Origin of the sequence: Fictibacillus sp. UD, assembly GCF_043558025.1 — a bacterium.
In the GTDB taxonomy this organism is placed as follows: Bacteria; Bacillota; Bacilli; order Bacillales; family Fictibacillaceae; genus Fictibacillus.
The window spans coordinates 517,366-575,036 of the sequence record NZ_JARUHH010000001.1; the positions used below are offsets into that span (position 1 = coordinate 517,366).

General features: G+C 40.0%; 62 protein-coding genes and 1 other annotated feature (2 of these 63 only partly in view). Of the genes, 46 read left to right on the forward strand and 16 right to left on the reverse strand.

The features are described 5' to 3' along the window. The 4 genes from P8610_RS02680 to spoIVB form a co-directional block, all read left to right on the forward strand. Positions 1–406 carry the 3' end of a TlyA family RNA methyltransferase gene (locus P8610_RS02680; RefSeq protein WP_394602982.1) on the forward strand. Its footprint begins 413 nt before the window's first position, so only the last 406 of its 819 coding nucleotides appear in the window; the start codon falls outside the window, past its left edge; it ends in the stop codon at positions 404–406. Between the two features lie 292 nt (positions 407–698). Next, positions 699–1,148, forward strand: a complete 450-nt coding sequence (gene ahrC, locus P8610_RS02685) for a transcriptional regulator AhrC/ArgR (protein WP_289495187.1) — start codon at positions 699–701, stop codon at positions 1,146–1,148. Between the two features lie 24 nt (positions 1,149–1,172). Beyond that, the gene (recN, locus tag P8610_RS02690) at positions 1,173–2,870 is read left to right on the forward strand and encodes a DNA repair protein RecN (protein ID WP_394602983.1); all 1,698 of its coding nucleotides are present in this window, start codon (positions 1,173–1,175) and stop codon (positions 2,868–2,870) included. A gap of 134 nt (positions 2,871–3,004) precedes the next feature. After that, the gene (spoIVB, locus tag P8610_RS02695; RefSeq protein ID WP_394602984.1) at positions 3,005–4,291 is read left to right on the forward strand and encodes a SpoIVB peptidase; all 1,287 of its coding nucleotides are present in this window, start codon (positions 3,005–3,007) and stop codon (positions 4,289–4,291) included. Here the strand turns inward: spoIVB and P8610_RS02700 are convergent. Next, complete coding sequence (locus P8610_RS02700; RefSeq protein WP_394602985.1) at positions 4,288–4,464, reverse strand: hypothetical protein; 177 nt, start codon at positions 4,462–4,464, stop codon at positions 4,288–4,290. The two genes, spoIVB and P8610_RS02700, sit on opposite strands and share 4 nt — an antisense overlap. A 556-nt stretch (positions 4,465–5,020) precedes the next feature. Here P8610_RS02700 and spo0A point away from each other — a divergent pair. Continuing rightward, the gene (gene spo0A, locus P8610_RS02705) at positions 5,021–5,821 is read left to right on the forward strand and encodes a sporulation transcription factor Spo0A (protein WP_289495190.1); all 801 of its coding nucleotides are present in this window, start codon (positions 5,021–5,023) and stop codon (positions 5,819–5,821) included. 334 nt (positions 5,822–6,155) lie between these two features. Here spo0A and P8610_RS02710 read toward each other — a convergent pair whose 3' ends face one another. Next, complete coding sequence (locus P8610_RS02710) at positions 6,156–6,392, reverse strand: DUF2627 domain-containing protein (RefSeq protein ID WP_289495191.1); 237 nt, start codon at positions 6,390–6,392, stop codon at positions 6,156–6,158. 154 nt (positions 6,393–6,546) lie between these two features. Between P8610_RS02710 and P8610_RS02715 the strand changes: the two genes are divergently transcribed. From P8610_RS02715 to P8610_RS02755, 9 genes are all read left to right on the forward strand, one after another. Continuing rightward, entirely contained in the window at positions 6,547–8,610 is a 2,064-nt protein-coding gene (locus P8610_RS02715) for a sigma 54-interacting transcriptional regulator (RefSeq protein WP_394602986.1), read from the forward strand. Between the two features lie 130 nt (positions 8,611–8,740). Continuing rightward, positions 8,741–9,652, forward strand: coding sequence for a phosphate butyryltransferase (yqiS, locus tag P8610_RS02720; RefSeq protein ID WP_394602987.1), 912 nt, complete (start codon positions 8,741–8,743; stop codon positions 9,650–9,652). Positions 9,653–9,664: 12 nt separating this feature from the next. Beyond that, positions 9,665–10,765: a branched-chain amino acid dehydrogenase gene (gene bcd / locus P8610_RS02725; RefSeq protein WP_394602988.1), complete on the forward strand. Its 1,101-nt coding sequence runs from the start codon at positions 9,665–9,667 to the stop codon at positions 10,763–10,765. A gap of 27 nt (positions 10,766–10,792) precedes the next feature. After that, positions 10,793–11,905, forward strand: a complete 1,113-nt coding sequence (gene buk / locus P8610_RS02730) for a butyrate kinase (protein WP_289495195.1) — start codon at positions 10,793–10,795, stop codon at positions 11,903–11,905. A 25-nt stretch (positions 11,906–11,930) separates the two neighbouring features. Beyond that, on the forward strand, positions 11,931–13,352 hold the full coding sequence (gene lpdA, locus P8610_RS02735; RefSeq protein WP_394602989.1) for a dihydrolipoyl dehydrogenase: 1,422 nt from the start codon (positions 11,931–11,933) through the stop codon (positions 13,350–13,352). 13 nt (positions 13,353–13,365) lie between these two features. Next, entirely contained in the window at positions 13,366–14,358 is a 993-nt protein-coding gene (locus P8610_RS02740; protein ID WP_289495197.1) for a thiamine pyrophosphate-dependent dehydrogenase E1 component subunit alpha, read from the forward strand. A gap of 14 nt (positions 14,359–14,372) precedes the next feature. Further along, positions 14,373–15,356: an alpha-ketoacid dehydrogenase subunit beta gene (locus tag P8610_RS02745; RefSeq protein WP_394602990.1), complete on the forward strand. Its 984-nt coding sequence runs from the start codon at positions 14,373–14,375 to the stop codon at positions 15,354–15,356. Positions 15,357–15,374: 18 nt separating this feature from the next. Beyond that, positions 15,375–16,706, forward strand: a complete 1,332-nt coding sequence (locus P8610_RS02750; RefSeq protein WP_394602991.1) for a dihydrolipoamide acetyltransferase family protein — start codon at positions 15,375–15,377, stop codon at positions 16,704–16,706. Between the two features lie 165 nt (positions 16,707–16,871). Next, complete coding sequence (locus tag P8610_RS02755; RefSeq protein WP_289495199.1) at positions 16,872–17,300, forward strand: BrxA/BrxB family bacilliredoxin; 429 nt, start codon at positions 16,872–16,874, stop codon at positions 17,298–17,300. A 108-nt stretch (positions 17,301–17,408) separates the two neighbouring features. Here the strand turns inward: P8610_RS02755 and P8610_RS02760 are convergent, their stop codons facing one another. Further along, entirely contained in the window at positions 17,409–17,846 is a 438-nt protein-coding gene (locus P8610_RS02760) for an NUDIX domain-containing protein (protein ID WP_394602992.1), read from the reverse strand. A gap of 127 nt (positions 17,847–17,973) precedes the next feature. On the opposite strand from P8610_RS02760, the gene P8610_RS02765 reads away from it, so the two are divergent. From P8610_RS02765 to P8610_RS02785, 5 genes are all read left to right on the forward strand, one after another. Continuing rightward, entirely contained in the window at positions 17,974–18,762 is a 789-nt protein-coding gene (locus P8610_RS02765) for a transporter substrate-binding domain-containing protein (RefSeq protein ID WP_394602993.1), read from the forward strand. Between the two features lie 18 nt (positions 18,763–18,780). Beyond that, a complete protein-coding gene (locus P8610_RS02770) occupies positions 18,781–19,440 on the forward strand; it encodes an amino acid ABC transporter permease (protein WP_394602994.1) in 660 nt (219 codons plus the stop codon). After that, a complete protein-coding gene (locus P8610_RS02775; protein WP_289497610.1) occupies positions 19,433–20,146 on the forward strand; it encodes an amino acid ABC transporter ATP-binding protein in 714 nt (237 codons plus the stop codon). The genes P8610_RS02770 and P8610_RS02775 overlap by 8 nt, the downstream gene beginning before the upstream one ends. 113 nt (positions 20,147–20,259) lie before the next feature. After that, positions 20,260–21,207: an aromatic acid exporter family protein gene (locus P8610_RS02780; RefSeq protein WP_289495203.1), complete on the forward strand. Its 948-nt coding sequence runs from the start codon at positions 20,260–20,262 to the stop codon at positions 21,205–21,207. 379 nt (positions 21,208–21,586) lie between these two features. Beyond that, positions 21,587–22,078, forward strand: coding sequence for a L,D-transpeptidase (locus P8610_RS02785; RefSeq protein ID WP_394602995.1), 492 nt, complete (start codon positions 21,587–21,589; stop codon positions 22,076–22,078). Between the two features lie 362 nt (positions 22,079–22,440). Here P8610_RS02785 and prli42 read toward each other — a convergent pair whose 3' ends face one another. Continuing rightward, positions 22,441–22,533 (reverse strand): stressosome-associated protein Prli42, encoded by a 93-nt coding sequence (gene prli42 / locus P8610_RS02790; protein WP_156488399.1) that lies wholly within the window; start codon positions 22,531–22,533, stop codon positions 22,441–22,443. Positions 22,534–22,717: 184 nt separating this feature from the next. Between prli42 and P8610_RS02795 the strand changes: the two genes are divergently transcribed. The 7 genes from P8610_RS02795 (at position 22,718) to P8610_RS02825 (ending at position 30,553) form a co-directional block, all read left to right on the forward strand. Further along, the gene (locus tag P8610_RS02795; RefSeq protein WP_394602996.1) at positions 22,718–24,358 is read left to right on the forward strand and encodes an acyl-CoA mutase large subunit family protein; all 1,641 of its coding nucleotides are present in this window, start codon (positions 22,718–22,720) and stop codon (positions 24,356–24,358) included. A 22-nt stretch (positions 24,359–24,380) separates the two neighbouring features. After that, the gene (mce, locus tag P8610_RS02800; protein ID WP_394602997.1) at positions 24,381–25,226 is read left to right on the forward strand and encodes a methylmalonyl-CoA epimerase; all 846 of its coding nucleotides are present in this window, start codon (positions 24,381–24,383) and stop codon (positions 25,224–25,226) included. A gap of 3 nt (positions 25,227–25,229) precedes the next feature. Next, positions 25,230–26,777, forward strand: a complete 1,548-nt coding sequence (locus tag P8610_RS02805) for an acyl-CoA carboxylase subunit beta (protein ID WP_289495207.1) — start codon at positions 25,230–25,232, stop codon at positions 26,775–26,777. 18 nt (positions 26,778–26,795) lie between these two features. Beyond that, the gene (locus P8610_RS02810) at positions 26,796–27,926 is read left to right on the forward strand and encodes a M20/M25/M40 family metallo-hydrolase (protein ID WP_394602998.1); all 1,131 of its coding nucleotides are present in this window, start codon (positions 26,796–26,798) and stop codon (positions 27,924–27,926) included. 198 nt (positions 27,927–28,124) lie between these two features. Beyond that, a complete protein-coding gene (locus P8610_RS02815) occupies positions 28,125–28,622 on the forward strand; it encodes a MarR family transcriptional regulator (RefSeq protein WP_394602999.1) in 498 nt (165 codons plus the stop codon). 84 nt (positions 28,623–28,706) lie between these two features. After that, positions 28,707–29,882, forward strand: coding sequence for a DNA polymerase IV (locus P8610_RS02820; protein ID WP_394603000.1), 1,176 nt, complete (start codon positions 28,707–28,709; stop codon positions 29,880–29,882). Between the two features lie 17 nt (positions 29,883–29,899). Further along, positions 29,900–30,553, forward strand: a complete 654-nt coding sequence (locus P8610_RS02825) for a phosphatase PAP2 family protein (protein ID WP_394603001.1) — start codon at positions 29,900–29,902, stop codon at positions 30,551–30,553. A 206-nt stretch (positions 30,554–30,759) separates the two neighbouring features. Here the strand turns inward: P8610_RS02825 and namA are convergent, their stop codons facing one another. The 3 genes from namA to P8610_RS02840 all read right to left on the reverse strand — a co-directional run bounded on the left by namA (position 30,760) and on the right by P8610_RS02840 (position 32,896). After that, positions 30,760–31,776 carry an NADPH dehydrogenase NamA gene (gene namA / locus P8610_RS02830; RefSeq protein WP_394603101.1) on the reverse strand — a complete coding sequence of 339 codons (1,017 nt, stop codon included), beginning with the start codon at positions 31,774–31,776 and terminating at the stop codon, positions 30,760–30,762. Between the two features lie 69 nt (positions 31,777–31,845). Further along, entirely contained in the window at positions 31,846–32,610 is a 765-nt protein-coding gene (locus P8610_RS02835) for a glycerophosphodiester phosphodiesterase (protein ID WP_394603002.1), read from the reverse strand. 106 nt (positions 32,611–32,716) lie between these two features. Beyond that, positions 32,717–32,896, reverse strand: coding sequence for a hypothetical protein (locus P8610_RS02840; protein WP_289495213.1), 180 nt, complete (start codon positions 32,894–32,896; stop codon positions 32,717–32,719). Between the two features lie 140 nt (positions 32,897–33,036). Between P8610_RS02840 and P8610_RS02845 the strand changes: the two genes are divergently transcribed. Further along, complete coding sequence (locus P8610_RS02845) at positions 33,037–33,375, forward strand: DUF3889 domain-containing protein (protein WP_394603003.1); 339 nt, start codon at positions 33,037–33,039, stop codon at positions 33,373–33,375. A gap of 2 nt (positions 33,376–33,377) precedes the next feature. On the opposite strand, the gene proC is transcribed toward P8610_RS02845, so the two are convergent. After that, a complete protein-coding gene (proC, locus tag P8610_RS02850; protein ID WP_394603102.1) occupies positions 33,378–34,202 on the reverse strand; it encodes a pyrroline-5-carboxylate reductase in 825 nt (274 codons plus the stop codon). 47 nt (positions 34,203–34,249) lie between these two features. After that, positions 34,250–34,461, reverse strand: a binding site (T-box leader). Positions 34,462–34,558: 97 nt separating this feature from the next. Between proC and P8610_RS02855 the strand changes: the two genes are divergently transcribed. Both P8610_RS02855 and P8610_RS02860 read left to right on the forward strand, forming a co-directional pair. Further along, the gene (locus P8610_RS02855) at positions 34,559–35,536 is read left to right on the forward strand and encodes an MBL fold metallo-hydrolase (RefSeq protein ID WP_394603004.1); all 978 of its coding nucleotides are present in this window, start codon (positions 34,559–34,561) and stop codon (positions 35,534–35,536) included. Beyond that, positions 35,533–36,324, forward strand: coding sequence for an SDR family NAD(P)-dependent oxidoreductase (locus tag P8610_RS02860; RefSeq protein ID WP_394603005.1), 792 nt, complete (start codon positions 35,533–35,535; stop codon positions 36,322–36,324). Before P8610_RS02855 ends, P8610_RS02860 begins: the two co-directional genes overlap by 4 nt. A gap of 241 nt (positions 36,325–36,565) precedes the next feature. Here P8610_RS02860 and P8610_RS02865 read toward each other — a convergent pair whose 3' ends face one another. Further along, positions 36,566–36,766 (reverse strand): YqzH family protein, encoded by a 201-nt coding sequence (locus P8610_RS02865; RefSeq protein WP_394603006.1) that lies wholly within the window; start codon positions 36,764–36,766, stop codon positions 36,566–36,568. 163 nt (positions 36,767–36,929) lie between these two features. On the opposite strand from P8610_RS02865, the gene P8610_RS02870 reads away from it, so the two are divergent. Together P8610_RS02870 and P8610_RS02875 are read left to right on the forward strand one after the other, a co-directional pair. Next, positions 36,930–38,186, forward strand: coding sequence for a DNA polymerase thumb domain-containing protein (locus P8610_RS02870; protein WP_394603007.1), 1,257 nt, complete (start codon positions 36,930–36,932; stop codon positions 38,184–38,186). 15 nt (positions 38,187–38,201) lie between these two features. After that, positions 38,202–38,531, forward strand: coding sequence for a YolD-like family protein (locus P8610_RS02875; RefSeq protein ID WP_394603008.1), 330 nt, complete (start codon positions 38,202–38,204; stop codon positions 38,529–38,531). 73 nt (positions 38,532–38,604) lie between these two features. Here the strand turns inward: P8610_RS02875 and P8610_RS02880 are convergent, their stop codons facing one another. Together P8610_RS02880 and P8610_RS02885 are read right to left on the reverse strand one after the other, a co-directional pair. Beyond that, positions 38,605–39,336, reverse strand: coding sequence for a ZIP family metal transporter (locus P8610_RS02880; protein WP_289495220.1), 732 nt, complete (start codon positions 39,334–39,336; stop codon positions 38,605–38,607). Positions 39,337–39,749: 413 nt separating this feature from the next. Further along, positions 39,750–39,998 carry an HPr family phosphocarrier protein gene (locus tag P8610_RS02885; RefSeq protein ID WP_394603009.1) on the reverse strand — a complete coding sequence of 83 codons (249 nt, stop codon included), beginning with the start codon at positions 39,996–39,998 and terminating at the stop codon, positions 39,750–39,752. 93 nt (positions 39,999–40,091) lie between these two features. Here P8610_RS02885 and P8610_RS02890 point away from each other — a divergent pair, with 93 nt between their 5' ends. Beyond that, positions 40,092–40,745, forward strand: coding sequence for a TVP38/TMEM64 family protein (locus P8610_RS02890; RefSeq protein WP_394603010.1), 654 nt, complete (start codon positions 40,092–40,094; stop codon positions 40,743–40,745). Here the strand turns inward: P8610_RS02890 and P8610_RS02895 are convergent. After that, positions 40,740–41,012 (reverse strand): HPr family phosphocarrier protein, encoded by a 273-nt coding sequence (locus P8610_RS02895; RefSeq protein ID WP_394603011.1) that lies wholly within the window; start codon positions 41,010–41,012, stop codon positions 40,740–40,742. The genes P8610_RS02890 and P8610_RS02895 overlap by 6 nt on opposite strands. A gap of 366 nt (positions 41,013–41,378) precedes the next feature. After that, a complete protein-coding gene (locus P8610_RS02900; protein ID WP_394603012.1) occupies positions 41,379–44,540 on the reverse strand; it encodes an efflux RND transporter permease subunit in 3,162 nt (1,053 codons plus the stop codon). Positions 44,541–44,697: 157 nt separating this feature from the next. On the opposite strand from P8610_RS02900, the gene P8610_RS02905 reads away from it, so the two are divergent. Both P8610_RS02905 and P8610_RS02910 read left to right on the forward strand, forming a co-directional pair. Continuing rightward, complete coding sequence (locus tag P8610_RS02905; RefSeq protein WP_394603013.1) at positions 44,698–45,243, forward strand: PadR family transcriptional regulator; 546 nt, start codon at positions 44,698–44,700, stop codon at positions 45,241–45,243. 6 nt (positions 45,244–45,249) lie between these two features. Continuing rightward, a complete protein-coding gene (locus P8610_RS02910; protein ID WP_394603014.1) occupies positions 45,250–45,588 on the forward strand; it encodes an iron-sulfur cluster biosynthesis family protein in 339 nt (112 codons plus the stop codon). Between the two features lie 11 nt (positions 45,589–45,599). On the opposite strand, the gene P8610_RS02915 is transcribed toward P8610_RS02910, so the two are convergent. Beyond that, positions 45,600–46,505 (reverse strand): hydroxymethylglutaryl-CoA lyase, encoded by a 906-nt coding sequence (locus P8610_RS02915; protein ID WP_289495227.1) that lies wholly within the window; start codon positions 46,503–46,505, stop codon positions 45,600–45,602. A 146-nt stretch (positions 46,506–46,651) separates the two neighbouring features. On the opposite strand from P8610_RS02915, the gene P8610_RS02920 reads away from it, so the two are divergent. The 5 genes from P8610_RS02920 to P8610_RS02940 are packed head-to-tail and all read left to right on the forward strand — an operon-like array spanning position 46,652 to position 51,789. After that, positions 46,652–47,854: an acetyl-CoA C-acetyltransferase gene (locus tag P8610_RS02920; protein WP_289495228.1), complete on the forward strand. Its 1,203-nt coding sequence runs from the start codon at positions 46,652–46,654 to the stop codon at positions 47,852–47,854. Between the two features lie 49 nt (positions 47,855–47,903). After that, positions 47,904–48,596, forward strand: coding sequence for a CoA transferase subunit A (locus tag P8610_RS02925; RefSeq protein ID WP_289495229.1), 693 nt, complete (start codon positions 47,904–47,906; stop codon positions 48,594–48,596). A gap of 16 nt (positions 48,597–48,612) precedes the next feature. Further along, complete coding sequence (locus P8610_RS02930) at positions 48,613–49,266, forward strand: CoA transferase subunit B (protein ID WP_394603015.1); 654 nt, start codon at positions 48,613–48,615, stop codon at positions 49,264–49,266. An 18-nt stretch (positions 49,267–49,284) separates the two neighbouring features. Beyond that, positions 49,285–50,601 (forward strand): short-chain fatty acid transporter, encoded by a 1,317-nt coding sequence (locus tag P8610_RS02935; RefSeq protein WP_394603016.1) that lies wholly within the window; start codon positions 49,285–49,287, stop codon positions 50,599–50,601. Positions 50,602–50,619: 18 nt separating this feature from the next. Then, positions 50,620–51,789, forward strand: a complete 1,170-nt coding sequence (locus tag P8610_RS02940; RefSeq protein ID WP_394603017.1) for a thiolase family protein — start codon at positions 50,620–50,622, stop codon at positions 51,787–51,789. Positions 51,790–52,195: 406 nt separating this feature from the next. On the opposite strand, the gene P8610_RS02945 is transcribed toward P8610_RS02940, so the two are convergent. Together P8610_RS02945 and mciZ are read right to left on the reverse strand one after the other, a co-directional pair. Continuing rightward, on the reverse strand, positions 52,196–53,107 hold the full coding sequence (locus P8610_RS02945) for an aldo/keto reductase (protein ID WP_394603018.1): 912 nt from the start codon (positions 53,105–53,107) through the stop codon (positions 52,196–52,198). A gap of 193 nt (positions 53,108–53,300) precedes the next feature. Next, a complete protein-coding gene (gene mciZ, locus P8610_RS02950) occupies positions 53,301–53,435 on the reverse strand; it encodes a Z-ring formation inhibitor MciZ (protein ID WP_289495236.1) in 135 nt (44 codons plus the stop codon). A 97-nt stretch (positions 53,436–53,532) separates the two neighbouring features. Between mciZ and P8610_RS02955 the strand changes: the two genes are divergently transcribed. From P8610_RS02955 to xerD, 7 genes are all read left to right on the forward strand, one after another. Next, positions 53,533–54,081, forward strand: coding sequence for an NUDIX hydrolase (locus tag P8610_RS02955; protein ID WP_289495237.1), 549 nt, complete (start codon positions 53,533–53,535; stop codon positions 54,079–54,081). Further along, positions 54,065–55,258, forward strand: a complete 1,194-nt coding sequence (locus tag P8610_RS02960; protein WP_394603019.1) for an endonuclease Q family protein — start codon at positions 54,065–54,067, stop codon at positions 55,256–55,258. Before P8610_RS02955 ends, P8610_RS02960 begins: the two co-directional genes overlap by 17 nt. A 78-nt stretch (positions 55,259–55,336) precedes the next feature. After that, a complete protein-coding gene (spoIIM, locus tag P8610_RS02965; protein WP_289495238.1) occupies positions 55,337–55,975 on the forward strand; it encodes a stage II sporulation protein M in 639 nt (212 codons plus the stop codon). 117 nt (positions 55,976–56,092) lie between these two features. Continuing rightward, entirely contained in the window at positions 56,093–56,560 is a 468-nt protein-coding gene (locus P8610_RS02970) for a Fur family transcriptional regulator (protein ID WP_394603020.1), read from the forward strand. Next, positions 56,544–56,942, forward strand: a complete 399-nt coding sequence (locus tag P8610_RS02975) for a hypothetical protein (RefSeq protein WP_394603021.1) — start codon at positions 56,544–56,546, stop codon at positions 56,940–56,942. Before P8610_RS02970 ends, P8610_RS02975 begins: the two co-directional genes overlap by 17 nt. A gap of 138 nt (positions 56,943–57,080) precedes the next feature. Beyond that, positions 57,081–57,311, forward strand: coding sequence for a YqzK family protein (locus tag P8610_RS02980; RefSeq protein ID WP_353958300.1), 231 nt, complete (start codon positions 57,081–57,083; stop codon positions 57,309–57,311). A gap of 11 nt (positions 57,312–57,322) precedes the next feature. Then, on the forward strand, positions 57,323–57,671 hold the start of the coding sequence (gene xerD / locus P8610_RS02985; protein ID WP_289495241.1) for a site-specific tyrosine recombinase XerD. Its footprint extends 542 nt past the window's final position; only the first 349 of its 891 coding nucleotides appear in the window; its start codon is at positions 57,323–57,325; its stop codon lies beyond the right edge, outside the window.

The following is a 57,671-nucleotide window of genomic DNA, read 5'->3' on the forward strand; positions in this document are numbered from 1 at the left end:
AACTGATCAGCTTGAACATGGCGTGCCGGATTTTGCGACGATAGACGTTTCGTTTATATCGCTGCGTATCATACTTCCTGTTCTCGTTCAGTTAATGCCCGAGGGTGAAGTGATCGCATTAATTAAGCCTCAATTTGAAGCTGGCAGAGAAGAAGTAGGCAAGAAGGGAATCGTAAGAGATTCGAAAGTTCATGCTAGAGTAATCGAAGAGATTATTGATTTTGCTCGTAAAACAGGCATAAATCCCGTGGGGTTATCATTTTCACCGATAACAGGCGGAGACGGCAACATTGAGTTTTTGATGCATGGAAAAGTGAATAACGAAGATTCTTTAACCATTACTTCTGAAAAAATTAGTGAGGTTGTTAAAGAAGCACATGATACTTTAAAGAAAGAGCGGGAATAATTTCTCCGCTCTTTTTTGGTTGTTATTTAACATAAGCCAATGCTTCTGAAGTTTGCTTCAATGCTTCAAAGTCTGCATACCTTGCAAGAAACTCTTCAAGTGGTGTGCATTTACTCGAGTACATAAACATTTATCAAAACAATAATCTTTAAGAAAGGGCTGCGGAAATCAACCACTTTCAAGAGCCAAAGAAAAGAGCCTATTATTTTCATTCATGAAAAATTTACATCTTATGCACAATAGTATAAGATAAAGTCAGAATGTGACAGTGTAAATTGAGGTGGAATTGCCAGTGAATAAAGGACAACGACATATTAAAATACGTGAAATGATCAGCAATCATGATATTGAAACACAAGATGACTTAGTTGAACTTCTTAAAAAAGCAAACTTTAATGTGACGCAAGCAACCGTTTCCCGTGATATTAAAGAATTGCATCTTGTTAAAGTGCCTATGAACGACGGACGTTACAAATACAGTCTTCCGGCTGATCAGAGGTTCAATCCTCTTCAAAAGTTAAAAAGAACACTTACAGACAGTTTTATAAGCATTGATTACGCAGACCATTTAATTATTATGAAGACCCTGCCGGGTAACGCAAATGCAATTGGAGCGTTAATCGATAAGTTGGATTGGGAAGATTTAATGGGAACGATATGCGGGGATGATACGATCCTGATCATTTGTCGTTCTAAAGATAGCAGTGCAGATGTATCGCAGCGCTTTTTAGATATGCTGTAATTTTTATAGTAAGGTGTGATGTAGTTGCTAGCAGAATTAAGTATCCGTAATTTTGCTATTATTGATTCCTTAACTGTCTCATTTAAGAAGGGACTAACGGTCTTGACTGGTGAAACTGGGGCTGGTAAGTCAATCATTATTGATGCGATCGGGCTATTAATCGGAGGAAGAGGCTCTACTGAGTTTGTTCGTTATGGTACTCAAAAAGCAGAGATTGAAGGATTGTTTCATATTCATCCTGGTCATCGCGTATACGGTAAATGCGAGGAATTTGGAATTTCGGTTTCAGAAGATGATGAAATGGTTGTTCTCAAAAGAGATATAACGGAAAGCGGTAAAAGCATTTGCAGAGTAAACGGGAAGCTTGTTACACTTTCGGTTCTTAAAGAGATCGGACAGGCACTAGTAGACATTCATGGACAGCATGAAACTCAGTATCTCATGCAGCCTGATAAACATCTTTTTCTGCTCGACAGTTTTGGAGACAAGGATTTCAAGAAAGAATTGAGTGCTTACGAAATTTGGTTTAAAGAGTATAAAGATATCAATAAACAGCTTTCTGAACTATCAAGAAACGAACAAGAGATTGCTCAAAGAATCGATTTATTGAAATATCAATTCGAAGAGATATCTGGTGCAAATTTAATCCCAGATGAAGATATCAAACTTGAAGAAGAAAAGAATATGTTATCGAACTTCGAGAAAATTCACGGTTCTCTCCAAGATGCCTATCATAATTTATATGGTGAAGGAAAAGCGCTTGAATTGATTTCCAGTGCATTAACCGATTTTTCTCAAGTAGCAGCATTAGATGAGTCGTTAAAAGCTGATGAAGAGCAATTCGGCAGCAGTTTCTATGTTCTTGAAGAACTCACCTATAAAATTCGGGATATGTTTGACTCGCTAGAGTATAACCCCGAGAGGCTTAACAGCATCGAAGCGCGTTTAGATGAAATAAGTAAACTTAAACGTAAATATGGATCTTCAGTAAAAGAAATTATAAGTTACGGTGAAAAAATCAAAAATGAGCTTGAACTCATTCAAAATAAAGATAATCACCTTGAAGCATTAAAAAAGAAACAAGATAAGATTATTTCTAAACTAGAGATTTCCGGTAAAAAGCTTACGAAGAAACGAACAGAGACTGCAAAAATTTTGAAAAATGCCATACAGCAGCAGCTAAAAGAGCTGTACATGGAAAAAACAAAGTTTGAAGTCGTTATGAAACGAACAGAAGAAAGTCAGTTCTTAAAAACGGGAATGGATTCTGTTGAGTTTTATATATCTCCAAACCCTGGTGAGCCGCTTAAACCATTATCTAAAGTTGCTTCAGGCGGGGAGTTATCTAGGATCATATTAGCTCTTAAGACTATTTTCTCTGAAAACCAGGGAATCACTGCCATTATTTTTGATGAAGTGGATACAGGAGTTTCAGGGCGAGTCGCACAAGCGATAGCAGAAAAGATCTACCGTGTTTCAATCGGATCACAAGTGCTTTGTATCAGCCACCTTCCTCAAGTTGCTGCGATGTCAGACACACATCTGCACATTTCAAAAGATACTTTGCAAGGAAGAACAGTTACAAAGGTACTAACATTAAAAACGGATGAAAAAGTAAATGAAATAGGCAGAATGATTTCTGGAGTAGAGATCACAGATCTGACCAAACAGCATGCTAAAGAATTATTGGAACTTGCAGAGTCCATTAAAAAGTCATCATAAACTTTATTCATGAAAAAGCTATCCATTTAAGGAATAGCTTTTTCTTTTTTATCGGTTATAAACTCACGGTCCATAGGCTAAATTAAAGGTACAGCCATGGTGAGGGTGTGAGCTAGGAGCGAGGAGAGTGTATGATGTATAAGGATTTACTGCGGCGAACGATCGGCGTTATTCTCCTTGGAAGTTTAGTGGGAATCGGTTTTTTGTCTCCTGTGCGTGAATATGTAACAATGCCTAAATCGATTACCTTTTTTGAAGGACAAAATGTATTACGATCTCTTCCTGCGGGGACAACCATCCAACAGGAAGAAACAAATATTTATACTACTGCAATGGAAAGCCAAAAAGTCGTTTCGATACAAGCCAAAACAAACGGTGATAGCGTGGCAACTCTTGAAGCAGCAAGTTTTCCAATAAAGAAGATGAATGTAAAAGTATTGTCTGATTTAAAGGTTGTACCAGGCGGACAATCCATAGGTGTTAAGCTGAATACACTAGGAGTCCTTATCGTTGGGCATCATCTAGTTAATACAACTGCAGGAAAACAATCTCCCGGTGAAATTGCCGATATTCAGGTAGGAGATATTATTACCAAAATCAACGGAAAAAATATTAAGAAAATGGGTGATGTCAGCCCATTCGTTAAACAGTCTGGGGAGTCTCGAAAACCGTTAGATGTAACGATAAAAAGAGACGGCAAAACACTTCATAAATCACTTAATCCTCTGCAGGACAAAAACGATCAGTCTTATCGAATCGGACTATATATTCGAGATTCAGCAGCAGGAGTTGGAACGTTAACTTTTTATGATCCAGCATCGTTTAAGTATGGTGCGTTAGGTCATGTTATTTCTGATATGGATACGAAGAAGCCAATAAAGGTAAATAACGGTGAAATACTTGGATCGACGGTTACTTCTATTGAAAAAGGTTCAAACGGACATCCTGGAGAAAAATTAGCACGTTTCTCAAATGACCAAAGAATTTTAGGGGATATATCCAAAAATAGTCCCTTTGGAATATTTGGTAAATTAAATGACAAACTTTCAAATGGCGACTGGAACAAGCCGTTGCCAATCGCTCTATCTGATCAAGTGAAAGAAGGTCCGGCTAAAATTCTGACTGTAGTGGATGGGTCTAAAGTGCGCGAATTTAACGTAGATGTCGTAAGTTCTGTTCCACAAAAGTTCCCTGCTACTAAAGGTATGGTTATTAAGATCACGGATCCTGAGCTGTTAAAAATAACAGGTGGAATCGTTCAAGGTATGAGCGGGAGCCCAATTATTCAAAATGGCAGAATCATCGGCGCGGTAACACATGTTTTTGTTAACGATCCAACATCAGGTTATGGCGTTCATATTGAATGGATGCTTGATGAAGCAGGAATCAATATTTATAAAGAAACAAAACAGGCGAGTTAATTTTCTTGCCTGTTTTTTTGGCGCTTTTTTCTAAAGGGATACGTTGTTGTCTTCGAATGTGGTCGATTTCCGCTCCAGGCTGCTCGCTTTCCGCGGAGCAGGCGGTGAGCCACATTCAAACGTTTCACTCTTAAGTGTCTCACCTGACCGCTTGTCCCGCAGGAGTCTCGCACCTTGCGCTTCAATCAACTTGCAAATGAAGAGAAAATTCTAAAAGCCAAATCTTTAAGATGATTTTTCATAAAAGTTCGTTGGGGTGATAAAGAACATTACTGAGGCGTTGTTAAGGATAAGTACGCTCCAACCCAACAAGGCTTGGGAAGAAGATGTTCGGCATTGATAGCATTTACTTTTATAAGTGGAGCGAGACTACTCCTTTAATTTTCCTTAAAAGTATCTCTATAAACACACACGTAGAAAGGAAACATCTGAATTGGAAATTAACATCTTACGAGAACAAAGATGTATCAAAAACAGATTTTTTTTAGATAATTTAGACAATCGCAAGAAAATTTTGTATAATGAAAGGGCATAAAGAAAATTCGACAAAAATATATGATTACATACAATAACTGTCGAAATTCTAAGTAAATTGAAGAAAATAGCTTTATTTGCTACTAAAACAAAATAATTTTAAAAAATTTAAAACAAAATAAAGGGATTTAACATTTATTGTTGAAATGTTACATTGGGAAAAACAAGAAATTGTTGGATGGGGAGGAAATAATGGTGCAAAAAATTAAAGTTTGTCTAGCTGATGATAATCGTGAGTTAATTAGTCTTTTGAGGGAATATCTTTCAAGTCAAGATGATATGGAGGTAATTGGGGTTGCCTACAACGGGCAAGAATGTTTATCCGTTTTAGAAAATAAAAATCCTGATGTATTAGTTCTTGATATTATTATGCCGCATTTAGATGGGTTAGCTGTTCTTGAAAAGATCCGATCAAGTGATGATCTGCCTCAACCGAACGTTATCATGTTAACGGCATTTGGCCAGGAAGATGTTACGAAAAAGGCAGTAGACTTAGGTGCTTCCTACTTTATCTTAAAACCATTTGATATGGACAATCTTGCTAGTCAAATCCGACAAATTTGCGGATCTGAAAAATCAACTGTCCAACGCGCATCCAGCAATATTCGAAACAATTTCCAAACAACAATCAACAAGCCGCGCAACCTTGATGCAAGCATTACGAGCATTATTCATGAAATTGGTGTTCCGGCTCATATTAAAGGCTATATGTACTTAAGAGAAGCGATTTCAATGGTTTATAATGATATTGAACTTTTAGGATCAATTACAAAAGTTCTTTATCCGGATATTGCAAAAAAATTCAATACCACTTCAAGCCGTGTTGAACGTGCGATCCGTCATGCGATTGAAGTAGCATGGAGCCGTGGAAACATCGACAGCATTTCTTCGTTATTTGGCTACACCGTTTCAATGTCAAAAGCGAAGCCTACGAATTCAGAATTCATCGCGATGGTCGCTGATAAGCTTCGTATCGAACATAAGGCGATGGCATAAATGCTTACCAAATTAATTAAATAGCAATGAGTTAAACACCTTCACCTTTATTTAATTAAAGTGAAGGTGTTTTTTGTTTGAGCAACAAATTTTTTGGTGTCTTCAACTATCAGCAATAGGTGAAAGGGTTAAGAAGGTGTATTTTGCTCATCACAGACCATTTCACCTTTAACCTGAGTGCTAGCAGCTGCAAAAAATACTTAAGAGTGAAACGTACGAATGTGTTTGTCTCACGGCCGTCCCGCGGAAAGTGAGCATCTGGAACGGAAATCAACCACTTCCAATAACAGCAAAGTTTAAAAACAAAATAACCAGCTTCCTGGGAGGAATCTGGTCATTTTTTTCTATATTTTAATTGTACTTTATTTCTTTTGCGATCTCTATAAAAGATGAATCCTCCTACAAAAGCTAATCCCAAAATAAAACTTAAAAGCCCTGTGATAAATTGTAGCCATAAAACAGGGAAAGGAGTTTGTAATACTCCAAACAAAGTGTCTCTCATCCATTTTATGCCCATAACGGCCATGATTCCAGGGATTAATACAATTACTAATGCTGCGTATCTGCTCATGAAGATCCCCACTCCTTTACCTTTATTATTGTACATAAACTTCAAATCTTTGTCGACGACATTTAAGTTTGCAAACCCTTTCATACTAAGGTATGATTAATGTGTGAAAAAAATTGCATACAGTGCAATTGGACGAAAAATGGAGTGATAATTGTTGCAAAGGGTAGTTTTAGTGACCGAGCGTGAAGAAGGACTTCAGCTGATGAGCCGAATCGATCAATCTGAAGTGTTTGAACTTGTGGGTACCCTGCAGGATCAGCTTCATCCGATGTCATCCCCATTTGAAAATGTCCCGGTATTTACATATTCTTCTGCACCTGATGTAAGTGTAGATCTTATTATTTATTCTCCTTCTTGTAAAGAAAGTGCAAATCGTTTATATGAGTTCAAGTATCCAGACGCAGGGAAATTACCTGTTAGTCAATTTGAAGTTATGTTATTACTTCTAAACGATAAGGAAATAGCCGTAAAAGATTTAAGTCACCTGCAGCAGCTCAGAAGTATTTTAGATAATACGCATGATGGCATGATCGTAATCGATCAACATTTAATGATTACAATTTTTAATAAAAGTGCTGAAAAAATGACGGGAATATCTAAGGAAGATGCAGTTGGAAAGTCGATCCTTGAAGTGATGCCAAACAGCCAGCTGCCAAGAGTAATGGATTCGGGAATAGAAGAAGTGAATCAGGAACAGATGTTGGCAAACGGAACAAAAATATTTACAACAAGAACGCCTCTCCTAAGTCATGAAGGACGTAAACTTGGAGCCTTTGCCGTTTTTAAAGATATCACTGAAATTGTAGATTTGGCAGAGGAAGTAACGAACCTTAAAAGTATACAAAGCATGTTGAGATCCATTATTCAGTCTTCAGAAGAAGCCATATCGGTTGTTGATGAACAAGGGAAAGGAATTATGATCAATCCCGCATATACAAAACTTACAGGTTATACTGCTGAACAAGTAATCGGTAAGCCTGCTACAACTGATATTTCCGAAGGTGAAAGTATCCATATGCAAGTCCTTAAAACAAGGAAGCCGGTAAGAGGAGCTCGTTTACGAGTAGGACCAAACAGGAAAGATGTCATTGTGAATGTAGCTCCAGTTATTGTTGATGGTCTTCTAAAAGGAAGCGTTGGGGTCATTCATGATGTTTCAGAAATAAAGGGGCTTACAGAAGAACTGAACCGTGCTAGACAAATTATTCGGACGCTAGAAGCAAAATATTCATTTGAAGATATTATTGGTAAATCAGAGGAAATGAACTTCGCAATGGATCAAGCAAAATTGGCAGCTTCAACTCCCGCAACTGTATTGCTTCGAGGAGAATCTGGTACGGGAAAAGAACTTTTTGCTCATGCGATCCATAATGCGAGCAGCAGAAAATTTAACAAGTTTGTTCGTGTGAATTGTGCCGCCCTTTCAGAATCACTGTTGGAAAGTGAGCTTTTTGGTTATGAGGAGGGGGCGTTCTCTGGTGCGTTAAGAGGCGGGAAAAGAGGGCTGTTTGAGGAAGCGAACGGGGGAAGTATCTTTTTAGATGAAGTTGGTGAGCTATCTCAAAACACTCAAGCCAAACTTTTGCGTGTTCTGCAAGAAAATGAAATAAGACGTGTGGGAGGCACTAAAGCAATTCCTATCAATGTCCGGGTAATTGCTGCTACGAACGTTAATCTCGAAAAAATGATTGCCGATGGTACATTCAGACAGGATTTGTACTATAGGTTGAATAGAATGCCAATCTATATTCCGCCGCTAAGAGCGAGAAACCAGGATATTATACTGCTTGCTAATCACCTTTTGCAGAAGCTAAATCAAGATTACGGAAGAAGCATTGATGTTATAAGCAAAGATGCAGAGAAGTTCTTATTAGCCTATCATTGGCCGGGAAATGTTAGGGAGCTTGAGAATGTGTTAGGCAGGGCTATTATCCATATGAGCCATACGGATTCTCAGATCAACAGGAGCCATATCTCCCTTTTGTCTCTTGAGCAGACGAAGGCGAAATCAGAATCTACTGTTGATAATTTCATTACGGGAGAAGAAACGAAAACCCTCGCTCAACAAATTGATGAGTTTGAAAAAAGCATTTTAACAGAAGCTATAGAGAGATTTAATGGCAACAAGACAAAAACGGCCAAGGCACTAGGCATTTCATTGCGTAACTTTTATTACAAATTAGAAAAATATGGTCTTGATGAAAAACCACGCAAATAATTTCATGCAATTAATTGCATGCTGCGTGCAAAAAAATGCATGTATTGTGTTGATAATCCATTAATTGACGAGGAAAATAGTTGGCATGAAAATTGCATTAACTATACCGTGGTAAACAAGGGGGGATAGCATGCGTTTGCAAAACTTGGTGAGCCAAGCCAAAAAACAGCAAGTTAAACCAGTCATCGCAGTGGCAGAAGCTGGCGATCAAGAGGTTTTGGAAAGCGTACTAAAAGCATATAAAGAGGGCTTAGCCCATTTTATTTTGTTTGGAAACGGTGAAAAAATATCTGACTGGCTTAAAAGAAATGCAGATGAATCTCTAAATGGAATAAAAGTTGTTTCGACAGACACAGCCACCGCTGCTTATAGTGCGGTAAAAGCTGTTCATGATGGTGAAGCAGATATTCTCATGAAGGGACTTGTTTCAACCTCTGCACTCTTAAAAGCTGTTCTTCATAAAGAAATTGGTCTTAGAACGGGTAAGGTTTTATCTCATGTAGCAGCATTTGAAGTTGAAGGATTTAAAAAATTGATTTTCATTACGGACGCTGCTATGAACATAGAACCAGACCTTAATCAAAAAGCACAAATCCTGCAAAATGCCATTGACTTTGCTGCACAAACGGGTATTGAAGTACCGAAAGCAGCTGTATTGGCCGCAGTAGAAAATGTTAATCCTGCGATGCAAGCGACACTGGATGCAGCAAGCCTCACCGTTATGAGCCTTAGGGAGCAAATAAAAGGTGGGATTGTTGAAGGACCATTAGCGCTTGATAACGCAATTTCTAAGGAAGCTGCAGCACACAAAGGAATTACAGGTAAAGTAGCAGGAGATGCAGACATCCTTTTAGTTCCAACCATCGAAACTGGAAATGTACTCTATAAATCCCTGATCTATTTTGCTCGAGCAAAAGTTGGGGCTGTTATTTGCGGTGCTAAAGCGCCGATTGTTCTTACTTCCAGAGCAGATTCAGCTGAAAGTAAATATTATTCCATTGCCTTAGCTGTAAAATCTGTCATCACTGATAACAAACTTTAGGAGGAATACAAAATGGAAATTTTTAAATATATGGAAACTTACGATTACGAACAAATGGTAATTTGCCAAGACAAACAATCAGGATTAAAAGCGATCATCTGTATTCACGATACGACACTCGGACCTGCACTAGGCGGAACAAGAATGTGGACATATGAAACAGAAGATGCAGCAATTGAAGATGCTCTAAGACTTGCAAGAGGAATGACATATAAAAATGCTGCTGCTGGATTAAATCTTGGCGGCGGAAAAACAGTTATTATCGGGGATCCGAAAAAAGACAAGAACGAAGAAATGTTTAGAGCGTTCGGACGTTATATCCAAGGACTGAACGGACGTTACATTACAGCTGAAGACGTGGGTACTACAGTTGAAGACATGGATCTTATCTATCAAGAAACACCATTCGTAACGGGTGTATCTCCAGCGTTTGGATCAAGCGGCAACCCATCTCCTGTAACAGCATACGGAGTATACCGCGGTATGAAAGCAGCAGCTATGGAAGCGTTTGGAACAGATTCCTTAGAAGGAAAGGTGATTGCTGTCCAAGGTGTTGGTCATGTAGCTTACACACTTTGTAAACACCTTCACGAAGAAGGAGCGTCACTGATTGTTACAGATATTAATAAAGAAGCTGTTCAGCGTGCTGTTGAAGATTTTGGTGCAAGAGCAGTAGAGATTGACGAGATTTATAGTGTGGATTGTGACATCTTTGCTCCATGTGCTCTAGGTGCGATTATTAACGACGACACGATCTCTAAAATTAAAGCGAAAGTTGTAGCAGGGGCTGCAAATAACCAGCTTAAAGAAACACGTCATGGAGATGCTCTTCACGAAATGGGAATCGTTTACGCTCCCGATTACGTAATTAACGCTGGTGGGGTAATCAACGTGGCTGATGAGCTTAACGGATATAACCGTGACCGTGCGATGAAGAAAGTTGAAACAATCTATGACAACATCGCTAGTGTTATTGAAATCTCAAAACGAGATAACATTCCAACATACCTTGCTGCAGACCGCCTTGCTGAAGAGCGTATCGAACGCATGAGAATGTCAAGAAGTCAGTTCTTATTAAACGAAAGACACATTCTGTCTAACCGTACTCGCTAAGAGTTCATATCAATGGAGGTTTGAAACGTGCATCAAAAAGAATTTCGCATACTAGTGATTAATCCGGGCTCAACCTCTACCAAGATTGGTATATTCGACAACGAAAGGCCTGTATTTGAAAAAACGATACGTCATGAAACAGAAACAATTCATCAGTTTGAGTCTGTCATTGATCAATATTCATTTAGAAAAGAAACCATTTTAGAAGCATTGGACTATGAAGGAATAAATATTTCAAAGCTCAGCTGTGTTGTTGGCCGCGGAGGTTTATTAAGACCGATCGAAGGTGGCACATACAGCGTTAACGAACCAATGCTTCAGGATTTAAAGACAGGTTACTCAGGTGAACATGCCTCTAACTTAGGTGGTATTCTTGCTTATGAGATAGCTGAAGGACTGAATATTCCTTCTTTCATCGTAGACCCAGTTGTTGTGGATGAAATGGATGAGATTGCGCGAATCTCAGGTGTCCCTGAAATAGAAAGAAAAAGTATATTTCATGCACTGAACCAAAAGGCTGTAGCAAGACGTGTTGCCAAGATGCTAAATAAATCTTATGAATCTCTCCGTCTAATAGTTGTGCACATGGGTGGAGGTATCACAGTAGGTATCCACAAGGAAGGACGCGTGATCGACGTAAACAATGGACTTCATGGTGAAGGGCCATTTTCACCAGAGCGCGCCGGTACCGTTCCGATTGGAGACTTAGTATCTCTTTGCTTCTCTGGTGAATATTACGCAGATGAGGTAATGAAGAAACTTGTTGGTCAGGGCGGACTTGTTGCCTATTTAGGAACTAATGATGCAAGAACAGTAGAAGAAAAGATCGAGAACGGTGATAAAAAAGCAGAGCTTATCTATGATGCAATGGCGTACCAAGTCGCAAAAGAAATTGGTTCCGCCAGCACTGTATTGCATGGACAAGTAGACGCGATCATTCTTACAGGCGGTCTTGCTTTTGGCAAGGAATTTGTAAAGAAGATAACAGATCGTGTTGAATGGATCTCTGACTGTATTATTCAGCCAGGGGAGAATGAGCTTCAAGCGTTAGCAGAAGGTGGCCTTCGTGTATTAAGAGATGAAGAATCAGCAAAGGTTTATCCGGGAGAAAAGACTATTGCTAGGGTGCCACTTGATTAACTAGCAGCAAAAGGAGATATGAGCGATGTCAAAAGACTTTGATTTGGTCATATTGGGCGGAGGAACGGGCGGCTATGTTGCCGCCATCCGAGCTGCTCAATTAGGAAAAACAGTAGCAGTTGTTGAAAAAGGAAAACTTGGAGGCACTTGCTTACATAGAGGTTGTATACCTAGCAAGGCCTTGCTGAGAAGTGCTGAAGTTTATAAAACGGCTAAAAATGCTGCCGACTTTGGTGTAGAGATTGAAGGATTAGGCTTAAACTTTTCTAAAATGCAAGAGCGCAAACAATCTATTGTGAATCAGCTACACATGGGTGTACAGAGTTTAATGAAAAAAGGCAAGATTGAAGTATACGAAGGTACCGGCAGAATTCTTGGACCATCGATTTTTTCTCCAATGCCTGGTACGATTTCCGTGGAGTTTAATGACGGAACGGAAAACGAAATTTTAATTCCGCAAAATGTAATCGTTGCCACAGGTTCAAGACCTCGTTCACTGCCTGGTCTAGAGATTGACGGTAATTATGTTATGTCAAGTGATGAAGCACTTGAAATGGAAACATTGCCAGCATCCATCATTATTGTTGGCGGCGGTGTTATCGGAATTGAGTGGGCATCGATGCTAAATGATCTTGGTGTTGAAGTTACTGTTTTAGAGTATGCTGACCGCATTGTTCCTACGGAAGACGAAGAGATCTCGAAAGAAGCGGCACGTGTTTTAAAGAAAAAAGGAATCAAACTGGTAACGAGCGCAAAAGTACTTCCCGATACTTTAGAAAAAGGTGAAGGGGTTATGATCTCCGCGGAACATAAAGGAGAAACAAAACAGTTCAGTGCTGAGAAGATGCTTGTTTCTGTAGGACGTATGGCGAACACAGAAGGTATCGGAATTGAAAACACAATCATAAAAGTTGAAAACGGATACATTCAAACGAACGAATATTTCCAGACGGCAGAGAGTCATATTTATGCAATTGGCGATGTCATTGGCGGACTTCAGTTGGCACATGTTGCTTCACACGAAGGTATTACAGCTGTAGAGCATCTTTGCAACCTTAAACCTGAACCAATCAACTACGACAACATTTCAAAGTGTATCTATTCTAGTCCAGAAATGGCAAGTGTAGGTCTTACTGAAAAACAAGCAAAAGACCAAGGATATAACGTTAAAGTAGGAAAGTTCCCATTTAAAGCGATCGGAAAAGCTCTTGTGTATGGTGAAAGTGATGGATTCGTGAAGATCGTTGCAAATAAAGACACTGATGACCTTTTAGGTGTTCATATGATCGGTCCTCACGTAACAGATATGATCTCAGAAGCAGGATTAGCAAAAGTTCTGGATGCAACACCATGGGAGATCGCGCACACGATTCATCCGCATCCATCTCTCTCTGAAGTATATGGTGAAGCAGCATTAGCTGTTGAAGGAAAAGCGATTCATTTCTAAGGAGGTAAAACAAATGGCAGAAACACGTCATGAACAATTAGGTTTAACAAATGAAGATGTTATCCACATGTTTAAAACAATGCTTTTAGCTAGAAAAATAGATGAGCGTATGTGGCTTTTAAACCGTGCAGGTAAAATTCCTTTCGTTATCTCATGTCAAGGCCAGGAAGCTGCACAAGTTGGTGCTGCAATGGCGTTAGATAATGAAAAAGATTTTGTCTTGCCATACTACCGTGATATGGGTGTTGTACTTCAATTCGGTATGACAGCAAAAGATTTAATGCTATCAGGATTTGCAAAAGCTGAGGATCCAAACAGCGGAGGCCGTCAGATGCCTGGACACTTTGGTTCTAAGAAGCTTCGTATTGTAACAGGTTCTTCTCCAGTTACAACTCAAGTTCCGCATGCTGTAGGTATCGCGCTTGGCGGCAGAATGGAAGGAAAAGATCTTGTTACGTTTACTACGTTTGGTGAAGGTTCTTCTAACCAGGGAGATTTCCATGAGGGTGCTAACTTTGCTTCTGTTCATAAACTGCCTGTTATCTTTATGTGTGAGAACAATAAATATGCGATCTCAGTTCCAATTTCTAAACAACTAGCGTGTGTGAATGTTTCTGACCGTGCAATCGGTTATGGCATGCCAGGTGTAACGGTTGATGGAAATGATCCTTTAGCTGTTTATGAAGCAGTAAAAGAAGCGGCTGATCGCGGAAGACGCGGTGAAGGTCCGACATTGGTTGAAACTGTAGCTTATCGTTTAACGCCTCACTCTTCTGATGATGATGATCGTGCATACAGAACGCGTGAAGAGGTAGAAGAAGCTAAGGCAAAAGATCCAATCCATACATTTGCTGCTTACTTGAAAGAACATGCTATTTTAACTGAGGAACTAGAAAAACAGATTTTTGACGAAATTCAAAAAGAAGTGGATGAAGCTACAGAGTATGCAGAGAACGCAAAATACGCTGATCCTGAGAGCGCACTTCTTCATGTATACGCAGAGTAAAGGGGGAAAACGAGATGCCGGTAATTTCTTATATTGATGCTGTTACTCAAGCAATTCGCGAAGAGATGCAGCGTGATAAACGGGTTTTTGTTGTAGGAGAAGATGTTGGTGTTCGCGGAGGTGTTTTCCGTGCCACGACTGGATTGATTGAAGAATTCGGAGAACAGCGAGTAATCGATGCGCCGCTTGCAGAATCTGCAATTGCTGGAGTTGGGATCGGAGCAGCCATGTACGGTATGCGTCCAATTGCAGAAATGCAGTTTGCTGATTTTATCATGCCAGCGGTAAACCAGATTGTTTCAGAAGCAGCAAAGATCCGTTATCGTTCAAACAACGATTGGTCATGTCCGATTACGATTCGTGCTCCTTATGGCGGCGGTGTACATGGTGCTTTATATCACTCACAATCCGTTGAGGCATTGTTTGCTAATGTACCAGGTTTAAAGATTGTTATGCCATCAACGCCTTATGATGTTAAGGGACTATTAAAGGCAGCTATCCGTGATGAAGATCCTGTACTTTTCTTTGAACATAAGCGTGCTTACCGTTTAATTAAAGGTGAAGTACCAGAAGAAGAGTATGTATTACCAATCGGGAAAGCCGATGTAAAACGCGAAGGTGACGACATTACCGTTATTACATACGGACTTTGTGTACACTTTGCACTTCAAGCTGCTGAGAAGTTAGAAAAAGACGGAATCTCAGCTCATATTCTTGATCTTCGTACGGTATACCCGTTGGATAAAGAAGCAATTATTGAAGCAGCTTCCAAAACAGGTAAAGTGCTTCTTGTTACGGAAGACAACAAAGAAGGAAGCATCATGAGTGAAGTTTCAGCAATCATTGCTGAAAATTGTCTGTTTGAATTAGATGCACCTGTTCAACGCCTAACAGGTCCAGACGTACCGGCGATGCCTTATGCACCTACAATGGAAAAGCACTTTATGGTGAATCCTGACAAAGTAGAAAAAGCCATGAGAGATCTTGCGGCATTTTAACAATAGGAGGGGACTTTAATGGCTACAGAAAAAATTACAATGCCTCAGTTAGGAGAAAGTGTAACTGAGGGCACAATCAGTAAATGGCTGGTACAGCCTGGAGATACGGTTAAAAAATACGATCCATTAGCTGAAGTTATGACAGATAAAGTAAACGCAGAAGTTCCATCATCTTTTAGCGGGACAATCAAAGAATTAGTTGCTGGAGAAGGCGATACACTTTCAGTTGGTGAGCTGATCTGTTATATCGATACAGAAGGAGAAGGGAGCGGAGAGGCACCAGCAGCTTCATCTTCAAAAGAAGAGAAGCCTGCAGAAAAAAGTTCTGCTCCTACCACCCCAAGTCCGAGTGATGCACCTGCTGCAAAAGCTGATCGTACTGCAAAAGGACGTTTTTCACCTGCAGTAGTACGAATGGCATCTGAACATGGCATTGATCTGGACCAAGTAGAGGGATCAGGACAAAGCGGAAGAATCACTCGCAAAGATCTTCAAAAGATTATTGATTCTGGCCAGATTCCTACAAAAGGTAACAAGCCAGCTACAGAGGATGTTTCAGCATCACCTGTTTCATCTGATTCTCAAGTTACGGCTCAACCTCAACAATCAACGCCAGCATTAAAGCCAGTAGCGATTGACACAATGCCTGGTGATATAGAAATTCCGGTATCGGGTATTCGCAAAGCGATTGCACAAAACATGGTCCGTTCAAAGCACGAAGCACCTCATGCTTGGACAATGGTAGAAGTGGACGTAACAAACTTAGTAGAATATCGTAATTCTGTAAAAGGTGATTTTAAAACAAAAGAAGGGTACAACCTTACGTTCTTGCCTTTCTTTATAAAGGCTGTTGTAGAATCACTAAAAGAATTCCCGCAGATCAACTCCATGTGGGCAGGAGATAAGATCATTCAGAAAAAGGACATCAACATCTCAATTGCTGTTGCAACTGATGATGCATTATATGTTCCAGTCATTAAACATGCGGACGAAAAGTCTATCAAGGGTATCGCACGCGATGTGAAAGAACTAGCTGATAAAGTAAGAACGAATAAATTAGCTGGCGATGACATGAAAGGCGGAACGTTCACCGTAAATAACACAGGCTCTTTCGGATCTGTGATGTCTACGCCGATCATCAACTATCCGCAAGCTGCTATCCTTTCTGTAGAATCGATCGTTAAGCGCCCTGTTGTTATGAACAATGGCATGATTGCGGTACGAGATATGGTTAACCTTTGTCTTTCTCTTGATCATCGAGTTCTTGATGGTCTTGTATGCGGTCGCTTCTTAGCGGCAGTAAAAGCACGTTTAGAGAACATGACAAAAGAAAATACATCAATTTATTAAAAAATGTGATTTTCAGGTTTATATGGGTTTTATTGCGGGTAGAGATAACTATCAACACCTCCAAACCCCATAACCCCCTAAGAAAAATGCCGTATATGTTACGGCATTTTTCTTTTTTATATGTCCATAATTGAGTACAATAAGAAAGAAAGGAGCTGAATACAAATGAACTTTCAATTTAATCTTTTTAATGATGTAGTAGAGACGGCTCGTAAAGAAATGGTAGAGGCTGGCTATACGCAGCTTTTCAAACCAGAAGATGTTGAAGAAGCTTTTCGTAAAGAAGGTACAACACTTGTCATGATCAATTCCGTATGTGGCTGTGCTGGAGGAATCGCACGCCCTTCGGCTTCATATTCGGTGAAACAAGATGTTCGCCCGGACCATCTTGTTACGGTATTTGCCGGACAAGATAAAGAGGCAACAGAGAAAGCCCGTTCTTATTTCACAGGCTATCCGCCTTCATCCCCATCATTTGCCCTATTAAAAGATGGAGAGATTCAAATGATGGTCGAACGTCATGAGATTGAAGGCCACGAACCGATGGAAGTTGTTAATAAGTTAAGAAGTGCTTTTGAAACTTATTGTAAGTAGGAAGAAAGTTGTTAAGCTGGCTCAAATTTTGAGCCAGCTTTTTTTCTAGATCATAAAAATGAGGGATTTATGAGCGTTTGCGAAGGAATATAACCCTTCAGCGAAGATTTACACCCGCTTACCGTCTTGCCTTATCGCTCTTTTCACAGCCCATCCGTGCGACGAATGTAATAAGATCTTTTCTGCTTCATCAACTTTTATCCACACAAGCTCATGATCTTCTTCATTGGGCTTTTTTACATAATTCCCAAAGCTTCCTGTATAAAAATACCCATTATTCATTATGTATTCTCCCTGACGGCTTTTAAAAAATTGCTGAGCTGCACCTATGAATCGTTGGGAATCCAATGAATAACCAGTTTCTTCTATACACTCTCTTTTTAAACAAGTTATATGTTCTTCTCCAAGTTTTAAGCCTCCACCAGGTAAAAAGCCCTTTCCATTCTGAAAAATAATAGCTACCTTCTCTTCTGCATCTAGGACCACTGCATAGACAGCATCTCGCTCTCTATAAGCCACTCCATTTATTTTCTCGCCGAATTTCATTTGATAATCTCCTTATCGTTGAATAAAAATACATTCAGAATTATTAAAATACTTAAATTAGCTCTTTTGTGTGTTAATATTCATTTTAACGAATAAATATAAATATTTTGTACAGGGGGATCTACAAATGAAACGTAATCTTTTTAGCATTTATTTTATCATAGTACTGGCATTGTTAGCTGGATGTGGTGCGGTTGAGGAAAAGAGTTCTTCAGATACAGGCAGCGAGTCATCAGAAAAAACTTTAGTGATGGCTACTTCTGCTGATTATCCGCCATATGAGTTTGTAGAAACAGCTAAAGGCGGAGACATCGTCGGTTTTGATATTGATATAGCTAATCACATTGCAAAAAAATTAGGATATAAGGTTGAAATTAAAGACATGGACTTTAACGGATTGATTCCAGCATTAGACAGCGGAAAAGCTGACTTTGTAATTGCTGGTATGACGCCAAACGAAGAGCGAAAGAAAACGGTAGATTTTTCAGATGAATATTATGCAGCTCAGCAACTAATCGTTACAAAAGATAAATCCATTCAAACCGTAGATGATCTAGAAGGTAAGAAACTAGGTGTTCAGTTAGCATCTATTCAAGAAAAAGAAGCAGATAAGCTTTTAAAGGATCACAAATTTGAAGTGGTGCAGCGAAACAAAGTAACTGAGTTGGTGCAAGAGATGAAATCAAATCGTGTAGATGCTGCGATCATTGAAGATGCTGTTGCGTATGAGTTTTTAAAGAAGAACAAAGAATTATCTTCATTTGCGCTACCAGAGACGGATGCAGCAGGATCAGCCATTGCGTTTCCAAAAGAAAGTGAACTAACAGAGAAGTTCAACAAAGAGTTAAAGAAGATGAAAGAAGATGGCACATTGGACAAGCTTGTTGAAAAGTGGTTCGGTGTGAAAAAACAGTAAAGAAAGAGAGTGGTAGGCATGAACTTGGATTTTGCCCAGCTCGTGCCTTCTATTCCGTACATTCTATACGGAATATGGGTTACGTTGCAGTTCGTTGCAGTATCGTTAGTATTTGGATTTTTGTGGGGAACAGTGCTTTCCCTCTTTAAAATAGGAAAAATTACGATTTTAAGATGGTTTGCAGATGCATACACCTCAGTGTTCAGAGGTACGCCTTTAATTCTACAAATGCTGATCATTTATTATGCGATTCCGCAGCTGACAGGTGTGGATATTGGTGCATTTACCGCAGGGGTACTTACATTCGGACTAAATTCAGCCGCTTATGTTTCAGAAATTATTCGTGCAGGGATTAACGCTGTTGATAAAGGTCAAAAAGAAGCGGCGATGGCGTTAGGAGTACCGTATCGCACGATGATGTTAAAAATTATACTCCCTCAAGCATTTAAGAATATTTTGCCGGCGCTTATGAACGAGTTCATCACATTGACGAAAGAATCAGCTATTGTTTCCGTTATCGGCGCGCTTGATATTATGAGACGAGCTCAGATCGTCGGTGCTAGCAATTATCGCTTTTTTGAACCGCTTTTATTAGCAGGTGTAATCTATTATCTACTAGTTATGCTGTTGACGCTCGCAGGACGTGTGTTGGAGAGGAGGCTTGCAAAAAGTGATTGATGTTCAAGGTTTAAGAAAAAGTTTTGGAAGCAATGAAGTGTTAAAAGGAATTTCAACAACGATAAAAAAAGGTGAAGTTATAGCCGTAATCGGGCCGTCCGGTTCAGGAAAATCCACGTTCCTTCGTTGTATCAATCTGCTGGAAACTCATAGTGAAGGCTCTATTAAGTTACAAGGGAAAGACATAAAATCAATGGAGCTCCATCTTCGTAAAAAGGTAGGGATGGTGTTTCAGCACTTCAACCTTTTTCCGCATCTAACCGTGCTAGAGAATGTCACATTTGCTCCTCAACAAGTTTTGAAGGTTTCAAAAAGTGAAGCTGAAAAAGAGGCATTAGATCTGCTTAGCACAGTAGGTCTTAGTGACAAAGCAAACAGCTATCCATCTAACCTATCTGGCGGCCAAAAGCAGCGTGTTGCTATCGCAAGAGCACTCGCTATGAAGCCCGAAGTAATGCTATTTGACGAACCGACTTCAGCATTAGACCCAGAGATGGTAAAAGAGGTACTTCAAGTTATGAAGAATTTAGTGAAGCTGGGAATGACGATGGTCATCGTTACGCATGAGATGGGGTTTGCAAAAGAAGTAGCAGATCGAGTGCTGTTCATGGACGATGGGAAGCTGGTGGAGGACGAAGAACCAGTTGTATTTTTTGATAGTCCTAAAACGGAAAGAGCTAAAGCTTTTTTAGAAAAAGTACTATAATGGTTTACGAGGACTTCTTAGATGGAGTCCCTTTTTATTTGAGAAATCCTAAGTAAAGTATGGCATAATGGGATAAAATGTTGAAAGACAATCGAAAGAAGGCTTACTATTCTATGAAATTTACGATTGGTTACCGAACGTTAAAAACCGCTATAGGCGCTGGACTGGCGATTGCGATCGCGGAGTGGCTAAAGCTTGACTTTTTTACGTCTGCCGGTATCTTAACGATCCTCTGTATCAAGATTACGAAGAAACGATCGATCATTAGTTCTTGGGAACGATTTGCGGCATGTTTGCTTGGTATAGTATTTGCTGCTCTCATCTTCTCACTAGTTGGCTATCATTTTTACGCTCTAACTATTTTGTTAATACTGTTCATTCCCACACTCGTATCACTTAATCTAAAAGAAGGAATTATCACGTCTTCTGTTATTATTCTTCACTTATATACCCTTCAAAAGATTTCATGGGATATCGTACTCAACGAATTCAGTATTATTGTGATTGGTATAGGCATGGGACTTGTTATGAATCTGTATATGCCATCAATGGAAAAGACGCTGTTACATATGCAAAAAGAACTTGAGAAGAGATATAAAATCATTTTTCATGAGTTTCATCTTTATCTTGCTCATGATAAACACGAGTGGGATGGGAAAGAGATCACGGAATGTGCTGATATTATCTCAAACGCTAAAAGTCTCGCTTTTCGTGACGTTGAAAACCATTTTCTTCGTTATGAAAATCAATATTACCATTATTTTAAAATGAGAGAAAAACAGTTTGAAATCATACAGCGGATGCTTCCGATCATTTCTTCTATCGATAAAACTTATGTACAATGCGAAAGATTAGGTGAGTTTTTTGAACGTTTGGGTGCAGCAGTCCATCCTGGAAATACAGCAGTACTATTTCTGGATGACCTAGAAAAAATGAGACAAGATTTCAGAGAGATGCATCTTCCAAAAGACCGAGAAGAATTTGAGACTCGCTCTAAGCTGTACCAGCTGCTTCAGGATATAGAAGATTATTTAGTGATTAAAAGTAAGTTTAAAAAATAAGCTGTTTTCGTATTCATTTGTTGCTTTTGAAGGTAGTTGATTTCCGGTTCAGGTGCTTCGCTTTCCGCGGGGCAGGCGGTGAGCCACATTCGTAAGTTTCACGTATAAGTGTCTCACTTGCCCGCTTTAAGGAAGCATCCTTGCTCCTGCGTCTACAAGCAGTTGCTATCGAGGTGAGCTTCCTCGTCGCATGCTTTGCTTAGAAGCTTTTCAAGTGGTAGGCACGCACCTTCCACTGCAATCAACTGTCATAGAAGAAAATAAAAATAAACATTGAGAGCAACAATCTTTTAGAAAAGAGCCAAAAAATTAAACAATGCAGCTCATGAGTCACCCTTCATTAACAAATACTAACTAAAAAATGACAGGGTGATGAAGAATGGTAAAACTGAGTATTGCTTTTATCTTGTTATTTTCACCAATTTGGCCATTAGGGAATGCCGAAGCACTTGGTGACCCATATGTGATTGTTAATAAAACGTCAAACCGACTAGCATTAATTGAAGAAGGCAGAGTAAAAGAAGTTTATAAAGTGGCAACAGGAAAGTCGAAAGAGCTAACACCAGAAGGAGAATTCACGATTACCGTAAAAGCAATAGATCCTTATTATCGCAAAAAAGATATACCTGGAGGCGATAAGACCAATCCCCTCGGTTCAAGATGGATCGGCTTTGATGCTCAGAATACAGATGGACGCACTTTCGGGATTCATGGGAATAACAATCCATCAGCCATTGGAAGGTTTGTTACAGCTGGCTGCATCAGAATGTATGAAAAAGACGTGCAGGAACTTTATAGCATATTAAAGATAGGCACAAAGATTAAAGTGGTCCACTCTCATAAAAGCTTTGAAGACTTAATTAAATCATAAAAGCAACGTAAAACCCCCAGCCATCCTTCTGACTGGGGGTTTTCATGCTTTAGTATGATGTTTTTATAATGTTTTTATAAAAAGCTCTTTTCTAAAAGATTGTCACTTTTAGTTTTTTCTATTCTCATCATTTGCTAGTTGATTTGGAGCGCAAGGATGCGAGACTCCTCGAAAATTGCACTTCAAATTTTCTTCGTGCGATGTCTCGCTGCCGAAGCCTTCCTTGTCCTACGGGACGAGCGGTCAAGTGGAGACTCCTAATGGCCTAAGCGGCAGGAGACTCACCGTACGCCCCGTGGAAAGCGAGCAGCCTGGAGCAGAAATCAACCACGAACAAAAACAACAAAGTTTATAAAAACAGTTTATAAAAAGAAGGCAACCCCTGTTAGAAGACTGCTTACCACTAGCGAGATAATCATAATATAAACTACAGTTTTCATCATTTTTTGAGACACATTCATTACCTCCTATAACTTTTCCACCATAATTGTATCGTGTTTAAGTCACAGAAACAAGAATGGCAAGAAAATTCATTCTGCATTTTTCGTCGAAAATTTGCGCATTCAAGCAGGAAAAAGCGCTTACAAAACGAAAGATGTTATGTTGAGAATATTTTTCTTTGTTAACAGGAGGCCTCTAATGGATAAACAACAGCGATTAAAGAACTGGCAAGAAAAAACAGAGCAATCAATGAATAGATTTCCAGAGCGAAAAGAAAGATTTCATACGTCATCGGATATAGAAATTGAAAGACTATATGGTGCAGAAGAAGAGCATTATCAAATGGATTCATTAGGACTGCCTGGAGAGTATCCATTTACACGAGGATCTCAATCAACTATGTATCGTTCCAAATTTTGGACGATGAGACAATACGCAGGATTTGGATCTGCTGAAGAGACGAATAAGCGTTTTCGCTATTTGCTGGATCAAGGCCAAACGGGGCTATCTGTTGCATTCGATCTTCCTACTCAGATCGGATATGACTCTGATCATCCAATGGCTCGAGGTGAAGTAGGGAAAGTAGGAGTAGCTATCGATTCGATTGAAGACATGGAGGCGCTTTTAAAAGATATTCCACTAGATAAAGTAAGTACATCTATGACCATTAATGCACCTGCTTCTGTCCTGCTTGCTATGTATATCGCTGTCGCTGAAAAACAAGGCGTGGATTCTGATAAACTTTCAGGCACGATACAAAATGATATTCTAAAAGAGTACATTGCACGCGGTACATACATTTTTCCTCCAAAGCCATCCATGCGATTAATAACGGATATTTTTGGCTATTGTCAGGAACATGTGCCGAAATGGAACACGATCAGCATCTCTGGCTACCATATTCGAGAAGCAGGGTCTAACGCAGCACAGGAGCTCGCTTTCACGATCGCAAACGGACTGGCATATGTAGATGCAGCGATAGATGCGGGATTAAACATTGATGATTTTGCACCGCGTTTAGCGTTTTTCTTTAATGCACATAATCAATTCTTTGAGGAAGTCGCAAAATTTAGAGCGGCAAGAAGAATGTGGGCAAAGCTTATGAAAGAACAATACGGCGCGAAAAATCCAAAATCATGGCAGCTCCGTTTTCATACGCAAACTGGCGGATCAACCCTGACTGCACAGCAGCCAGATAATAATATAGTACGTGTTACGACTCAAGCTCTTTCTGCAGTTCTAGGAGGTACGCAAAGTCTTCACACTAACTCCAGAGATGAAGCACTAGCGCTCCCAACTGAAGATTCTGCAAGAATTGCACTTCGTACGCAGCAGATTCTAGCTCATGAAACGGGTGTAGCTGATACAGTAGATCCTCTTGCTGGGTCATATTACGTAGAACATTTAACGGATGAGTTAGAACGGAAAGCAAACGAATATATTGAAAAGATTAAACAGATGGGTGGAGCTGTTTCTGCGGTTGAACAAGGCTACATGCAGCGTGAAATTCATCATACGTCTTATGAAACACAAAAAAAGATCGAAAATGGCCAGGAAATCATTGTGGGGATGAATAAGTTTACGATTGAGAACGAACCACAGCCAGAACTATTAAGAGTAGATCCAACGCTAGGTGAAAGACAGAAAGAAAAGCTGCAAGCCTTAAAAGCGAAGAGAGATCAAAACCGAGTGAGCGCTCAGTTGGAAATGTTGCGTTCTGCCGCTAAAGGCAGTGACAACTTAATGCCGATCATTGTAGAGTGTGTAAAATCATTCTGTACGATTGGTGAAATATGCGGTGTCTTGCGAGAAGAGTTTGGAGAGTACACAGGCGCCTAAGACTGAAGAGGAGTGGAGAGAGATGACGAAAACAATACGTGTTTTAATAGCCAAACCAGGACTGGATGGTCATGATCGAGGGGCTCTAGTCGTTTCACAAGCTTTAAGAGATTATGGTATGGAAGTGATTTATACAGGTTTAAGACAAACTCCTGAACAGATCGCAGCAGCGGCTGTCCAAGAAGATGTGGACGCGATTGGTTTGTCATGCCTTTCAGGAGCTCATAATGAACTGTTTCCGGAAGTGATGCGTCTTCTTCATGAAAAAGGAGCAGACGATATTATCGTAGTCGGTGGCGGGGTGATACCTTGGGAAGACATTCCGTTCTTAGAATCGAAAGGCATTCAAAAAGTTTTTACACCAGGGACACCAACGATTGAAACAGCTAAATTTATCGAGCAAGCCGTTTTTGAACGCGATGGTATAACTGAGAAAGCAGCTGCGGTTGCGCCTGAACGTATTGACCATATCGGAATTGCTGTTCAATCACTGGATGAAACTCTTCCTTTTTATGTGAATGTTCTCGGATTGACACTTGAAGCTGTTGAAGAAGTTCCCTCTCAAAAAGTAAAAGTAGCTTTTATTAAGATTGGAGAAACAAGGCTAGAGTTACTTGAAGCTATGTCTCCTGATAGTCCTGTTGCTCAATTTATTGAAAAGCGGGGGCAGGGGGTACATCACGTTGCTTTAGGTGTGACAAACATCCAAGAACGCATTAATGAAATGAAAGCGAATGGACTCAAGATGATCCATGATGCTGCCGTTCCTGGGGCGGGCGGTGCTTCTGTTGCTTTTATACACCCTTCTTCCACTCATAAAGTGCTGTTTGAGCTTTGTGAAAAGACGAAAAATAAGGAGGAAGCGTAATAAATGGACATCTATGACAAAATTAATGAGCTGTATGAAAAGAAGACAGAGATCGAGCTAGGCGGTGGAGATGACCGAATTGATAAACAGCATGAGAGAGGGAAACTGACCGCCAGAGAGCGAATTGATCTTTTATTAGATGAAGGAACATTTGTTGAACTCAATCCTTTTATGGAGCATCGCTCTCATGATTTTGGTCTATCAGGAATGAAGGCACCTGGTGAGGGTGTTGTGACGGGTTTTGGTAAGATCCATGGTCGTCCTGTGTATTTATTTGCACAAGATTTCACGGTATTCGGCGGTGCGCTAGGTGAGATGCACGCCAAGAAAATTGCTGCTGTAATGGACCTTGCTGCTAAAAACGGTACACCTTTTATTGGTCTGAACGATTCAGGCGGAGCACGTATTCAAGAAGGTGTTATGTCGTTGGATGGCTATGGACACATCTTTTACAGAAACAGTATCTATTCAGGTGTGATTCCACAAATATCCGTTATTATGGGTCCATGTGCAGGTGGAGCTGTCTATTCACCAGCGATTACAGATTTTGTTTTCATGGTGGAAAAAACGAGCCAGATGTTTATTACAGGACCAAAAGTAATCGAAACGGTTACAGGTGAGAAAATATCATCAGAAGATTTGGGTGGCGCAGAAGTTCATGCATCGCGTAGTGGGAATGCACATTTCACAGCACCTACTGAATCTGAAGTTCTAGAAGAAGTTAGAAGGTTAATCTCGTACCTTCCGCAGAATAATAAAGAGAAGACACCCGTTTTGCCATGGGGAGATGAAAAAGACGACCGTCCAGATCTTACGGAGATTATTCCGTTTGATTCAACAAGACCTTATGACGTAAGAACAGTTATAAATGAAGTTGTGGATAAAGATTCTTTTATGGAGGTTCATGCACAATTCGCAAGAAATATAGTTGTAGGTTTTGCAAGAATAAAGGGTGAAGTGATAGGATTAGTATGTAATCAGCCAAAAGTCATGGCTGGGGGACTGGATATTGATTCTTCGGATAAAGCATCTCGATTTATCCGACTGTGTGATTCGTTTAATATTCCGATCATCACATTTGAAGATGTAACTGGATTCTTCCCTGGGGTCAAACAAGAGCACGGCGGAATCATCCGTCATGGAGCAAAAATTCTTTATGCATACTCGGAAGCGACTGTTCCCAAAATAACAATTATTCTTCGAAAAGCCTATGGCGGTGCTTATGTAGCGCTTAACAGTAAATCGATTGGTGCTGATTTAGTGTTTGCATGGCCGAACGCTGAAATTGCTGTGATGGGGCCTCAAGGTGCTGCTAATATTATCTTTGCAAAAGAGATTGAACGTAGCGAGGATCCTGAAGCGACTCGAGCAGCTAAAATTGAAGAGTACCGCACGAAGTTTGCTAATCCGTACATCGCTGCTGCAAATGGCATGGTCGATGATGTGATTGATCCACGAGAAACAAGAATCAAGTGTATTCAAGCGCTTGACATGCTGCGCAACAAGAAGGAAGACAGACCTTACAAAAAGCATGGAAATATACCACTATAAGAAACGAGGAAATACATAATGGTAAATGCAGACCGCTTGTTAAACGAATTTTTAGAGCTCGTTCAGATTGATTCTGAAACTCGACACGAAAAGGAAATTTCAATCGTACTTAAAAAGAAGTTTGAAGAGCTTGGTGTAGAAGTGTATGAAGACGATGCGGAGTCAAAAACAGACCACGCCGCAGGAAACTTGATTTGTACATTAAAAGGAAACAAAGAGGGAGTAGATACGATCTATTTCACTTCTCATATGGATACAGTCACTCCTGGTATTGGGGTTAAACCATCTATTAAAGATGGTTATGTAGTAACAGATGGTACAACGATTCTTGGAGCAGATGACAAAGCGGGACTTGCTGCAATGTTTGAAGCAATTAAGGTATTGAAAGAGCAAAACATATCTCATGGTGATATCCAGTTTATTATTACAGTTGGAGAAGAATCAGGATTAGTAGGCGCAAAAGCGATGGATGCGTCAAAGATCACAGCAAAATACGGCTTTGCGTTAGACAGTGACGGACCGGTAGGAGATATTATCGTTGCTGCTCCAACGCAGGCTAAAGTTCGAGCGACAATCTATGGGAAATCAGCTCACGCGGGTGTAGCTCCTGAAAAAGGTGTATCAGCTATTACAATCGCTGCTAAAGCGATTGCTCGTATGCCTCTTGGCAGGATTGATGAAGAAACAACTGCAAACATCGGACATTTCCATGGTGGAGGAACGGGAGAGCAGACAAATATCGTTTGTGATACCGTTTTTGTCTTAGCTGAAGCTCGTTCATTAATCAATGAAAAAATGGAAGTGCAAACAGCTAAAATGAAAGAAGCATATGAATCTGCTGCTGCTGAACTTGGCGGACGTGCTGATGTTAAAGTGGAAGTTATGTACCCTGGATTTAAATTTGGTGATGGAGATCACGTTGTTGAGATTGCGAAAAAGGCAGCGGAAAAGATTGGACGTCCACACAGACTTCTTCATAGCGGTGGTGGAAGTGATGCTAACATTATTGCAGGTCATGGTATTCCAACAGTTAACTTAGCTGTTGGTTATGAAGAGATCCATACAACAAACGAAAGAATGTCTATTGAAGAGCTGACGAAAACAGCAGAGATGGTACTAGCTGTTATAGATGTAGCAGCTAGCGAATGAAATAACTTATGACGAAACTTGGCGGATTTTCGCCAAGTTTTTGTTCTTTTATAGGACATGTTGCCTGTTTTTAATACTTTTATCAATAAATTATCACTTAAAAGTTGACATTGTATTTATGATTTATGTAAGATGTTTTTATCATATAGATGAAAATATTGGTAATTTAAGAAATCTTATTTCGGGGGAGGAAATGGGATGAGTCAATTATCGGACATGCATATGATGGTAAATTATATGCGTGGTGTGTATAAAGTTTTAGAAGAAGATTGGCAGAAATCAGCAAAAGCGATTGGATTAACACAAGCAGAACAGCATATTTTATGGATTGTATCTCTCGAAGAAGATATTACGATTTCTAAAATCGCTTATTACGGCTTGTGGGATGTATCAACCGTTATGCAGGTTATAAAGCGGTTAAAAGACAAAGGTTTTGTTAGATTAGAGAAAAAGAACGAAGACCGTCGTATATCCTATGTGTACTTAACAGAAGAAGGATTGGAAAAGCATGAAGAGTCAACGAGTTTCAACTGCCAAATATACGGATTCCTTCAAAAATGGCTGGAAGACGGAAGCAAGCAAGAGTTTTATCGCGAGCTTATTCAATTACATAAAGATTTAAATAAGCATTTTCATGGCGAAGAATTTGTGGATTGGGTAGAAGATACTGGCAAGCGGCTTCATGAGACAAGGTAGATACCTTGTCTTTTTGTTTTGTTTTTAAAGCTTGTTCGCTAACATATACTAATAGAAATAGTTTATTTTAAAAGGAGTGTTCATGTGTATCAGTCTCCAGTGTCTAAAAGAAGAATCATCTTTCATGTTGACATGAACAGCTTCTATGCTTCAGTAGAAATGGCCGAGAACCCTAATCTTCGAGGAAAGCCCGTTGCTGTAGCCGGAAATGTGGAGGAACGTAAAGGTATCATTGTGACTTGCAGCTACGAGGCAAGAGAAAGAGGAGTAAGAACCACGATGCCTCTTTGGCAAGCGAGAAAGCTTTGTCCAAATCTTGTTGTCGTTCCGCCAGACTTTGAAACATACAAAATATATTCTTCACGCATGTTTCAGCTTTTACAAGAATATACAGAATGGGTAGAGCCTGTTTCCATCGATGAAGGGTATATGGATGTGACAGACTGTGTGCATCCGCTTGAATTGGCAAAAGAGATTCAGACAAGACTGCAGAACGAGCTGAACTTACCATGTTCCATTGGTATTGGACCAAATAAATTTTTAGCAAAGACAGCTTCAGATATGAAAAAACCACTGGGTATCACCGTTCTTCGAAAGAGAGATCTTTCTGAAAAGTTATGGCCGCTGCAAGTAGGTGAGATGCATGGAATCGGAAAGAAAACAGAAGAAAAGTTAAATAAATACGGAATATTTACAGTTAAAGATTTAGCAGAAGCTATTGATTATGAGCTGAAGCACCGTTTTGGAATTAACGGAATCAAAATGAAAGAAAGAGCAAATGGCATCGATCCCCGCCCTGTAGACCCTAGTTCTGCTAGTGATTATCGATCTATCGGGAGTTCTACAACATTAAGTGAAGACTTAATCTCTGTAACAGAAGCCGATTCCGTTTTTAAACGATTAGCGGAAAAAGTTGAAACTCGATTAAAAACAAAGGGGTATGTTGCCTTAACACTTGCAATCACGATTCGATACAGTGACAGAAAAACAATCACAAGAAGTAAGATGCTTCCGAATGCTACCCAGCATTCTGTTGAAATACAAAAAACAGCTCTAGATCTCTTTCATCGTCACTGGAATCATGATCCAGTCCGTCTTTTGGGCATCACTGCAACAGAAGTGGTCGAAAAGGAACATGCGACTTATCAGCTTGATTTATTCTCTGTAGAAAAGAACGAAAAAGATGCTTTGCTTCATGATGTATTATCATCCATCGAAAGGAAACATGGTGAAGGGATCATTAAAAGGGGAAATAAGTAGCAGGAGCTGTGGATATCATGATCTCAAAAAAAAGCGTGATCAGAACGGTTGTATTAACTGCTGTTTGTCTTGGGCTTTTTATTATGTTTGCATTTATTTATAAACAGTCCAGAGTAGAATTATTTGATGTCTGGGCGATGAAAAACATTTCTGACATTCACCAGCCTGTTTTAATTGATGTTTTTACTTTTTTTACAAACTCAGCATCAAAGCCTTATCAGTATGCGATTTTTATCTTTTTTGCTGTGATCTGGCTCGTCGGCGAAAAAAAATGGATAGAGCCATTTGTTTTAGGTGTATGCCTTTTTGGAATTCGTTTTGAAAATCAATGGTTTAAGAATTGGTTTGAGAGAGACAGACCTATGTATGATCGTGTTATTGAAATAACGGGGTATAGCTTCCCGAGCGGTCACGCTATGATTTCCATCGCTTTTTTTGGATTGCTTTCTTATCTGCTCGTTCAAAACTATGCATTTTTGCGCGCTTATAGAAAATATATTTATTTTCTTACCGCACTTTTTATTGGTTTAGTGGGCTTTAGCAGGGTTTATTTAGGTGTTCATTTCCCGACAGATGTTCTTGGGGGATATGCTGCTGGCGGAACTTGGCTGCTTTTATGTGTTTTATTATATAAATGGCTCGTTGGACTTTCTAATAGAAGAGTCCATTGATAGAGAGATGTTCGAGTATGACGGTTTGGAGTTCATATGATGTTCATCACATAAAAATCGACCGTGATCACATAAAAAATGAATCTCATCACATAAAAAGTGAACTACATCACATAAAAAACGAGTGTCATCACATAAAAATAGTCAGTTAGCCTTTATAAAACAAAAACTGGCTCTATCAGAAGAGCCAGTTTCCTATCTACGCGTTACCAGCCGCGCTCATATTGTTTTGGACTTTGAAGTTCCGTTCCAAGGTCCTCTGCCGCTGATCGTGGCCAATACGGATCTTTAAGGAATTCTCTGCCGATAAAAATGAGATCAGCACGGTTGTTTTGCAGGATCTCTTCTGCCTGGCTGCCAGTCGTTATCAAACCTACAGCAGCAGTAGCGATTTCTGCTTCGTTTTTAATTTTGTCTGCAAAAGGAACTTGATAGCCAGGGAATGTGTTGATTTTTGCAGGCACAACAGCTCCTGAACTGCAGTCAACAAGGTCAACACCATCTTCTTTCATCCACTTCGCATACGTTACGAAATCTTCTGGCGTATTCCCTTCAGGGTGATAATCATTTGCTGAAATCCTAACAAATAATGGGCCGTCCCACTCTTGTCTCATTGCAACGATGATCTCTTTTAAGAAACGGTAGCGTTTTTCCTGGCTTCCTCCATAAGAATCGCTTCTTTTATTGGATAGAGGTGAAAGGAATTCATTAATCAGATAGCCGTGTGCCCCGTGGATCTCGAGCACATCGAAGCCAGCTGTCTTCGCTCTTTTTGCAGCAGCTCTAAATTGATTCACTGTTTCTTCAATCTGCTGCAGAGTCATTTCTTCCGGTGTTTTCATGTTATCTGAAAAAGCTATGGCAGATGGGGCAATGATCGGTCCATCAATCATTGCCTTGCGTCCAGCATGTGCAATCTGAATAGCGGCTTTTGAACCATTATCCTGAATGGATTTCACGAGCTGAGACAACCCTTCCACATGGCTGTCATCCCATATCCCTAAGTCTTCCGGGCTGATTCGTCCCTGAGGACTTACCGAGGCTGCTTCTGTCATGATCAAGCCTGTTTGACCGATTGCTCTTGAAGCGTAATGAGTAATATGCCATGGGGTTACTATTCCATCTTGATCGTAACAAGAATACATACACATAGGTGACATAACGATACGGTTTTTTAACGTAACGTTACGAATCGTTAGCGGTTGAAACAATAACGGTTGAATAATAAACAACTCCTTTTTCCTTTTGACGCAGTAATGTTCACTCGTCCTTCACGTTCATTGTAATTCGTTTTACCACCATTTTTGAAGAAATCTGCTCTTTGTTTTTGTTGATGGATTGTTTAACAGTTGTTTTGCAATGAGGGGATAGTCTGTGATAATGGCTTGTGTACCCCATTCAAAAAAATAATTCATCCATTTTTGACTGTTAACTGTATAAGGACGTACTGGAATATTATTTCGTTTAAAGCCTTCCATGATGTATGGATGCAGTGATTTGTAGTTTGGATGAGCACTTTGTGAACAGACTGCTTTTACATATTCCCATGGTTCATATAAACCAGAAGAATAGAGGGGAGCGGTCTCGATATAGGCGTTCATCTTTCTGATCTTGACTAAACTGTAGTGGTTAAACGATGAGATAACCGTTCGTTCTTCCATTCCATAATGATGCAATAGCTGCAGCACTTTTTCTTCCAGTCCGTTATACTCAATAATGTTATTTTTTAATTCAATATTTAACAGCATGGGAAGAGGGGCAATCCACTCTAAAAATACCTGCAGAGAGGGGACATGCTCACCGCTAAATGATTTTGAAAACCAACTTCCTGCATCTGTCTTGGTTAGCTCTTCATATGTATATTCAATGACATGGCCTTTCTTATTTGTGGTACGATCCAATTTTTCATCATGAATGATAACAGGAATACCGTCTTTAGAAAGCTGTACATCTAGTTCGATACCGTCTGCACCATCTTCATATGCCTTTTTGAAGGCTGCCATTGTGTTCTCAGGACAATGTTTACTAGAACCTCTGTGAGCAAAAATATAAGTCATTATATACAGTACCCTCCAAGAGAAATTTAAGATTATAGACAGTATAGGTGATAATGAAACATATTGGAAATGAAAGAAACCCTTCCTATAAATCAGGAAGGGCAAGTTATTTTCTGCGTCTGGAACGCTTCTTCTTTTCTTCTGCTTTATGCTCTTCGACACTGGCCCCTTTTTCTGTCAGCCAATGGATAAAAACAAGCTCTTTTTCAGTAAGAGATCGTTTTGTGAACTTTTCAAACTGAACGCGCAATTCAAGGTATCTTTGGGAAATTTCTACTTCTGCCACATAAATCCCTCCCTAAATCTAGCTCTCTATATTAAATGATAAAGACCAGGGCAAGGGCTTGTCAATTTTTTCTAATCGTCAATTTTCGCAGAAGTATCTAGAAAAATGGAGCAAAATAATAAAAAAGGAGTGTATGACTTATGAAAATTCCCTTCAAATTATGTTCTTTAGTTCTGACAAGCTTTCTTTTGTTCACTTCCGTTCCGATTGCAGTTTCAGCTGCATATCCAGGCACACAGGAACCCGCTTATGCTAAATGGGGCCGGCTTGCGGTTTTTGAAACAGGTAAACGTTACCCCGATTACGATATTGTAGATTATTTATACGTTGGTCGAACGTTGGCACAAAATGGAGATAATATCGAAAGGTTTAAGCTGTGGATCAAGAAAGGCTCTTCTGAAAAAGGTGTCGTTGTTACGATAACGTTAACCCCAAATCGTGTTTTCAAGAGTATTTCCTTTCAAGAGACAGACCGTTAACATCATCCATTCATCTTTCCTAATTCTTCTGAGCGCTTTACCGCTTTTTTGATACAAGCTAAAAAAGCATCTTGAACGTGATATTGATCAAGCTTGCAAATCCCTGCCTCAGTCGTGCCACCGGGGCTAGTGACTTTTCTTCTAAGCTCGATTGGGGATTCTGTTGTTTGTTTCAGCATAAGCGCTGCACCGAGAAAGGTTTGAGTTATAAGTGTTTTCGCTTCTTCCTGAGAAAGGTTTAATTCTTCAGCAGCTTTTTGCATAGCTTCAGCAATATAATAAATGTAAGCAGGGCCGCTTCCTGAAAGACCTGTCACGATATGTAGTTTGTCCTCAGGTAAGAGTGTAACCGTCCCGATCGTTTTAAACAGTTCAAGTGATTTTTCAACATGTGCTTTTGTGGCGTATATACCAGCTGAAAGTGCGGTTGCTGAGTATCCAATTGATGCTGATGTATTTGGCATGGCTCTGATTACTGGATTCTCTTGATTTGTCCATTCTGTAAGGGTTTCTGAAGCGATGCCAGCCATTACGGAAATGATGAGCTGATGCTTCTGAACAAACGGTTTGATGCTTTTGACCGCAGTGTAAGCGTCTTTTGGCTTTACCGCAAGAATGATGATATCTGCATTCACCACTGCTTCTTCAATCGTTGAAGCGGGTATCACACCATACTTATCTTCAAGTTCTTTAACTCGTTTCGTGTTGTTGCGGTTTTTTATCGTAATTAAATCCGCTCGCCATTTTTTTGTCTTAATTAAACCTTCCATTATGGCCTCAGCCATTGAACCTGCACCAATAAAAGCCATTTTCTCTTTTCCCACGATCGATCCCTCCTCAAATTTTGAGTATAAAAAAACTCCCAGTCCTAAAGTTAAAGGACGGATGGGAGTGATCCGTGGTACCACCTTTGTTGGCATTATTTCTTGCCCGCTCAAGATGTCTTTATCGCAGAACTGCGCCAGATTTCTCCAGACTGCTCCAGGGCAGGTTCGGCAATTCCTTTCCGGTGAAATCTTGCAGCCTACGGATTCCACTCTCTATAAACGGGGGAAGTTGCTTACTAATCCCTTTCAACGCATTTATTTATTGGCCATAATTGGCATTTCTTTTTATATTTTAAAAAACATTATGCTATGATTTCTATATGTATGTCAACTAGTTATTTTATTTGGAGGAAAAGATGACGAAAAAAGCAACTATAATCCCGATCATTTTGCCCACACCATTTGATGTAGGGCCTGTCAACTGTGTCCTCCTAAAAGGTGATGCAGTTACACTTGTTGATTCCGGTGCAAAAACAGAAGAAAGCAGAGAAATTCTTATTTCTTCCCTAAAGGAACACGGACTCACTTTTAAAGATCTAGATCAATATATTTGTACACACTATCACCCGGATCATGCCGGTCTGTCAAAAGAGATTCAGGATTTTGGTGTTCCTACACTCATGCTGCAAGAAGCTGTTCCTTATGTTAGCGTGGACCGTGAATTTACGGAGTGGGCAGAATCGTTTTATATAAACCTTTATGATTCTTTTGGAGTACCCAATTCACTAGGAAGAATCGAATTGGTAAAGCTCCGTAAATATCGAACGTTTTCAAACCCATTCGTTCCTGATATTCTTCCCGCGCCAGGGGATGCGGTTCCTGGTCATGAAGGATTTGTCTTTTTAAAGACGCCTGGTCATGCGCCAGACCATCTGTCGCTTTACAGTGAAAGGGAGGGAACCTTAATCGGCGGGGACGTTCTTTTGCCGCATATTTCATCCAATGCTCTCCTAGAACCGCCACCAATGGGTGGAACCGAGCGTCCTAAAACGCTGCTTCAATACCGTGAGACTCTTCAACATCTTTTAGCATTACATTTAGAAATGGTTTATCCTGGTCATGGCGAACCTTTTACGAACGCTCACGATTTAATCAGGAAAAGGCTGCTCGATCATAACGAGCGGGCAAAAGCTCTTGAACATTTGTTAAGTGATGAGCCTTTGACCGTATTTGAGCTGTGTGCACGTCTTTTTCCTAAATTATATGAAAAGCAGCTGGGTTTGGTTGTCTCGGAAGTTGCAGGCCACCTTGACCTTCTTGAATCTGAAGGAAGAGTGTCAATAGATAAAGAGAAAGCAGCTTTTTATTATCGCAGAACAGGAGTTGTAAGATGAATACACTGAACGGAAAAGTCGTTTTGATCACAGGAGCATCGGGGGGACTTGGTGCCCGCCTTGCTATGGATGTTGCTAAAAAAGGGGCTATCCCCATCCTGACCGCAAGAAGAGAAGATCAGCTAAAAGCAGTTCAGGAAATGATCTTAAAAGAAACCAATATCACTGCACCATACTACATACTGGATGTTTCAAACCAAGAAACCGTGGATGTCGTATTCTCACAGATTTTAAAGGAACATCCACACATACATATTTTAGTGAACAACGCTGGCTACGGCATCTTCGAAGAATTTGCCCAGTCACCTTGGAAGAATATTGAGGGTATGTTTTCAACGAACGTTCTTGGTTTAATGGCGTGTACGAGAGCACTTCTGCCTCATATGCTTCAAAGAGGGAGCGGACACATCGTGAATATCGCTTCACAAGCCGGCAAGATCTCAACACCGAAATCAAGCGTGTATGCAGCCACTAAACATGCTGTTCTAGGTTTCTCAAACGGTTTGCGTCTCGAAGTTGCTCATAAGGGGGTCGACGTGACAACCATCAATCCGGGACCAATAGCGACAGACTTCTTTACGCTTGCGGACCAGTCAGGAAATTACGTAAAAAATGTTCAAAAAATGATGCTTCAGCCTTCCCATGTTTCCGAAAAAATCGTAAAGGCGATGGAACGTCCTGTACGTGAGATTAATCTGCCTTGGTGGATGAATGTCGGGAGCACAATGTACCAAGTGATGCCAAAATTGATCGAAACATTAGGCGGAAAATCGTTTCGCCAAAAGTAGACGACTATAATTATATTATGTTAACTAATTGAGTGGGAAGTATAGCATCATAATAAGAGAATCAAGAGCACTCGTGGATTGAAGGCCAAAATATGTGGATTGAAGCTTGAAACTCGTGGATTGAAGCTTGAAACTCGTGGATTGAAGCTCAAACTCAAGGGTTGCCACCCGAAACTCCACATTGATCTCTCAGATTTGATCTCCTCACTTAGCACAGGTTCTGTTTTCATAAAGAACCTGTTTATTTATTTGTAAAAAATTCATAAACAACGTCTTGAATAATAGTATAAACAGCCTCTTTCTGATCCTCTTCGCTCATCTGCCCCAGGATCTTCTCCTCAAGCTCATTCCATTCAGTATCTGTTAATATGCAATCTTCTTCTTCCCATAAGTATCTCTTTAACGACTGTACGATCATTTTTCTTAACAAAGAGCGGTCCATTTTTTCACCTGTCTTTCCTTATAAATCCTAGACTTTTGAGTAAAAAACGTCAATCTGCAAAATTTGCTGAAAAAATTACCATTGTTATAAGAACATACATTCGGTTAAAATGGGTATACATATAAGGAACAGATGTTCGTAAAAGGCGAAGGAGTTGTGACAAATGAACTATGATGAAATGCCAAAGCGCACCATCTTATGTATGGATATGAAAAGTTTTTATGCGAGCTGTGCTGCTGTGCGCTTAGGATTAAATCCGCTGACGTGTCATTTGGCAGTAGTAGGGGATACAGAACGGCAAGGCAGTGTCGTGCTTGCTGCTTCTCCGCGATTAAAAGCCGATTTTGGTATCCGGACAGGAAGCAGGCTTTTTGAAATCCCCAAAAATAAAGACATCATCATTGTAAACGCACAGATGGCTTTTTTTCTAGAGAGATCAATGGAAATTACGAAATTGCTGCACCGTTATGTTCCGCCTGAGTCCATACACACATACAGCGTAGATGAAAGTTTTCTTCAAGCCGATGGAACAGAAAAATTATGGGGAAGCGCACAAGAACTCGCAGAAAGAATCCGGCGTGACATCTGGAGAGAGTTTGGGTTGCCGTGCGCGATTGGAATTGGTCCAAACATGCTCATGTCAAAGCTTTGTCTAGATCTAGAGGCAAAGAAAAAAGGCGTAGCCGAATGGCGATACGAAGATGTAGAAACGAAGCTATGGCCTCTAGCTCCTTTAAGTCAGATGTGGGGCATCGGGTCGCGAGTGGAACGTACGTTAAACAGAATGGGGATTGTAACAGTAGGTGATCTGGCGCATTATCCCCTGGAGCTTTTAGAGAAAAAGTTCGGTATCATGGGAAATCAGCTCTACTACCATGCTTGGGGAGTGGATCTGTCTGAGATTGGCGCTCCTATTCTTCAAGGACAGATCAGCTATGGAAAGAGCCAGATCTTACTGCGAGACTATACAGATTTAAACGAGATTAAACACGTCATTTTAGAGATGTGCGAAGAGGTGGCAAGACGTGCTAGACGAGCAAGAAAAGCAGGGAGGACCATCAGCTTTGGATTAGGATACAGCAAAGATGAAGGAGGAGGAGGCTTCCACCGTTCCAAATCAATCGATCAGCCTACTAATATTACGATGGAGCTCTATAAAGTTTGTCTGGATTTGCTTCGAACTTTTTATCAGGGAGAGACGGTGCGCAAGATTTCAATCGCTCTTTCCAACGTCTCTGAAGATACAGAAACACAGCTTACTTTATTTTCTTTAGATCATCCACAAAAAAGAAAAATTGGCTATGTGATGGACGATATTCGGCAAAAACACGGCTCCAACTCTCTTTTGCGGGCTGTTTCCTATACAAGAGGAGGAACAGCTTTATACAGAAGCCGGCTTTTAGGCGGACATAAGGCATAGGGAGGAGGGCGAACAGTGATTCGTGACAGAGGCACTATTAAGTGGACGGCGATGATGCTGCCGGAACACGTGAAAATGTTAAGAGAACATCAGGACGGTCTGGATTACGGGCGAAAACCCGAACTAGATGAACAAAAGTACGAAGAATTTAATGAGACAATCTGTGTCGCGATGGAGGAGAATCAAACATTAAAGTTTACGTATTTTGAAAAAGGAAGAAGTGCTGAGATTAAGGGGCAGGTTCATTACGTAGATGAATTCAAAAAGGAATTACGTGTGATGGATGAGGCCGATAAGATGCATATCCTAAAAGTCACGGAAATTATGAATATTGATTACGCATAAAAAAAACTGGTCCGATGCAGGGCCAGTTTTTAATTACGCCATTTTAAAAAGGTCTTTTAACAGCCTTTTATTATCATCCGAAAATCTGTGTTAAGTAGATCATGATCAATAGCCCCGCAATAAATGATAATGTAGCAGAACGTGCGTGGCCGTCTCCATGGCTTTCAGGAATGAGCTCTTTGTATACGATAAAGAGCATAGCACCGGCTGCAAAAGAAAGACCATATGGCACAAGGTTCTCCACATACGAAGTTAAAAGGTAGCCAAGCATCGCGGTGACGATTTCAACAGCACCTGTTAACGTTGCAATAACGAACGCTTTTATTCTGTTCATCTTCTGATGAATCAAAAAAAGTGCCACAAGCATTCCCTCAGGTGCGTTCTGAAGACCAATCGCGAATGCAATCAAACCGCCCAGTCCTGTATTATCACTCGCATAGCTGACACCAACAGAAAGTCCCTCAGGTAAGTTATGCAGTGTTATCGCAGCAATAACAAGAAAAGCCTTTGAATCAATGCCTTTAAAGATTTTAGAATGATCGAGATCAACATGCGGAACGAATCTTTCTAAAACCAATAGTGTTAAGGTACCGAGTGTGATCCCGATTGTCAGCACAGTTAAGTTTGATAATTTTAAAGCTTGAGGAATCAAGCTAAAAGTAGATGCAGCGACCATGATGCCTGCTGTAAAGGCAAGCAAGATGTCACGGAACCGGTGTGTTACCTGTGACCAGAAGAGAACAGGTAAAGCACCAAATCCGGTTGCTAATGCAGATAAAACACTTCCTAGTAGAGCAGCTTCCATTCTGTACCCACCTTATTCAAAAATCCGTTTTTATAAAAATAGTTATATGCCTCTTTTTAGTATACCGCCAATTCATTTTTAATAGAAGTAAGTGCATTTTTATATATAATTTAACTGATTAATAAGCTTAATACAGTGATATGGATTAGGAAGACTTAAATGAGAATCAATTTAATAAATAGGTGAATGAAAAAAAGCCGAGGAATTAATCCCGGCTACTTATATGGATTTTTATATAACCTTATTGTTCTTAGGAGTGGTTGATTTCGTTTTAGAATGCTAGCTTCCGCTTTAGCTTTTCAATAAAGCTGTTATACAAATGATACAAAACCACTTTGATAAGTGGCCGCATAAGGGAAAATTAGCCAAAAATTAGCGGCTGTAATAAAATGATAACTAGTAAATAGTAAACCTTATGAATTACAGCTTGAGAAAAGTCCAGAAGATAGTATTCTTTCTTTTAGTTGAGTACTAGGCGGATCACAAATAATTTCAACGGAATCGTCTGGATAGATGGATAGTGCAATAATGCCCAAAAAACTTTTTCCATCAGCGGTGCGATCCCCTTTTTTTAAATAGATAGATTCTGTAAAGCTTCCTGTTAGCTCAATAAGTTTTGCTGCGCGCTCTGCATAAATAGGTGCAGTTGCCTTAACTATCATAATAGATAACCTCCTTTGCCAATCACACTATGTATGGATATGTGCAGAAGAAGGAAAAATGCATACTAAATGAAATCTTTATATGGAGGGAATATGAAATTAACAAAAAAATGGCTATACATTGCTTTGTTTTCTGTAGCAGTGATTGTGTTTATTCTCTGGCTGCAAAAAAATTATAAGGGATTCAGTCCTGAAGAATTTAGAAATTGGATCATGCAGTGGGGATGGATTGCTCCATTTATCTTCGTTGTCCTTTATTCAGTGCGGCCTTTTGTGTTATTTCCATCTTCCATTTTTGCTATAACAAGCGGTCTATCATTCGGTTTTTATTGGGGATGTCTATATACCTATATAGGATCGCTTGGAGGGGGACTCCTAACTTATTACGCGATCAACCGCCTGGGCCGTTTTAAGAAAAGTAAACAATGGAAAAATGAAAAATATGAAAAAGTACGCAGCAAGATAGAAAGAGAAGGTATTCGTTATGTCCTATTATTGAGATTGTTGCCGGTTTTAAATTTTGACCTTGTCAGCTATTTAACATCATTAACAAAGGTGAAGTTTAAAGACTATGCGATTGCAACAGCGATTGGAATCATTCCAGGTACAATCGCGTATACGTATTTAGGGACATCAATGACATCGGGAAGCAAGGAAGTGGTGTGGATCGGGACAACCTTGCTGTTTGTCATTGTAGGTTTACCTCTAATCTTCAAAAAGAAAATGAAGGCGAAAGTAGGCTTATAACGATTGAGATACAGTTTCTTGCGGTGAGATCATGCTCATGGCAGACTCAGCATCAGCCCCTTCAACGATATAAAGAAATGAATCTCCTTCTTTCAGTGTTAAGAAGAATGAAACAAGCTGAGATAATCCAGAGGCGTGGACAGTAATACCGTCTTTAGATAAAAAAAGCTGACTGTTAATTTTTTTAGCAGATTGCATAATTTCTATGGCTTTATTGACCGTATATTTTGCTGTAACTTTTACTTTTCTTGAGCATATTTGTTTCATGATTTTTCAGCCTCCTGAATTTGATATTGCTGATATATTTCCCATTAGCAAGTCAGGTAAAACAGGGTCTTTAGTCCCAATGTGCAAATTCAAGGATAAAATAAGGTATTTTGGCATAAAAAAGTGTTCTGTGCATCTAGATATATAAGTTCTAAAAGTCTCGTAAGGCATGCGACGAGGAAGCCTACTTCGGCAGCATTTACATGTAGACGCAGGAGCAAGAACACGGCCATCAAACCCTAAATTGTTAAATCGCTCACCGCCCACGGAAAGTGAAGCACCTGTAACGGAAATCAACCACTTTCAAAAACAGCAAAAAAAGAGTACCGCTGCCTCGAGAAGAGGTGAGCAGTACTCTTTTTATAGTTATGAAGTGATCTTAGCTTTTTCACGTTTTGCCTGTCTTCTAAAGAATAATTCATAAAGGACAGGTACGATAATCAATGTTAACAAAGTAGAAGTCGTTAGTCCTCCGATAACAACAATCGCTAGACCTTTGGAAATCAGCGTTCCAGAGGATGTTGTTAATGCAAGCGGAATTAATGCTGCAATGGTCGCGAATGCTGTCATTAAGATCGGCCGCAAGCGGGTTTTTCCTGCTTCTAAGAGAGCCTCACGTACTGGCATCCCTTTAATTTCACGGTTCTGGCCGATACGGTCTACTAATACGATAGCATTCGTTGTAACGATACCAATCAGCATGAGTATCCCAATCATCGCACTTACTGATAGTGGTTCATTGATCAAATATAGTCCTCCGATTGCTCCGACAGGAACGAATAGGAGAGAAGAAAGGATGATAAACGGTATACGAGCACGACCAAAGGTAATCAGCATCGTTAAGTATACGAGACCGATAGCAACAAGCATCGCAAGACCGAGATCTTTAAACGTATCCATCGTTTCTTCGCTTCCGCCGCCGCCTTCAGTTGATACAGAAGCAGGAAGATCTACATTATCTTCAACGCCTTTGATAACGTCCTGTGTAACCTTTTGAACGTTGTCTCCTTTAACTTGTGCAGAGACTTGAGCATATATCTTACCATCTAGCTTCTGGATGCCTGTTACGGTTTCTTTTTCAGAAACATCAGCAACGTCTGAAATTTTTACTGGGCCAGATGAACCGAATACAGTAAGATCCTTAATTTCATCTAGAGATTTGACAGATTCGTCATACTCAACTTTTACATTCTTTTGGTTTCCGTCTAACGTAAGTTCACCGACTTCAACAGGCTTCGTTACATCAGAAACTGCTCCTAAAACAGCAAACCCTGACACGCCTTTTTCAGCTGCTTTTTCTGTATCGATTGAAACAGCCCATTGCTTTTGCGTATCTTTAAAGTTGTTCGATACATATTTGATCGAATCGAGAGTCTTCATGTACTCTTCAACCTGGCTTGCAGCCTTTTGTAAATCTTCTAAGTTGTTTGAGTATAAATCGATGTTGACTTCGTTATTAGATGGAGGTCCGCCGCTTGAAACTTCTTGCAAGCTGATAACGGTTCCTTCTGCTTTTTCATCAGTAATGGCTTTTATATCTTTTTCAAGTTCTTTTAATTCTGTTTCAACGTTTGCTTCTTTTTTAAGGTTTACAAAATAGTTAGCAACATTTTGACGTTTGAGGCCAGTTTGGAAATCACGTGATCCAATACCAGCTGTAACATCTTTTATCGTGTCTCTTTTAGCCAGATAATCTTCAACCTCAAGAGAGATTTCATTAGTTTTTGTGACATTTGTACTCGCAGGCAATTCTACGTTAACGGTTAATGTTTTCTGCTCTTCATTCGGAAGGAATACCATACCCAATTTTGTTGCCAGGAAGAAGGATCCTCCTAAAAGAATAAATGAAGTGAAGAGAACAAGGATCTTATGGTTCAGAGAGGCTTTAATTAGTTTTTCATAACCGCGCTGCAACAGACCATCATTTTTCTCTGGTTTAACTTTCTTAAATGCATATTTTGCTAAGATTGGTACAATTGTAACAGCAACGATCAGTGATGCTAACAGCGCAAACACAACCGTTAAAGCAAATGGCAAGAAGAACTCACCTGTTACTCCGCCGACTAAACCGAGCGGCAAGAATACAACAACGGTTGTAATCGTGGAAGACACAATTGCTTTTAAGATCTCGCGTGTAGAGTCGATAATCAGTTCATCACGGTCATAGACTCCATCTGTTTTTCTGATCCTTCTAAAGATATTCTCAATAACAACGATGCTATCATCTACAACACGCCCGACTGCGACAGCCATTCCGCCTAGAGTCATAATATTTAAGGTGATATCAAGGCGGTCTAAGAAGATAGCTGAAACAAGCAATGAGAGCGGGATGGAGATAATTGCGATAATGGTCGCTCTAAAGTTTCTAAGGAAGATCAAAACGGCTAGGGAAGCGAATAATGCACCGAATAATCCCTCTTTAACAAGTGTGTTTACGGAATCTTTGATGCCTTCCGCCTGTCCGAATCCAATCGCGTAATCTAACTTATCATCGTATTTCTTTTTGTTAAGAACTTCGATTACTTTTTCAGCGACTTCTACCGTGTTTGCATCTTGCTTTTTCGTGACAGCCATAGATAGAGAAGCCTTTTGGTTATATCTTGTAATCTCACTTACATCATCTGTTTCTTTAATTTCAGCAATGTCACCAAGTTTTAAGCTGGCTGGTGCTTGAGGAGCCTGTGTTTGAGCAGGTGCTCCTTGTCCGCCAGGTGCTCCACCGCCAGTGCCACCAGGTGCACCAGGACCGGGTGCATTTCCAGCTCCACCAGGAGATTGAGCAGGTGATCCTTGGCTGCTGGAGATTGTAATTTCTTTAAGTTCAGCCACCGTGTCTACGGCTTCTTCAACTCGAACCGGAACCGTAATCGAGTCGTCTGTTACTGTACCTGCCGGGAATGAAATAGCGCGGCCGTTGATCGCTTCTTTCACTGAATTTAGTGTTACTCCAGCTTCTTTGGCTTTTTCTTTATCTAATGTAATCGAAACGAATGTTTCTTTTACACCGCCTACAGAAACGTTGTTAACGCCTTGAATCTTTTTAAGTTCTGAAACCAATTCATCGTTTACAAACGCTTGAATGTTTTCTCCTTCTTTTTCAGGGAATAAAGAAATATTGTAAATAGGTATGGTTCCAAATGAAAAGCGGCTTACTTCAGGTTCAACATCATCCGGAAGATCTGTTTCTGAAATGACCGATTTTACTTGATCCTCTACATCATCCATATTCGCTGTAAAAGGAAAGTCCATACTAATGATCGAAACACTTTCAAGAGAAGAGCTTTTTACTGATTTTACATCTTCTACCTGCTTTAATTGAGTTTCAAGTTTGTCTGTTACTTGTTTGTTTACATCTTCAGGAGATGCTCCTGGATAGACAGTTTGAACCGTCAATTGTGGAAACTCGACATTGGGAAGCAGATCCACTTTTAAGTTCGTGAACGAGAATACCCCTCCAACAATGAGCAAAAATGAAAAGATAAATATCGCTACTGGGTTTTTTAAACTGAATTTCGTTAGCCAGTTCATTGATTCCTCTCCTACGTATGTTTTTATATGTGTATTTTCACATATGTTTATCTATAATATAATGTGTGTATAAGATTTTTATCAAGTAATAAGAATAAATAATTTGTGAAAAATATGTTACAATGCAAAACAGTACAGTATGAAAGAAGGGTAACAAATGGCGTTAAGGTATGCGCTGTTAGGTTTATTGGCAAAAAATGAAGCAACAGGATATGAGCTTACACAGCAATTTAAAGAAACGGTTATTCATTTTTGGACAGCCCACCACACCCAGATCTATCGTGAACTATTGAAAATGGAAGAAGAAGGTCTAACTCAATCTAAAACGGTTCAGCAGAGTGATTATCCAGATAAAAAAATATATACGATCACCGATAAAGGTTTTGAACAGCTTCTTGAATGGATGCTGAACAAGCCTGTAAATGTCCCGAAACTGAAGGACGATCTATTATTAAGAGTATCTATGTTTCACTTTATTCCTACAGAAAAAGCGATTGATTTTTTAGAGAAGAGTAAAGAACACCATCAGATGGGCCTAATGATGACGAAAAGATGGCAAGAGGAGAACTTTCCAAAAGGAAAGTATGAAAAAAATGAACTTGGCGAGTATTTGACGAGTGAATTCGGCATTCGTTATATGGAAAGCTGGCTATCATGGTGTAACTGGGCAATTAAAGTTTTGAAGAAGAAAGGTGAGTCTTAAAACAGCATGGAGATTGTATTCACAGATGCAGCATTAAAACGGTTAGAAAAAAAGGTGCAAGGGAAAAAAGGGTACTTAAAACTTAAGCATGATACAGAAGGTTGTGGGTGTGTTGTGAGTGGGGTCGCGGCCCTTTGGCTAGTTGATCAAACAGAGGATAATGACACGAAAATCGAGACGAATGGTCCCGACCTTTATATGGAATATAACAAAGCTGTTTTCTTTGATGAGAAAATGACGATCGATGTAACAGCTGGCAATCATTTCGCGTTAAAAAGCCCTGCAGAAATGTTAAATCCTTCAATGAAATATTACGATAAAACGAAAAAAAACACGGGTGTGTAAGCCCGTGTTTTTTAATGCTGAGGAACGTTCCTTACTAAGTTAAATTGCTTGCTTGCAACTGGCTTAGAAAGAAGCGGAGATATGTAGGCTGCAGCTTCAAGCAGTTTATCCAAGTGAATACCTGTTGAAATGCCCATTTGAGATAGCATATAGACGACATCTTCAGAAGCAACGTTTCCAGAAGCTCCTGGTGCAAACGGGCAGCCGCCAAGCCCTCCGGCAGAAGTATCAAAACGGTCAATCCCAGCTTGTAGACTAGCAAAAATGTTGGCAAGTGCCATTCCACGCGTGTCGTGAAAATGAGCGGTAAGCAGAGTGGTTGCACGCAGATGATGCTTTAATAATGTAAACAATTCATAGCACTCCGATGGATTAGCCATTCCGATCGTGTCAGCTACACTGAGTTCATCTACACCCATTTCTTCAAATTCTAGGCAAACTTTTAATACATCGTGTTCATCGATTTTTCCTTCAAAAGGACAATAAAAACTTGTAGAGATACAAGCCCTTACAAAATACCCTTTCCTTTTCAATTCATCAATAAGAGGTCTTAATTCATTCATACTTTCTTCGGTCGTTTTGTTGATATTTTTTTTATTGAATGCGTCACTTACACCAACAAACACAGCGATATGTTTCACGCCTGATTCAGTAGCTAAATCGATTCCCTTTTTGTTAGGAGCCAGAACAAAGTTCCGCAGGTCATCTAAGCAATTTTCAATAACAACGGAGGCGTCTTGCATTTGAGGCACCCATTTTGGCGAAACAAATGAGGTGAGCTCCATTTCTTGAAACCCCGCATTCTTCAGTAATGAAATGAATTCAATCTTGTTTTTTACGGGGATTAGATTCTTTTCGTTTTGAAGTCCATCCCGCGGTCCAACTTCGATAAGTGTGACTCGTTCAGGTAAGTCCACTGATGTAAAACCCCTTTCTAGAAAGCGTTTTCCTTTCTTTATTTTAACTAAAAAAAATCGTCAGTTGCAACACATTTCAAATGTTATGGTATGATAAAAAGGAATTTTCAGAAATATTATTGCGTTTAATAAGGAGGAGACTAGGAATGGTTTCAAGAGAGAGAGATGCTGTGATTGTAAGCGCTGTCAGAACACCGATCGGAAGTTTTATGGGAAGTTTTAAAACGGTATCGGCAACGGACCTGGGATCAATTGCTATTAAAGACGCGTTAAAAAAAGCGGGCATTCCACACGATTCCGTAGATGAAGTCATTATGGGGAATGTTCTGCAAGCAGGACTTGGACAAAATCCTGCAAGACAAGCTGCCATTAAAGCTGGGTTACCGAATGAGGTATCTAGCATGACGATCAATAAAGTATGTGGTTCAGGCTTAAAGGCCATTCATTTAGCGTGCCAATCCATCTGGCTGAACGAAGCAGATACTATCGTTTGCGGTGGTATGGAAAACATGAGCCAAGCTCCTTATCTATTAAACGGGGCGAGAGACGGTCTGCGTATGGGGAACGCTCCTATGGTAGATTCCATGATCCAAGATGGACTATGGTGTGCTTTTGGTGATTATCATATGGGGATTACGGCAGAAAATTTATGTGAAACACATTCTCTATCACGTGAAGAATTAGACGAATTTGCAGCCGAAAGCCAAAGAAAATGTGCTCAAGCACAAGAACAAGGAAAGTTTGATGATGAGATCACACCAGTGGAGATTCCTCAGCGCAAGGGAGATCCGGTGATTATAGATAAAGATGAGTATCCAAAACCAAGCTCGACAGCTGAAAAGTTAGGCAAGCTACGGCCAGCATTTAAAAAAGACGGCATGGTAACAGCGGGGAATGCTTCTGGTATTAATGACGGTGCAGCCGCACTTGTTGTGATGAGCAGAAAGAAAGCTGAAGAGTTAGGACTTAAACCGCTTGCGGTCGTTAAAGCAAATGCTAGTGCTGGTGTTGCACCTGAAGTGATGGGGATCGGCCCAGTAGAAGCAGTGAAGAAAGTATTGAAGAAGACAGAATTGAGTATGAAGGATTTCGATCTTGTCGAAGCAAATGAAGCATTTGCAAGCCAATCTCTCGCTGTTGGCAAAGATCTGGAGTTTGATAAAGAAAAGCTGAATGTAAACGGAGGAGCGATTGCACTCGGTCATCCGATCGGAGCAAGCGGTGCAAGAATTGTGGTAACGCTGCTTCATGAGATGAAGCGCAGGAATTCAAAGAGAGGCCTTGCAACACTCTGTATCGGCGGCGGTCAAGGTGTAGCTTCGATCTTTGAAAACGAAGAGAATAATTAACGTCTTAGAAACAACACACTTATTAAGTATTATACGAGGAGAGATTAACATGAAACCTATTGTGAACTCAGCACTTGAAGCTGTAGCTGATATAAAAGACGGATCTACACTATTAGTAGGGGGATTTGGATTAGTTGGAATTCCTGAAAACTTAATCCTAGCATTAGTTGAAAAAGGAACAAAAGACCTTACAGTAATCTCAAACAATTGTGGAGTAGATGATTGGGGACTTGGTCTTTTACTCAAAAATAAACAGATTAAAAAAATGGTAGGTTCTTATGTTGGTGAGAACAAAGAGTTTGAAAGACAAGTTTTATCAGGGGAAATCGAAGTAGACTTGATTCCTCAAGGTACACTGGCAGAAAGAATCAGAGCGGGCGGAGCAGGTATCCCAGCATTCTACACACCGGCAGGAGTAGGAACGCCGATTGCTGAGGGAAAAGAAACACGTACGTTCAACGGAAAAGAATATTTGCTTGAAGAAGGAATCGTAGCGGACTTCAGTTTAATTCGAGCGGCTAAAGGAGATAAAGCCGGAAACCTCATTTATAACAAAACAGCGCGCAACTTCAATCCGATGATCGCAGCAGCTGGAAGAGTAACGATCGCTGAAGTAGAAGAGCTTGTGGAAATCGGCGAATTGCACCCCGACTACATACATACACCAGGTGTATATGTACAGAAGATGATTGTTGGAACACAAGAAAAACGCATTGAGCGCCTAACAGTAAAACAAGGATAAGAGGAGGGAAACCATAATGAACATTAGAGAGAGAATTGCCAAAAGAGCTGAGAAAGAAATCGAATCAGGGTTCTATGTAAACTTAGGAATCGGAATGCCTACGATGGTGGCGAATTTCATATCAGATAATAAAGAGGTAGTCCTGCAATCTGAGAACGGATTGTTAGGAATTGGACCATATCCTCATGAAAATGAAGTGGATCCTGACCTGATTAACGCAGGAAAAGAAACGGTAACTGCTATTAAGGGAGCTTCATACTTTGACAGTTCTGAGTCTTTTGCAATGATCCGAGGCGGTCATATTGATATCGCAATCCTCGGTGGAATGGAAGTTTCAGAGAGTGGAGATCTTGCAAACTGGATGATTCCAGGAAAGATGATAAAAGGGATGGGCGGTGCGATGGATCTAGTGCACGGCGCAAAAAAGATCATCGTCATCATGGAGCATGTGAACAAAGCAGGAGAAAGCAAAATTTTAAAACAATGTCAGCTTCCATTAACGGGTAAAGGCGTCGTTGAACGAATTATAACGGACCGTGCTGTAATGGATGTTTCTGATAAAGGTCTTGTCCTGAGAGAAGTGGCTGAAGGGTACTCAGTAGATGATGTACTGAACTCAACTGAAGCAAAGCTTACTGTCAGTGATGATGTAAAACTAAACGCATATTGATAAAGAGGAGGCCGTTCTATGTTTGGAGCAATGACCCGCGCCTCTAATAAATTGATGCAGCGGTTTTTACCTGATCCTTTTATATTCGTCATCTTACTTACAGGAGTAGTCTTTTTGTTTGGGCTGATCGTTACCGGTCAGTCCCCTGTAAAAATGGTGTCATTTTGGGGAGACGGCTTCTGGAAACTACTTGAGTTTTCCATGCAGATGGTCCTCATATTAGTTACAGGGTATGTGCTGGCGAGCTCGCCATTTTTTAAGAAAATGCTAAGAAAACTCGCATCATACGCTAAAACACCAGGGCAAGCCATCATCAGTGTTACGTTGGTGGCGCTATTAGCAAGCTGGATAAACTGGGGATTCGGTTTAGTTATTGGTGCTATCTTTTCTAAAGAATTAGCACGTCAAGTGAAAAATACAGATTATCGTTTGTTGATCGCAAGTGCTTATAGCGGATTTGTTGTTTGGCACGGTGGTTTATCAGGTTCCATTCCTTTAACGATTGCTACCCCTGGACATTTTATGGAGAAAACAATGGGAGTCATCTCAACGAATGAAACTTTGTTTGCCCCTTTTAATCTATTTATTATAGGTGCTCTTTTTATTCTATTACCTTTAACAAACCGTCTTATGATGAATAAAGATGAAGCTTACCAAATCGATGCGTCCCTTCTGGATGACGGAGTTGAAGCAGCCACTCTATCAGAAGCGGATACACCAGCAGAAAAGCTTGAAAACAGCATGTGGCTGTCCATGATTATAGGGATTCTTGGACTTGCCTACATGATCTACTTTTTTGCAGCAAACGGCTTTAACTTAAACATCAACTTTGTCAATTTTATCTTCTTGTTCTTAGGCATTCTGCTTCATAAAACACCGAGAAACTATATAAATTCTGTCGCAGAAGCTGTAAAAGGGGCTAGCGGCATCATCATACAGTTTCCGTTTTATGCTGGGATAATGGGTATGATGGTCGGTTCAGGATTAGTAACTGAGATGTCTGAATGGTTTGTAGCCATATCTAATGAGACTACTCTTCCATTGTTTACGTTTTTAAGTGCGGGAATCGTCAACGTTTTTGTTCCATCTGGCGGAGGACAATGGGCTGTGCAGGCTCATGTTGTATTGGATGCTGCTAAGGCACTTGACGTTTCACAAGCGAAAACGGCGATGGCCGTAGCATGGGGTGACGCTTGGACTAATCTAATCCAACCTTTTTGGGCGCTGCCTGCATTAGCAATTGCCGGACTTAAAGCAAAAGATATTATGGGATTCTGTTTGATCGTTCTTTTTGTAAGTGGAATTATCATTTGTGCTGGCTTTTTACTTTTTTAAAATGTGAGGTGCAAAAACATGGGGATCTATGTAATCGAGGGTGCTAGAACACCGTTTGGTTCGTATGGAAAATCTTTAACTGATGTAAACCCGGCACATCTAGGTGAAATAACGGCTCTTGAGGCGATTAAACGAGCTAATATCACTAGTACAGACATCACAGATGTGGTTTACGGAAATGTGATTCATTCTAGTAAGAATGCAGCTTATGTCGCACGCCATACCGCTTTAAAAGCAGGTGTACCTTCAGATGTTCCTGCAATGCTCGTTAACCGCTTATGCGGATCAGGCTTGCAGGCGGTCGTTTCGGCGATGCAGAATCTTCGAGATCAGGAAGAAGGAATCGCACTTTGCGGGGGCATAGAAAATATGTCACAGTCCCCACACGTTTCCTTTCATCATAGATTTCATAATCAAAAGTTTGGCGCAATTTCATTTGAAGATATGCTCCTTCAAACCTTAAGTGATGAGTACATTGGCTGTGGTATGGGAATAACAGCTGAAAACCTTGCAGAGAAATATAACATTTCTAGAGAAGAACAAGATGAATATGCGAGTTTAAGTCATCGTAAAGCAGCGGACGCAAGAGAAAAGGGCAGATTTCAAGAAGAAATCGTCCCTGTACCATTAAAAAGCGGCGCACTTTTTACTGAAGATGAAGGCATAAAACCAGAGACTTCTGTATCTCTGCTCGGACAACTTAGACCTTCTTTTCAAAAAGACGGAACAGTTACAGCAGGTAACTCATCGTCAATTAACGATGGTGCAGTGTCTTTAATCCTTGCTCATGAAAAGTCAGTAAACGAAAAAAGCTTAAAGCCACTCGTTGAAATTGTCTCGTGGTCTGTAACGGGAGTAGATCCATCCATCATGGGGATCGGACCTGTACCAGCTATTAATAAGCTGCTTGAAAAAGCAAACCTTTCTATTGATGAAATAGGTTTATTTGAGATTAATGAAGCATTTAGTTCTCAGTACTTAGCTGTTGAAAAAGAATTAAAACTGGATCGTGAACGAACGAATGTAAATGGCGGTGCGATAGCACTCGGCCACCCAGTTGGAGCGAGCGGTGCAAGACTATTGTTAACTCTCGCTTATGAAATGAGACACCGCAATGAAAAATACGGAGTAGCTAGCCTTTGTATTGGCGGAGGTCAAGGAATTGCGATGCTATTAAAATCTGTTTAGAAAGAAAAGGCTGTTTTCGAATTCATCGGTGCTTTGAAAGTAGTTGATTTCCGTTCCAGGTGCTCGCTTTCCGCGGGGCAGTGCGGTGAGCCACATTTGTACGCTTCACTCTTAAGTGTCTCACCTATCTAGTTGCAGTGGCTAGCCCCTCGAGGTCAAAAGTTAAACGGTCAAAAAGGCAAAGTGCGCCTTTATTGCCCATTCACCTTTTGCTTGTCGGGGCTGAGCGAGCTACTTCCACTTTTCGGACTGCCCGCCTGTCCTAGCCGAGAGTCTCTCACCTTGCACTCCAATCAACTTGTCAAAGCAGTAAATGAACAAAAGATTAAGAAGCAACAATCCTTTATAAAACAACCAAAAAGAAATAGTCCCCTTCAGCACAAGCTGAATGGGACTATTTTGTCTTTTATGCACGATGTGTTTCATAGATTTCAGCAGGGAAGAGTGTGTTTAATGTAGCAATCTCTTCCTTAGTAAGAGCTGAACGATCGAAAGTCTTGATGTTTTCTAGGAGCTGTTCCACTGAGCTTGCTCCAGCCGTGGCGGTTGCGACAACAGGTTGACTAAGAACATACTGAAGGGCTGCATGTGTAATATTTTTGTCATGCAAAATATGTTTTGCTTTTTCTACTTTTTGCTGAATATCCGATCCAGTATGATTTAAATAATGGTCCTCTGGATTTTTATCAAACACTTTCTCGCTAAGCCACCCTTTAGCAACAGGACCTCTTGCGATTACACTTATATTTTGTTCCTTTAAATAGGAGAAAAGTTCTTCGGGGCGTCGATCCAATAAACTATACTGCATCATGACGCTCTGAATGTTAGAGTGCTCAGCATAATACTTAATCGTGTTCGGACGTATTGATGAAATACCGTAATAACGAACGTGTCCTTCAGAAACTAGTTCTTCAAAAGCCTCAATCGTTTCATCCATAGGGTCATCAATCGTTCCTCCGTGAAGCTGATAAAGATCAATATAATCCGTTTGCAGACGTTTAAGACTGTCTTTAAATGCGGACTTAATGTGTTTTTTTGAAGGATTCCAGTTCCAGCCATCTTTAGACTGATTCCATTCGTTTCCGCCTTTTGTAGCAAGAATGATATCTTGTCGTACACTCTTTAAAGTCTTGCCGACAAACTCTTCATTCCACCCAAAACCGTATAAATCGGCAGTGTCAAAATAATTGATTCCTTGCTCAAGTGCTGTTTTAAGAATCTTTTCGTTTTCACTACCTAGTTCAGGAGCGAGTGACATACAGCCGAATCCAAGTTCGCTTACATACAGGTCAGATGAACCTAATCGTCTTTTATTCAAAATCCTCACCTCAATATTATTTCTTTGTGATATGTAACTGAAATAAACGTATCATACTGATTCATAAAATGAAAAAAGTCAGCACATGAAAATAACGATGAGCCAAAAGCAATTGTATGCGGAATTTTCCATAACAAAAAACTGATGCGAAAGAATCCATTCGCACCAGTTTAATTCTTACTTAATACAGACTTTACTTTTTTGGTGAGGAAGCATTAATCCAGTCTTGTACGAGCTCGTGCTGTTTCATATAGTTCCGTAACATGTATTTAATCTGCCACGCTTTTCCCACTAACGTAATGCTTTTTGGCTGAAGGTAGATCTTCACCCGCATTACCTCCTTCATATCCTAGTAAATGCAGTATTCCAAAGTATGATAGACTTTATGTAGAAAAGAAGTTAAATAGACCATCGGAGTGTGAAAAATGGAAAATCTATATGAGAAGACGCTGAGCAAAGAACAAATTTACAGCGGCAAGATTATTGATTTATATGTAGAAGAAGTTGAGCTTCCAAATAAAAAGACAGGAAAAAGAGAGATTGTAAAACACCCTGGTGCTGTGGCTGTGCTTGCTGTTACGAATGAAGGGAAGATGCTGATGGTCGAACAGTTCCGTAAGCCTCTTGAAAAGACCATCATTGAGATACCGGCGGGAAAACTAGAAAAAGGGGAAGATCCATTAGAATGTGCACAACGCGAATTGATGGAAGAGACAGGTTATAGCTGTGAGTCGATGGAATCAATCGGTTCGTTCTATACATCTCCTGGATTTGCTGATGAATTGATCCATCTGTATTTTACAGACACACTTGTAAAACAAGGTGCCCAAATGACGGATGAAGATGAATTTTTAAATGTCATGGAGATCAGCGTTGATGAAGCAAAAGAAATGATGAAAGATGAAAGAATTCATGATGCGAAAACAGCCTACAGTGTTATGTATATGGAGTTAAAGCGTGCATTCAAAAAGTAAATTATCACCGTTTTTTGCCGATATGCACATTCATATCGGTGCATCGAGAACAGGAAAGCCAATAAAGATTACAGGTTCACGCTCATTAACGCTTTCAAACATTCTAAATGAAGCCAAGAATAAAAAGGGTTTGAATATAGTAGGAATCATTGATTGTCATGCGCCAGAAATACTGGAAGAGTTAAAGCAGTTAAGAAGAGAGGGTATGATTAAGGAATTGAATGGCGGGGGATTGGATGTTGATGGACTAACCCTCATACCTGGCGCTGAAATAGAAATTAATGACGAAAATTGCCAAGGGCCGATTCATGTTCTTGTATACATGCCGAGCATCGAGACGATGGAACATTTAAGTCAGTGGCTATCTTCCAGAATGAAAAATATTAATCTTAGCTCACAGCGAATGTACGGTAGTGCAATTGAATTGCAGCAATTTGTGAAATCCTTAAGTGGATTGTTCATTCCTGCGCATATATTTACTCCTTTCAAAAGTTTGTACGGAAAAGGAGTGAAAATGTCTTTAAACGAGGTGTTTGATCCGAACTTGATCGATGCGGTGGAGCTGGGTTTAAGTTCCAATACAGAAATGGCATCTACATTAGAGGAACTTTCAATGTATACGTTTTTAACAAACTCAGACGCTCATTCACTAGAGAAGATAGCCCGTGAATATCAGATGCTCTCTTTACAAGAAGCAACATTTGATGAATTTAAATGTGCACTACATGAAAAAGAAGGCAGAGAAATTATCGCGAATTACGGTCTGAATCCGTATCTTGGAAAATACTATAATTCTGCTTGTGAAAATTGCTTACATGCTTTTCAACCAAATAATAAGGCTTGCAGCAAGTGTGGAAGTACTAGGTTTATAAAGGGAGTAAACGACCGAATAAACGAACTTAAAGGCAACGAGACTGCACAAAGAAACCGGCCACCATATATCCACCAGATTCCGCTAGAATTTATTCCGGGCCTCGGTCCGAAGACATTGACAAAACTGCGTGATGCATTCGGAACAGACATGGATATCATACACGCTGTGTCACGAGAACAATTACTAAAGGTTGTAAAAACCGTAATAGCAGACCACATTCTTTCTGCTCGAAGCGGCGAGCTGTCAATCCAAATTGGCGGTGGCGGCACATATGGAAAAATTTCTAAAAATACATCCTATTAATTCATAAAAAATGAGACATACCTTCTCCCCAAATTCATAGAATAGAATTAAGAGTTTCGGTGGAGGAGGCCATACATAATGGATAGTGTGCGCTATTATATGCATCGTCACCTGGAAGAAAATAAAACGTTGTATGCGTTTGTTGGAGTTTTATTTTTAATGGGTGTCATTTTCGGAGCAATTATCGTTAATTCATTGAGTTTAAATCAGAAACAAGACCTCTATACGTATTTATCTCGTTTTTTTGTTCAAGCAGCTGAAGGTGGCTTTACTAGTAAATCGGATATGTTTTTTCAGAGTTTCGGCCACTACTTAAAATATATGGGTCTAATGTGGGTTCTAGGGTTATCTGTTATAGGACTGCCTGTCATTTTAGTGATGTTGTTCTTAAAAGGAGTAGTGATCGGATTTACGGTAGGATTTTTAGTTAATCAGATGGGCTGGTATGGGTTTTTGCTCTCTTTTGTTTCTGTTCTGCCACAAAACGTACTATTGATACCTGCATTCATTATCGTTACAGTAGCTGCTGTTGCTTTTTCTATTAAGATGATCCGCCAGCTAGCTTTTAAGAGACATCATATGCCTTTTTTGCCACAGCTCATGAGATATACGCTATTAGTAGCAGGAGTTGGTATATTGGTGCTTTTTGCCTCCACAATGGAAGCCTTTTTTACACCGGCATTAATGGAACAAGTGATAAAATGGTCGATTCAATAATTAATAATAAATATTTATTAATAATAAGTTTAAATCGTTATTTAAAATGACTTTAAATTGACAACTTTTTTCTCCATGCTTATAATTGTCTTGTGTATACATAAGGAGGAAAAGGGTATGGAAAGCAGAATCGACCGTATCAAAAAACAGCTTCATTCACAAAGTTATAAGCTGACTCCACAGCGTGAGGCGACCGTGAGAGTCCTCCTCGAAAACGAAGAAGATCATTTAAGTGCGGAAGATGTATATCTGCTCGTAAAAGAAAAGGCGCCAGAAATTGGTTTGGCGACCGTTTACCGTACTCTGGAACTCTTAACCGAACTTAAAGTAGTAGATAAAATTAACTTTGGTGATGGGGTATCCCGTTACGATCTTAGAACAGAAGGTGCCGATCACTTTCATCATCACCTTGTTTGTATCGAGTGTGGAGCAGTTGATGAAATACAAGAAGACCTTCTTGGCGATGTGGAAAAAGTTGTTGAAGAAGGCTGGAATTTTAAAATTAAAGATCACAGGCTGACATTTCACGGAATTTGTCACAGATGTCATCCAAAGGAAGATACAGAGAGTGAAGGAAGCGAGTAATTGCGCTTCCTTTTTGTTTTTGACTGTTTTTTTCTTCTCTTATTTAAAAATGGATATAAATTGGTTGAAGCAACATTCACCGCATACTACACGTAAACCGAAGCAACCTGAAACTGAAATCACTACTTTCAAAACACCAATGTTTAGGAAAGGCTGTTTTCTAAAGGATTGTTGCATTTTAATCTTTTTGTTCATTCACTTCTTTGACAAGTTGATTGGAGTGAAAGGTGCGAGACTCCTGCGGGACGAGCGGTCAGGTGAGACCCTTAAGGCGCAAAGCGGCAAGGGGCTCACCGGTCGCCCCGCGGAAAGCGAGCAACCTGAAACGGAAATCAACTACTTCCAAGAACAACAAGATTTTCAAAAACAGACTTTATTTTAAATGCTTTTACAAAATATAAAGCAAAGAATATTTACAAAATCTTGAGAATCGGGTAACGTATGATTTGTAGATTTAACTTTTATGTATAATCAGGGAACATATGGGCATAACCTGTACTATATGAGGACAGGGGTGGACATGATGATTTCCTGGATGAGAATCGTTTGGAATACAACAAAGGTGTTTTTTGCATTTTCGATCTGCACGCTTGTTTTTTATTTCGGTTTGCTATGGATCAACCAGGAATACGAAAACTATCATAGATATGACGAACCTAAAGGGAAAGCGGTTAAAGTCTTCAATTTGAGTTCTGACAGGGATTCGAACGTTGTGAAAAGGCTTTTCTATTTTTACCAAACAGGTGAGTAAGGAGGGGTATAGTGAACGGTCATGTTCAGGATTTTCTTCAATATATTATTGTAGAACGAGCCCTCTCAAAAAACACAATTGATTCATATAAAAGAGATCTGACTCAGTATGTACGTTACTTAGAAAAAGTGGAATCTCTTGAAACCATTCATGAGATCGACCGTAATCACATTATGGGATATCTTTTATTTTTAAAGGAAAATGGTAAGGCTTCCACGACACTTGCTCGTAATATAGCTTCTATTCGTTCATTTCACCAATTTCTTTTAAGAGAGAAGGTATCAAGCCAAGATCCTTCTGTACATATTGAGACACCAAAAACAGAAAGAAAACTGCCGAAAGTGTTATCGACTCAAGAAG

What these genes read in the sequence shown, in the direction of transcription:
- spoIVB (WP_394602984.1), top strand. Translation starts at nt 3,005, where the DNA reads ATGTATAAGGATTTACTGCGGCGAACGATCGGCGTTATTCTCCTTGGA.
- P8610_RS02710 (WP_289495191.1), bottom strand. Translation starts at nt 6,392, where the DNA reads ATGAGCAGATACGCAGCATTAGTAATTGTATTAATCCCTGGAATCATG.
- yqiS (WP_394602987.1), top strand. Translation starts at nt 8,741, where the DNA reads ATGCGTTTGCAAAACTTGGTGAGCCAAGCCAAAAAACAGCAAGTTAAA.
- bcd (WP_394602988.1), top strand. Translation starts at nt 9,665, where the DNA reads ATGGAAATTTTTAAATATATGGAAACTTACGATTACGAACAAATGGTA.
- lpdA (WP_394602989.1), top strand. Translation starts at nt 11,931, where the DNA reads ATGTCAAAAGACTTTGATTTGGTCATATTGGGCGGAGGAACGGGCGGC.
- P8610_RS02740 (WP_289495197.1), top strand. Translation starts at nt 13,366, where the DNA reads ATGGCAGAAACACGTCATGAACAATTAGGTTTAACAAATGAAGATGTT.
- P8610_RS02745 (WP_394602990.1), top strand. Translation starts at nt 14,373, where the DNA reads ATGCCGGTAATTTCTTATATTGATGCTGTTACTCAAGCAATTCGCGAA.
- P8610_RS02750 (WP_394602991.1), top strand. Translation starts at nt 15,375, where the DNA reads ATGGCTACAGAAAAAATTACAATGCCTCAGTTAGGAGAAAGTGTAACT.
- P8610_RS02755 (WP_289495199.1), top strand. Translation starts at nt 16,872, where the DNA reads ATGAACTTTCAATTTAATCTTTTTAATGATGTAGTAGAGACGGCTCGT.
- P8610_RS02760 (WP_394602992.1), bottom strand. Translation starts at nt 17,846, where the DNA reads ATGAAATTCGGCGAGAAAATAAATGGAGTGGCTTATAGAGAGCGAGAT.
- P8610_RS02765 (WP_394602993.1), top strand. Translation starts at nt 17,974, where the DNA reads ATGAAACGTAATCTTTTTAGCATTTATTTTATCATAGTACTGGCATTG.
- P8610_RS02770 (WP_394602994.1), top strand. Translation starts at nt 18,781, where the DNA reads ATGAACTTGGATTTTGCCCAGCTCGTGCCTTCTATTCCGTACATTCTA.
- P8610_RS02780 (WP_289495203.1), top strand. Translation starts at nt 20,260, where the DNA reads ATGAAATTTACGATTGGTTACCGAACGTTAAAAACCGCTATAGGCGCT.
- P8610_RS02785 (WP_394602995.1), top strand. Translation starts at nt 21,587, where the DNA reads ATGGTAAAACTGAGTATTGCTTTTATCTTGTTATTTTCACCAATTTGG.
- P8610_RS02795 (WP_394602996.1), top strand. Translation starts at nt 22,718, where the DNA reads ATGGATAAACAACAGCGATTAAAGAACTGGCAAGAAAAAACAGAGCAA.
- mce (WP_394602997.1), top strand. Translation starts at nt 24,381, where the DNA reads ATGACGAAAACAATACGTGTTTTAATAGCCAAACCAGGACTGGATGGT.
- P8610_RS02805 (WP_289495207.1), top strand. Translation starts at nt 25,230, where the DNA reads ATGGACATCTATGACAAAATTAATGAGCTGTATGAAAAGAAGACAGAG.
- P8610_RS02810 (WP_394602998.1), top strand. Translation starts at nt 26,796, where the DNA reads ATGGTAAATGCAGACCGCTTGTTAAACGAATTTTTAGAGCTCGTTCAG.
- P8610_RS02815 (WP_394602999.1), top strand. Translation starts at nt 28,125, where the DNA reads ATGAGTCAATTATCGGACATGCATATGATGGTAAATTATATGCGTGGT.
- P8610_RS02825 (WP_394603001.1), top strand. Translation starts at nt 29,900, where the DNA reads ATGATCTCAAAAAAAAGCGTGATCAGAACGGTTGTATTAACTGCTGTT.
- P8610_RS02835 (WP_394603002.1), bottom strand. Translation starts at nt 32,610, where the DNA reads ATGACTTATATTTTTGCTCACAGAGGTTCTAGTAAACATTGTCCTGAG.
- P8610_RS02845 (WP_394603003.1), top strand. Translation starts at nt 33,037, where the DNA reads ATGAAAATTCCCTTCAAATTATGTTCTTTAGTTCTGACAAGCTTTCTT.
- P8610_RS02855 (WP_394603004.1), top strand. Translation starts at nt 34,559, where the DNA reads ATGACGAAAAAAGCAACTATAATCCCGATCATTTTGCCCACACCATTT.
- P8610_RS02860 (WP_394603005.1), top strand. Translation starts at nt 35,533, where the DNA reads ATGAATACACTGAACGGAAAAGTCGTTTTGATCACAGGAGCATCGGGG.
- P8610_RS02865 (WP_394603006.1), bottom strand. Translation starts at nt 36,766, where the DNA reads ATGGACCGCTCTTTGTTAAGAAAAATGATCGTACAGTCGTTAAAGAGA.
- P8610_RS02870 (WP_394603007.1), top strand. Translation starts at nt 36,930, where the DNA reads ATGAACTATGATGAAATGCCAAAGCGCACCATCTTATGTATGGATATG.
- P8610_RS02880 (WP_289495220.1), bottom strand. Translation starts at nt 39,336, where the DNA reads ATGGAAGCTGCTCTACTAGGAAGTGTTTTATCTGCATTAGCAACCGGA.
- P8610_RS02885 (WP_394603009.1), bottom strand. Translation starts at nt 39,998, where the DNA reads ATGATAGTTAAGGCAACTGCACCTATTTATGCAGAGCGCGCAGCAAAA.
- P8610_RS02890 (WP_394603010.1), top strand. Translation starts at nt 40,092, where the DNA reads ATGAAATTAACAAAAAAATGGCTATACATTGCTTTGTTTTCTGTAGCA.
- P8610_RS02895 (WP_394603011.1), bottom strand. Translation starts at nt 41,012, where the DNA reads ATGAAACAAATATGCTCAAGAAAAGTAAAAGTTACAGCAAAATATACG.
- P8610_RS02900 (WP_394603012.1), bottom strand. Translation starts at nt 44,540, where the DNA reads ATGAACTGGCTAACGAAATTCAGTTTAAAAAACCCAGTAGCGATATTT.
- P8610_RS02905 (WP_394603013.1), top strand. Translation starts at nt 44,698, where the DNA reads ATGGCGTTAAGGTATGCGCTGTTAGGTTTATTGGCAAAAAATGAAGCA.
- P8610_RS02910 (WP_394603014.1), top strand. Translation starts at nt 45,250, where the DNA reads ATGGAGATTGTATTCACAGATGCAGCATTAAAACGGTTAGAAAAAAAG.
- P8610_RS02920 (WP_289495228.1), top strand. Translation starts at nt 46,652, where the DNA reads ATGGTTTCAAGAGAGAGAGATGCTGTGATTGTAAGCGCTGTCAGAACA.
- P8610_RS02925 (WP_289495229.1), top strand. Translation starts at nt 47,904, where the DNA reads ATGAAACCTATTGTGAACTCAGCACTTGAAGCTGTAGCTGATATAAAA.
- P8610_RS02930 (WP_394603015.1), top strand. Translation starts at nt 48,613, where the DNA reads ATGAACATTAGAGAGAGAATTGCCAAAAGAGCTGAGAAAGAAATCGAA.
- P8610_RS02935 (WP_394603016.1), top strand. Translation starts at nt 49,285, where the DNA reads ATGTTTGGAGCAATGACCCGCGCCTCTAATAAATTGATGCAGCGGTTT.
- P8610_RS02940 (WP_394603017.1), top strand. Translation starts at nt 50,620, where the DNA reads ATGGGGATCTATGTAATCGAGGGTGCTAGAACACCGTTTGGTTCGTAT.
- P8610_RS02955 (WP_289495237.1), top strand. Translation starts at nt 53,533, where the DNA reads ATGGAAAATCTATATGAGAAGACGCTGAGCAAAGAACAAATTTACAGC.
- spoIIM (WP_289495238.1), top strand. Translation starts at nt 55,337, where the DNA reads ATGGATAGTGTGCGCTATTATATGCATCGTCACCTGGAAGAAAATAAA.
- P8610_RS02970 (WP_394603020.1), top strand. Translation starts at nt 56,093, where the DNA reads ATGGAAAGCAGAATCGACCGTATCAAAAAACAGCTTCATTCACAAAGT.
- P8610_RS02980 (WP_353958300.1), top strand. Translation starts at nt 57,081, where the DNA reads ATGATGATTTCCTGGATGAGAATCGTTTGGAATACAACAAAGGTGTTT.